The following is a 57,671-nucleotide window of genomic DNA, read 5'->3' as shown; positions in this document are numbered from 1 at the left end:
GCGCATCCTCCGCCACCAACGCCTGACAGAATGCCGCCCGAGGATCCGGAATCGAATAAGTGTCGCCATTCTCATCCACGCCCTTCAAGTAAAGCGCCCAGGCCGCCACCACCAATGCTGCCCGTTTGGTCTCCTGCCCATCGGCAATCAACCGATTGATCGTCGGAATGGTGAACTTGGGAAACTTCGACGACCCATCCGAGCAAACCCGCTCCAGCTGATCGGCAATCGCCTGATTGGAAAACCGCGCCACCAGCGTGTCCTTGTACTCGGTCAGGTCGATCCCCGGCACTGGCGCCAGTTGCGGGGTCACGTCCAGGTCCATGTAGGCGCGCATGTAGCGCACGAACAGCGGGTCGTTCATGGTCTCGTGAACGAAGCGGTAACCCTTCAAAAAGCCCAGATAAGTCAGGGCCAGATGACTGCCGTTGAGCAGTTTGATCTTCATCTCTTCGTAGGGCGAAACATCGTCGGTGAACTGCACGCCGACCTTTTCCCAGGCCGGGCGGCCGTTGACGAACTTGTCCTCCAGCACCCATTGCACGAACGGCTCGCAGACCACCGGCCAGGCGTCGTCGACGGCGTGTTTGTCCGCCAGTTGCAGGCGATGCGCGGTGCTGGTCATCGGCGTGATGCGGTCGACCATGGCGTTGGGGAAACTGACGTTGGCGTCGATCCAGTCGCGCAAGTCCGGATCCAGCAGCGCGGTAAAGGCCAGCAGTGCCTTGCGGGTGACGGCGCCGTTGTGCGGCAGGTTATCGCAGGACATCACGGTGAACGCCGGAATGCCCGCCGCACGCCGTCGGGCCAGTGCCGCACAGAGGAAACCGAACACGGTTTTCGGCTGTTGCGGGTACGTCAGGTCGTGCTGAATCTGCGGCAGGTGCGCCATGAACTCGCCGTTGCTGTCATCGATGCAATAACCGCCCTCGGTGATGGTCAGCGAGACGATGCGGATCTGCGGGTCGGTAAGTTTGTCGATCAGCACCTGGGCGCTGTCCTCGGCCAGCAGCATGTCGCGGATCGCACCGATGACGCGGACTTCGGTGTCGTCGCTATCGCCGAGTTCGAACAGGGTGAACAGGTAGTCCTGCTCCTTGAGGTCGTCCCGGGCGCGGCGGTCTTCGCCGCGCAGGCCGACGCCGCAGATGGCCCAGTCCAGCGCTTCGCCGGTGTTCATCAGCGCATCGGTGTAATACGCCTGATGCGCGCGATGGAAGCCGCCGACGCCAATGTGGGCAATGCCCTGGCGGGTGTCGCTGAGGCTGTAGGCCGGCAGCTTCACTTCGGCGGCCAGGCGGTTGAGGTTTTGCTTGTTCAGTTTCATCGGGTCAGTCTCGAAATCAGGCGGCCGCGCGCATCGGGCGGGTCAGTGCCACGCCGTCGGCATCGAACAGATGGCAGTGGGCAGCGTCCAGGTGCAGGTTCAGTTGTTCGCCGTAACGGCTCGCCAGATCACCGCGCACGCGCATGGTCAGGGCTTCGCCGGCGTTGGTCTTGACGTGGCAGAAGGTGTCGCTGCCCAGCCGTTCGCTGACGTCAGCGGTGACTTGCAGGGTGCAATCGCCCGCTTGTGCCAGCTCCAGATGTTCCGGGCGAATGCCCAGGGTCACGGCGCTGCCGACGCTCAGGTTCGACGCGTTGAACGGCAGGGTGATGCGGGTGCCGGCGTCCAGCGAAACTTCACAGCTCGCGCCATCGACTCGCGTGATCTGGCCCTTGAGGAAACCCATTTTCGGCGTGCCGAGGAAACCGGCGACGAACAGGTTGGCGGGGTTGTGATACAGCTCCAGTGGCGAGCCGACCTGTTCGATCTTGCCGCCATTGAGCACCACAACCTTGTCGGCCATGGTCATGGCTTCGACCTGATCGTGGGTCACGTAAATCATCGTCGCCTTGAGGTCCTTGTGCAGGCGCAGCAGCTCCAGGCGCATCTGCACCCGCAGGGCGGCGTCGAGGTTGGACAACGGCTCGTCGAACAGGAAGATTTTCGGGTTGCGCACGATCGCCCGGCCGATGGCCACGCGCTGACGCTGGCCGCCGGACAGTTGCTTCGGCTTGCGTTCGAGCATCGGGCCCAGTTCGAGGATGCGCGCCGCTTCGCCGACTTTCTTCTCGACTTCAGCTTTCGGAACGCCGGCGAGGTCGAGGGCGAAGGACATGTTTTTCTTCACGGTCATGTGCGGGTACAGCGCGTAGGTCTGGAACACCATCGCCAGATCGCGCTTCGCCGGGCTGACTTCGGTGATGTCGCGCCCGTCCAGTTCGATGGTGCCGCCGCTGACTTCTTCAAGGCCGGCGATCAGTCGCAGCAGGGTGGATTTGCCGCAGCCCGACGGGCCGACGAACACAACGAATTCCTTGTCGTTCACCTCAAGGTCGATACCCTTGATGATGGAAAAACCTTCGAAGCCTTTTTGCAGATTCTTGATTTTCAGGTTGGCCATGGTGGCGCTCCTCATGCGAATTCTTATTTGACGGCGCCGAACGACAGGCCGCGCACCAGTTGTTTCTGGCTGATCCAGCCAAAGATCAGGATCGGTGCGCAGGCCAGGGTCGAGACGGCCGACAACTTGGCCCAGAACAATCCTTCGGGGCTTGAGTAGGAGGCGATCAACGCGGTCAGTGGCGCGGCTTTGGACGAGGTCAGGTTCAGCGACCAGAACGCCTCGTTCCAGCACAGGATCAGCGACAGCAGCACGGTCGACGCCAGGCCGCCCTTGGCGATTGGCAGCAGCACGCGGAGCATTTCCTGGGCGAGGGTGGCGCCGTCGAGGCGGGCGGCTTCGAGGATGTCTTTGGGGATGTCCTTGAAGTAGGTGTAAACCATCCAGACCACGATCGGCAGGTTGATCAGCGTGTAAATCACGATCAGCGCAATGCGCGTGTCGAGCAGGCCGAAACTCTTGGCCAGCAGGTAGATCGGCATCAGCACACCCACCGGCGGCAGCATTTTGGTGGAGAGCATCCACAGCAGCGTGCCTTTGGTGCGCTGGGTTTCGTAGAACGCCATTGAGTAAGCCGCCGGCACCGCGATCAGCAGGCACAGAGCCGTGGCGCTGAAGGAAATCACCACTGAGTTCCAGGCGAAACTGAAGTAGTCGCTGCGCTCGTTGATGTGCAGATAGTTCTCCAGCGTCGGCGTGAAGATGAACTGCGGCGGTGTGGCGAAGGCGTCGATTTCGGTCTTGAAGCTGGTCAGCACCATCCAGAAGATCGGGAAGAAAATGATGATCGCGATGGCCCAGGCTAGCGTGCCGAGCAGCAGGCTTTGCAGCCGGCGGGATTGTTGAAGAGTCATGGCGGGCCTCAGGCTTTGTCAGTCAGGTTTTTGCCGATCATCCGCACCAGAATGATCGCGGCGATGTTGGCGATGACCACGGCGATCAGGCCGCCGGCCGAGGCCATGCCGACGTCGAACTGCACCAGCGCCTGGTTGTAGATCAGGTAAGCGAGGTTGGTCGACGCGTAGCCGGGGCCGCCGTTGGTGGTGGTGAAGATTTCGGCGAACACCGACAGCAGGAAGATGGTTTCAATCATCACGACTACGGCAATCGGACGCGCCAGGTGCGGCAAAGTCAGGTGCCAGAAGATCGCGATCGGGCCGGCGCCGTCGAGGCGGGCGGCTTCTTTCTGTTCCTGGTCGAGGGACTGCATGGCGGTCATCAGGATCAGGATCGCGAAGGGCAGCCATTGCCACGAAACAATGATGATGATCGACAGCAGCGGGTAGTGGGCCAGCCAGTCCACTGGCTGCGCGCCGAACAGTTTCCAGATGTAGGCCAGGATCCCGGACACCGGATGGAAAATCAGGTTCTTCCAGATCAGCGCACCGACCGTGGGCATGATGAAGAACGGCGAAATCAGCATCACCCGCACGATGCCGCGACCGAAGAACTCACTGGCCTCCAGCAACGCACTGATCAATACGCCGAACACCACGCTGATCAGCAGCACGCTGCCCACCAGCAGCAAGGTGTTGGTGGCGCCGGGCATGAAGCCGGAGTCGGTCAGGAAGTAGGTGAAGTTTTCCAGCCCGACGAATTCGTTGGTGCCCGGGTCGAGCAGGTTGTAGCGGATCATCGAGAAATAGACGGTCATGCCCAGCGGCACGATCATCCACAGCAGCAACAGGGCCACCGAAGGGCTGACCAGAAACCAGCCGGGATTGGCCACACGGCTTTTGCGCCGGGGCTGCGACAGGTCGATGTGGGCTTTGGCAGTTGAAGTATTCATGGTGATCACAACCGAGTCATACAGACCTATGGAGATCCCGTGCGGGAGCGAGCAATCTCGCTCCCGCAGGAGGCAGGAGAGGCTTTCGCAGGATTACTTCGGATAACCCGCGCGCTTCATCTCGCGTTCGGTGGTTTGCTGGGCAGCGGTCAACGCCTGGTCGACCGTGGTCTGGCCGATCAGCGCTGCCGAGAACAGCTTGCCGATCTGGGTGCCCACGCCCTGGAATTCAGGAATGGTCACCAGTTGGATGCCGATATACGGCACAGGTTTGAGGGTCGGTTTGCTCGGATCAGCCGCTTTCAGCGATTCCAGCGTGACCTTGGCAAACGGTGCGGCGCTCATGTACGCGTCGCTGTAGGTCGAGGCGCGGGTGCCCGGCGGAACGTTGGCGATGCCGTCGGTTTTGGCGACCAGCTCGCCGTACTCTTTGGAAGTAGCCCACGCGCTGAACTCCTTGGCGGCGTCCTTGGCCTTGGAACTGGTCGGAATCGCCAGCGCCCACGAATACAGCCACGCCGAGCCTTTATCCGTGACCTGATGCGGCGCGTAGGTGAAGCCGACGTGATCGGCGACCTTGCTTTGAGTCTTGTCGGTGACGAACGAGCCGGCGACGCTGGCATCGACCCACATCGCGCATTTGCCGCTGTTGAACAGGGCGAGGTTTTCGTTGAAGCCGTTGCTGGAGGCACCGGGCGGGCCGGACTTCTTCATGGTGTCGACGTAGAAGTTCAGCGCGTTTTTCCATTCCGGACCGTTGAATTCCGGTTTCCACTGCTCATCGAACCAGCGCGCACCGTAGGCGTTGGCCACGGTGGTGATCAGCGCGATGTTTTCACCCCAGCCGGCCTTGCCGCGCAGGCAGATGCCGTACTGCTCCTTGTCCTTGTTGGTGAGTTTTTCGGCGAAGCCGGCGATCTGTTCCCAGGTCGGACGCTCCGGCATGGTCAGGCCGGCATCCTTGAACAGATCGGTGCGGTAATAGGTGATCGAGCTTTCGGCGTAGAACGGCAGGGCGTACAGCGAACCCTTGACCGACAGGCCTTCGCGCACCGACGGGAACACGTCGTCGAGGGCGTAGCTGGCCGGCAGATCCTTCATCGGTTCGAGCCAGCCTTTTGCACCCCAGAGTGCGGCTTCGTACATGCCGATGGTCAACACATCGAACTGACCGCCCTGAGTGGCGATGTCGGTGGTCAGGCGCTGACGCAGGACGTTTTCTTCCAGCACCACCCAATTGAGCTTGATATCCGGATGCTCGGTCTCGAAGGTTTTCGAGAGCTTTTGCATGCGGATCATGTCGCTGTTGTTGACGGTGGCGATGGTCAGGGTCTGGGCGCCAAGGCTGACGCTGCTGAGGGTCATGCAGGTGAGAGCCAGCAGAGCTTTTGCAGTGGGTTGCATCGTGCACTCCTTTTCTGCACCCGGTGAGGGGCAGAAGGACAGTTATTGTTTTTGTGTTCTTCCGGCGGGGGAAGAATGTGCACTGATTACAGCCTTCTAACGCAGGGCTGACAAATCATCCCTAGCACTTGAATCGATACTTTTTTGCACTCGGGATTGGCGCGATAAACGCAGGGAAGGGCGTTTCAGCAGGGTGGCAGGCATGAATCCGTACAGGTTTTGCCCGGTCAGCCGTGGTTTTGCTCGGTCAGGCGCTGCACCACGAGCCGCCGATAATGCGACGGCGTCATGCCTTTGAGCTGCTGAAAGCGCCGATTGAAATTGGAAATATTGTTGAAGCCCGACTCGAAACACACCTCGGTCACCGGCTTGTCGCCGTCCGCCAGCAGTTCGCAGGATTTGCTGATGCGCAGGCGATTGACGAATTCGATGAAATTGCGCCCGGTGGCTTGTTTGAACACGCGGCTGAAATAGGTCGGCTTCATGCCCAGGTGCTCGGCGACTTCCTCCAGCGGCAGTTCGCGGGCGTAGTGGGCGAAGATGTAATCCACCGCGCGGTTGGTGCGGTCGATGTTGTGTTCGTCGGCCAGTTGCGGGGTGGTTGCGCCGGACAGGAGTTGGTAGTCGTCGGTGGCGGCCAGCAATTCCATCAGGATGAAAAAATGGCCGAGGCGGGTGATGCCCTTGGTGTCGGCGATCTTCTGCATCAGGTTCATGGCCTGGCGGATTGTGCGCGGGCAACGGAATTCGATGCCGTACTGCGCACGCTCCAGCAGCGGTGCCAGAGTCTTTAACTCGGCGAACACCTGATGACCGCTTTCGAACAGCTCATCGGTGAAGTTGACCAGCATGTCGCGCTTCTCGACCACTTCGTCTTCGGCCACCTGACTGATCCAGTTGTGCGGCAGATTGGGCCCTGTGAGGAACAGCGTCTGCGGGTAGAAATTGCCGATGTAGTCGCCGATGAACACCTTGCCCGAACTGGCGACGATCAGGTGCAGTTCGTATTCCTTGTGAAAGTGCCAGCGCACCAGCGGGCAGGGGAAACCGTGCTGGCGGTAGATGATGGACAACCCGTTGTGGTCATCCATCAATTCATAAGAGGGGTCGGTGACACGGGCTGTTCGGGTCATGGTCGGCGCTTTTTTTGTTATCGCCCGGCGATCATGCCTCTTGTCGCGTCGGTTGCGCCAGTTTCCATTGCGGCTCAGGACGTACGTTGCCGGGCCTTGATCACGTTGGCCACCCGGCAAAACTCCATCAGATCGGACTCTTCCATGAAGTCGACGTTGATGATGTTGCACTTCAATGCCCAATCACTTTTATCCAGGTCGAACCAGTCGTTAAGCGAGCCATGGATATCGACGGGACCGCCCAGAGCGGTGTAACTGGTGGCGGACAGGGACCAGGGTTTCCAGCTGCCCGGCGGGTTTTGCAGCACACCTTCAATGAACTGTTTTAATTCACCGGGGCTGGTGATGCCGTTTCCGGACCACTGATGACCGATATAGTTGTGGAATAACCTGGCGTCGAGTTGCCAGTGCGATGTAGCTGCAGCAAAAACCCGTTGCGTCTTGTTGACGCGCTTGAGGTCTCCAAGGCTGAGGGACTGATTATTGCGCGGGATCATTCGATCCCCCAGAAACTGCACCATCAGTTTGCTGAAGTGTTCGTAATCGAAGTTGTCACCCTCCAGGCTGTGAAAGTCCAGAACAATGAATTCGTCAGGGTTGTTTTCAAGAAAGTTATTGATATCGACAACCAGATTCCCCAACGTCCGGGAGTTCCGATGGCCATTGTGATGCATGACGAACTTCTCCAGGCCTTCGGCCTTGGGGTTATGGGCCAGGCGGATGTCGAGCGCCCGGGCACCATGGTTCAACTGCGCATGAAAACTGTCATGCTGGCACGCCAGCCAGTGGCGCGGAGGGCCGAAAACCGGGTAGGTGGCGCGCCAGTCACTGCCTGCGTTGTGTGTGCCGGGCAATGTCAGCTCGCATATGTTCAGCGGGTCAATGGCGGGGGTCGCGCCCATCCAGTTGGAAGTGCTCATGATTATATCCTGCATAAGTTATTGGAAATAAGAATGGCGCCTGGATGAATGTACGAGGCGCCACTTGCAGGATGTTTATAAGGTTTAAACCGTTGACTGGCTATTTGAGGATTGATGCAAGTTATTGGGTAATATTTTTGTATTTTTCCAGAGTTGTTATTTGTTCCGGTTTTTGGCTTCGATCCACTGAGCCATATATTGGGTACTCTTGTGTGAGTGGTGTCGTAACATACTGCCGATAAAGTTGTTGCGCCTTAGTTGATCGATGTTTTTTCGGCATTCCACCAGTTTGTTGATCAGTGCCTGACCATGCACGGTTTGCTGATAAACGTCCTTGAGTAGCGCTTGCCCTTGAGACTGCGCGGCTTGCCAGCGCGCTTCGTCGCGATAAAGTTCGACTGCGGCATTGGCCAGATTCTGCGCCGTACGGCAAACCGCCCCCGGCCAGGGTTGGTCGGTGTGCATGCCCTCTGCACCGATGGGCGTGGTGACACTCGGCGTTCCGCAAAGCATCGCATCAATCAGTTTGCCCTTGATGCCGGCGCCGAAACGCAGAGGCGCCAGGCAGATGCGCGCATCGGACATGACCTGCAACGCATCCTCGGCCCAGTTCATGATGTGAAAACCCTGCGCGGCATTGTGCAGGGCCGCTGCCTTGGGCGGTGTATAGGCTCCGTAGATGTGCAACTGCGCTTTTGGCAGTTGTTCACGGATCAGCGGCCAGACGGTCGACTTCATCCACAAGACGGCGTCCCAGTTCGGCGCGTGACGGAAGTTGCCGATACTGAGGAAGTGCGCGCGCTCTTCGAAGGGTTTCGCTGGCGTGCTTGGTGGTTCGACCATCAAGGGGCACCAGTGCAGAAGCTCCGGTGGCAATTTGAACTGCTGCACCAGCAACTCGATTTCCACTTGAGAGATCATCAGGTTCAGATCGCAGCGGTAGAGTGCGGCAATCTCGCGTTTGGCCAGATCGGTATCAGCCATCAGCTCGAACTCTTCGGCCAGGGCCGGGGTGAACAACTGACCGAAATCGTTGAGGTCATCGCTGAACTTGAGTCGATCCTTCAACCGTTGATGTCGGGCATGTCGCAGGCTTTGCAGATCCGAAGTCTCCAGAACACGCAAGGCATCGGGGCAATGCTTCTCGACGCGCCAGCCGAACTGCTCTTCAATCATGAACTGGTCGAACAGCACGATATCCGGCGCCAGTTCGCTGATGAATGCATCAAAGCTGCTGTTGTTCAGCTCGATCGGGACGCTACGGATGCCCAGTTCGCCAAGATCGGCAGGGTGTTCGCCAGCGCCGGCAGGGCTGGCAAAGGTGATTTGCCAGCCCTGTTGCAGGAAAGTCTCCAGAATCTGCATCACATGCCCGCTCGCGGCGGAGGAACGGGGTTCCGGCCAGACATAACCAATGACGAGGACTTTGGTTGCGGGCTGACTCATGAGAAACGGTTCCGGCGGCGAGAAGGGGATAAAAAAAGCGCGCGAATTAGAGCATAACCCGCGCGCCCGATGATGGTTTTTTGTCAGATCGATGCGCGGCTCAGATTGATGCGCAGAGACCCCTTGATGAAGCCCCGATCCGAGGTGTTTTTTACCCCGCGCCGAATCTTGTCGAGATTGAGCAAAAATGCCTCCGGATGATTGCGCGCCTGATCGAGCAGGGAAACTGCCAGCGCGTAGGAGTCCGCGTTGTACAGAGCCGGATGCCGCTGCACCAGATCAGGCAGGGTTTGGGAGATGGCATCATAAAGCTTGAGCCCTTCGCCATACGCACTCGCATGCTGCAGATTCGCAAGGTTATTGGGGCTGACCGATCGGGTTTCCCTGGCACTGCCCAGCTGGAGCAGGCCGGCTACATCGAATTCAGCAGGGGCTGTGTGGCCTCCTTTTACCGTGCCGTAATAAAGGTCCAGCGTATCTGGCGCGCCGTGCGCCATTTCATGAACCAGTACATCACCGATCCGGCCATCATCGTACTTCGCCATGCGGTAATAATCGTCCATCGCTTCGGGATAGATTGCCAGAAACCGCTCGGGCGGATTCTTCAAATGCGAACCGTCGAGCACACTGGCCTTCCAGCGCTTGTACTCTGGCGGGCGCAATGCCGCGTAAGCGTCCGTGCCTTTTCTGAAAGACATGTTTGACAGCGTGACGGAATCCAGATCAGCGCGCATTTGTTTCAGGTTTCTCTCCACATGCCTGAGAACCTCATCCGAATCATTGCCGAAAACATGTTTGAGGACGGCTCGCATGTGAGCGTTGTCGGCATCAAGAAGCATCGACGTCGCATTATCGAGTTTCGCCTTGGCGACTGGCAGCGCCTTCTTCACATAGCCCTGGGTATAACTGAAGGGCTTGGCACGACCGAAGAGCCGCCGAAGCGGTGCCAGTGGTGAGACCTTCAGATTACTCAACTTCGGCCCCCACGCACCGCCGACCCTCAGGTTCAACGCGTACCAGTCACTGTTTCGCTGCAGTGCCAGCAGATTCACCGGATCTCCCAGGTCGTCCGCCGCTTTCCAGGTGCCTTGAAACAGGTCGGACTTTTGCGCGGCCTTGAGCAGGTCATAAGATTGAGCGCTGCCCGTAAGCCTGCGCAGTTGGCCGGTGGCGGTTTCCACGGCATTGAGCCCGTGTTTGCTCAGGAGCAACACGCCTTTTCTGGCCAGGCGCCCGCCTTGCAGCGCCAAGGCCGGCAAACCATCCAGAGGATTCAAAAGCGACACCGAAAAGTGGGCGCCTGCCTTGGCAAGGCTCAACGCTTTGGCGGTCGCCGAAGTTGTTTTGGTGACAATGCCCGCGACTTTGAATGCAAAACCGACCACCAGTCCCAGCAATGCCAGGCCATCGAGAATGCAGCCGCCGATGCCTTCGGAAACGCGCGATGCATCGCCGGAGCGGATGTCTTCAATACATTTCTTGAAGGGCACAATCACATTGATGACGCCCTCATTCACTTGATCATTTTCAGTGCGAATCTGTTGCAGTTCGGTCGGTGCATACAACGATGCATACAGCTCTTCACGGGTGGCTACCGGATGATTCTCCAGTACGCCTTCTGCCAGAGCGTCAAATGCTCGGGAAAAAAACAGCGGCACTGTCTGGACGTGATCCGACGCCAAAGCGAAATTCCAGAGTTTTTCCACCACCACACTGGATGTCATCCCTTGTCTGGGTTCGATACCTTTCAAATAGGCTTCAAAATCCAGAGGCCATTGCTGCTCAGGTTTTTTGTCCAGGAAATCTGTATCTGCCCCCTCATAAGACAAAGAAGGTTCTTCGTATACAACACCGCTGGAGCGCAACACGTCGGCCAGTTCAGGGCGCTCACGACAAAGTCCCCTGAGCGAAAACAGTTCGTAACAACGGAAAGCACCGCCATGCTGGCATCCGAAAATAATGCCGTAACGGCCCTTGGCGGCATTACGCTGACGTGGAGTTTCCTGAAAGGGATTAAGCGGATTTACTGCTTCACGGACGGTATATAACGTGATCAAACCATTGGCGATCATTGTCCTGTCACGTTCCGGCAAGTTGGCAACGGCCATTTTCAGAATGGATGACAGCGTTTTTTTCAATATCGAGTAGTAGTGCTCGAAAGCCTTGTCGAATATTGAATCAATTGGTTTCAGTTCATTGAGTCGTGAAAAGGAACCCGGGGGCGGGTTGAACTTGCCGACAGTTACAAATCTGTCGGTAAGTTTGCCGTTTATAACAAGATCACCCGACATGTAAAGATCAAGAATCGAAACACGTAGACGCTCCATTTTGGAGGTCAGGGCCAGGTTGCCCTCGCTGGAGGGAAGAAAAAGAGCAAGCCACTCCAAAGCATTACGTTCACCTAGAGCAGTGCTGAAATTGGCCTTGAATACCCGCTGTTCCAGGTAATCACCGTCAGGCATGACGCGTTTCAGTTCTTGCAACGCCAGCGCCCGTCGATCAGGCGGAACAACTGCAATACCGGTTTCGACGTCATTCAATGCGTACATATATTCACTGAAACGGCTGGCGGCGATGGCATAGGCGTTCGCGTCGTCATCGTTGCCGGTGACGTCAGGTAAAACGCCGTTGAGCATTGCCCACTGAATGACGGGCGTGATGGTCGTCAACTCGTTGAGCGTGCGCTGAGTGCGACTGACGGGAGCCAACTCGGAAAATGCCATGACCCGGTCATAGGTCATCAGGCGTGATGCACCGGGTGCCGTGAGCTCGATCAGTGCGACCGCCTGGGACACGATGACCCAGCCAGGCTTGCCGATCGTCAGTTCAGCGGGCGTCTGTTGAACAAGCAATTGCGGTGCAGCACTGGCCAGTAGCAGATGCGCGGCCAGCGGGGCGTAGAGCGGGTCCAGTTGCAGTTCGCGAGTCAGGTGCCATTCAAACGCTTCTACCACTTGCGGTGCCGTTCTGGACGCATTGCCCGGCTCATACAACTTGAAACCGGCAATGACCTTCGCATGTCGCTCGACTTCAATGCCGAGGTCAAGAATCAGTGCGGTAGCGACCATGCATTTGATTTGCCGTGAGGCTACTTCATGATTGTCGGCATCCAGGTGCCAGCCGAGGCGATCATGCAGATCGATAGCCAGCGCGCCGGCTTCTGGAGTCTGCAGGAAATGGTCCAGATGAAGGGCCGCATGCTCGCGTCTCATGCTTGCCGGGACCGACTTGAAGTCCGGCGTCACGATATGTTGCAGCAGGCTGAAACGGCCTCGTGTCGTGTTCTTTGCGATCTGCTTGATCGTTTGGCGCTGGGTCGCCGAAAGGTGAAAGGCCGAGTCAGTGGGTGCCATCAACAATTCGTGATAGTCGCCGCTGACCGGACTGGCCGGCAGTTCAAACTCGAGCCACGCAATCAGTTGTTGTGTTTCGGCAATGGTGGTCGGCAATGTGTAGTCGTGGAAACGCAGCCACTGCTCGACACCCATGATGTCGGCGGAAAAGATGCAGCCTCCGGTCTGCTCCGCACAATCAGCCAGTATGCCCATTTCATGACGCAGTTCGGCAGTGATGGCGTTATCGGCAGTCAGTTCACGCCAGGTTCCTGAATCCTGAACAATCAGCCTTGCATGTTCATCCACGCAGACAGCCGCGTTTGCTGAAAGCGAATGCACGTCTGCCAGAAAAAGAAAATCCTCGGTTTCAAGCATCTTCAACAAGGCGATACGCGCAAATTCGGTCGCATTGTCAAACGTGGTGTCCGCCAGTCGCGCAGAAGTTACAAAGTTCAGGTTGACCGGTTCGGAGTCTGAGCCGTTACCAATAAGGTGGGCGAGTGCCGATGCAATAGTCAGCCTCTCGGTTTTATCGAGTTTCTGTTGTTCGCTGAAATACCAGTATTGTTTTCCAGGGTTTTCCATGTCCAGCAAACTACCGCTCTGTGCGAATTGCATGAGCAATCTATCCTTGAGTTGTTTTGTGTTATGTCGCCTCGATAGTTGTGTGGAAGTTGTGAAAATAAACATCAACTATCGTGCAAGTCGAGAATAGTTTAATTCTACAAATCGCAGATAGTTGTGGTTCGTTTCAAAGTTCGTCTGGGCAGTATGAATGCCTGCCCATTTAATGCGGGTCTCAGGATTGCTCTAGAACGGATTTGACCTTGTCACGCAATTGATCAATGGAAAACGGCTTGCCGATCACATGCATGTCCGTCGGCACTTCAATGGTTTCGGCGTAACCGCTGGCAAACAGAATCGGCAGGGCCGGGCGAATGTTGCGGGCCTCGGTGGCCAGTTGACGGCCATCCATGATCGGCAGGCCGACGTCGGTCATCATCAGGTCGATGTGCTGATTCATGTCCTTGAGGATTTCCAGCGCCTGTTCGCTGCCATCCGCTTCCAGAACCTCGAACTCCAACTCCTCCAGCACATCGACGATCAGCATGCGCACGATGGCGTCGTCTTCGACTACAAGGATGGTGGGCGCGGTGCTGGACATAGTGGCGGCTCTCAAGAATGGGTAAAGGGGCGCCGGTCGATCAAAAATGCCGGGCTCTTGCATGAGTAAGTGGCGCATAGCCACAAGTTCCCGAATGGATACAAAAAAAGAATAGGCGCAAACGGGCGGGCAAGGATAACCGTTGGCCTGAGATTCGGCGCAGGCAAATGTGGGAAAACAGTGCTAACACTGTGAGAAAAATGGATCCATGCCGCCGTTTTGGGGCAAACTCCCTGGTTTTCAACAGTTCGACAAGGCTGCCACATGTCCTCTCCGTCTTCGGTTGATGAGCAACGGTTTCGCAAACTCCTGAGCCGCAACGTCAGTTTGCCGTTGGGCGTCGGCGTCGTCAGTGCCGTGTTCTTCGTTTCGCTGATCACTTATCTGTTGTCCGTGATCCAGTGGGTGGAGCACACCGACCGGGTGATCAATAACGCCAACGAAGCGGTGAAACTCACCGTGGACCTGGAAACCGGCATGCGCGGGTTTCTGCTCAGCGGCGACGAGCATTTCCTCGACCCGTACGAAACAGCCAAGCCGCGCATTGCCGTGGCGCTGAGCACCTTGCTCGAACTGACGGCCGACAACCCGGTGCAGACCGATCGCCTGCGCCGTCTTCAAGCGCTGCAAGCCGAGTGGGCGACCTATGCGCAATCGATGATTGATCTGCAACGCGCCAGCGGTGACTACAAGGCCGCGGTCAAGGCGGGGAAGGGCAAGCGCCTGACCGATGAAGTGCGCAAGCAGTTCGACGATGTGATTGAAACCGAGCAGTTGCTGCGCGCCGCACGTAATGAAGACGTGCGCCGCACCACGATCTGGAGCATCAGCCTTTATCTGCTGTTCGTGGCCGGTATCAGCGGTCTGCTGGCGTATGTCGGTCGACGCGATCTGCTCAACCTCTCGCAAAGCTATGGCGCGACCCTGGCCGCGCAAGAGGCCAGCGCCCATCGTCTTGAGCAACAAGCCTGGCTGCGCAACGGCCAGACGCAGCTTGCCGAGCAGGTCCTGGGGCAACTGACGCTCAACCTGCTGGGGCGCAATATTCTGCAGTTCTGCGCCCAGTACCTTGGCACCGCCGTGGCCGCTCTGTATGTGCGTGAAGAACATGGCGGCCTCAAACGCGTGGCGACTTATGGTTTCTCCCGCGAGCAGGAACAACAGGAACAGTCGATCTACAGCGATGAAGGCATTGTCGGCCAGGTTGCCCAACAGGCGCGGCTGATTCGTCTCGACTCGGTGCCGTCCGACTATTTCAAGGTCAGTTCCGGTCTGGGCGAAGGCCTGCCGCACAGCGTGCTGGTGGTGCCGACCAGCGATGACGAACGGGTCAACGGCGTGATCGAGCTGGGTTTCCTGCGTCCGCTTTCCGACCGCGATGTCGCGCTGCTGGAACTGATCGCCGGCAACATCGGCACGTCCATCGAAGCGGCGCGCTATCGTCAGCGTTTGCAGGAAGTGCTGGCCGAAACCCAGCAACTCAACGAAGAGTTGCAGGTGCAGCAGGAAGAGCTGAAAACCGCCAACGAAGAACTGGAAGAACAGTCGCGGATTCTCAAGGAGTCCCAGGCGCATCTGGAAACCCAGCAAGTCGAGCTGGAACAGACCAACGAGCAACTGGCCGAACAGGCCCAGACCCTGGCCGAGCAGCGCGACGCCATGGACCGCAAGAACACCGAGCTCAATCAGGCCCAGGTGCAGCTCGAAGAACGCGCCGAAGAGTTGCAGCGTTCGAGCAAGTACAAGTCCGAATTCCTCGCCAACATGTCCCACGAGCTGCGCACGCCGCTGAACAGTTCGCTGATCCTGGCCAAGCTGCTGGCGGAAAACCCGCAGGACAACCTCAGCGCCGAGCAGGTCAAGTTTGCCGAGTCGATCTATTCCGCCGGCAACGATCTGCTCAACCTGATCAACGACATTCTCGACATTTCCAAGGTGGAAGCCGGCAAACTCGAAGTGATGCCGGAGAACACCAGCGTTGCGCGTCTGGCTGACGGCCTGCGCAGCGTGTTCGAACCGCTGGCGGCGGACAAGAAGCTGACCTTTAACGTCGAATTGCAGCCTGATGCGCCGATCACCCTGTTCACCGACCGCCAGCGTCTGGAGCAAGTGATCAAGAACCTGCTGTCCAACGCCGTGAAATTCACCGAGCACGGCACGGTCAGCCTGACCATCGCCGGCCAGCCGGACGATCGCATCGCCTTCATCGTGCGCGACTCGGGTATCGGGATTGCGCAGGATCAGCAGGAAAGCATTTTCGAAGCCTTCCGCCAGGCCGACGGCACCACCAACCGCAAATACGGCGGCACCGGATTGGGCCTGTCGATCTCCCGGGATCTGGCAACGTTGCTGGGCGGTTCGATCAGCGTCAGCAGCGCGCCGGGGCAGGGCAGTGCCTTCACCCTGGTGTTGCCGCAGCAATACAGCGAGCCGGGCGACACGCCGGTTGTGCCGCTGACCTTCAGCCCACCGGCCTCTACTCCGGTCATCGCGCCTGTCGCAGCTGTTTCGCCTCTGGCGCCTGTCGACATCCCGCGCTTCAACGATGACCGCAACAAGGCACCGTTCGCTACCCGTTGCATCCTGGTGGTAGAAGACGAGCCGAATTTCGCTCACATCCTCTACGATCTGGCCCATGAACTGGGTTATCAGTGCCTGGTCGCCCACGGCGCCGATGAAGGTTATGACCTGGCGAAAGAGTTCGTACCGGACGCGATCCTGCTGGACATGCGTCTTCCGGACCATTCGGGCCTGACCGTTCTGCAACGCTTGAAAGAACACGCCGAAACCCGGCACATCCCGGTGCACGTGATTTCTGTGGAAGACCGCGTCGAAGCGGCGATGCACATGGGCGCCATCGGTTACGCGGTCAAGCCGACCACCCGCGAAGAGCTGAAGGACGTGTTCGCCCGTCTCGAAGCCAAGCTGACTCAGAAGGTCAAACGCGTGCTGCTGGTCGAGGACGACGATCTGCAACGGGAAAGCATCGCCCGCCTGATAGGTGACGACGACATCGAAATCACTGCCGTCGGCCTGGCGCAAGACGCGCTGGAGCTGCTGCGCACGACGATCTTCGATTGCATGGTGATCGACCTGAAGCTGCCGGACATGCTCGGCAACGATCTGCTCAAGCGCATGTCCACCGAGGATATCTGCTCGTTCCCGCCAGTCATCGTCTACACCGGACGCAACCTGACCCGCGACGAAGAGGCCGACCTGCGCAAGTATTCGCGCTCGATCATCATCAAGGGCGCGCGCTCGCCGGAGCGTTTGCTGGACGAGGTCACACTCTTTCTGCACAAAGTCGAATCGCAGTTGTCCCATGAACGGCAGAAGATGCTCAAGACCGCCCGCAGTCGCGACAAGGTCTTCGAAGGTCGCAAAGTGCTGCTGGTGGACGACGATGTGCGCAACATCTTCGCCCTGACCAGCGCGCTGGAAACCAAGGGTGCAGTCGTGGTGATCGGCCGTAACGGTCGCGAAGCGATTGAAAAACTGAATGAAGTCGAGGACATCGACCTGGTGCTGATGGACGTGATGATGCCGGAAATGGATGGTTTTGAAGCCACCATGGAAATCCGCAAGGATCCGCGCTGGCGCAAGCTGCCGATCATCGCGGTGACGGCCAAGGCCATGAAGGACGATCAGGAGCGCTGCCTGCAGGCGGGCGCCAATGATTACCTGGCCAAGCCCATCGACCTGGATCGCCTGTTCTCGCTGATTCGCGTGTGGCTACCGAAGATGGAACGCATTTAGTGGAACGTAGTAATCCCGTTGAACGAAACAGTGAAATCGAACTGCGGCTGCTGATCGAGGCGATCTACCTCAAATACAGCTATGACTTTCGAGATTACTCCGGCGCCTCGATCAAGCGCCGGGTGCAGCATGCGCTGAGCCAGTTCGAGTGCGCGACCATCTCGGCCTTGCAGGAGAAAGTCCTGCACGACCCGACGGCGTTCATGCAGTTGCTGCAATTGCTGACGATCCCGGTCAGCGAGATGTTCCGCGATCCGTCGCACTTCCTGGCGATCCGTCAGGAGGTGGTGCCGCTGCTCAAGACCTATCCGTCGATCAAGATCTGGATCGCGGGATGCAGCACTGGCGAGGAGGTCTACTCGATGGCGATTCTGCTGCGCGAAGAGGGCTTGCTCGACCGCACGATCATCTACGCCACCGACATCAACCCGCGCTCGCTGGACAAGGCCAAGCAGGGGATCTTCTCGATGGAGAACGTGCGCGCCTACACCGCCAACTATCAGCAGGCCGGCGGTCAGCGCTCGTTCGCCGACTACTACACTGCAGCCTATGGCTACGCGATTTTCGACAAGAGCCTGTGCGAGAACGTGACCTTCGCCGATCACAGCCTGGCGACCGATAGTGTATTCTCCGAAACTCAATTAATTTCGTGTCGTAACGTGTTGATTTACTTCAACAAAAAACTTCAGGATCGAGCGTTCGGGTTGTTCCATGAATCGTTGTGCCACCGTGGATTCCTGGTATTGGGCAGCAAGGAAACTTTGGATTTCTCCGGCTACTCCAACCAGTTCGAGCCGCTGGTGAAACAAGAACGGATCTACCGCAAATCATGAACAGTGCAGCGGATTTGCCTCGGGTCGAGGCGATTGTGGTCGGAGCTTCCGCCGGTGGCGTCGAGGCTTTGTTGACGATGCTCGGTTCACTGCGTGCCGGGTTCGGGCTGCCGATCATCATCGTCCTGCATCTGCCGGAAGAGCGCCGCAGCCAGCTCGCCGATGTATTTTCCCGGCGATTGGCGCTGCCGGTCGCTGAGGCCATCGACAAGCAGGACATCACCCCCGGCACGGTGTACTTCGCGACGCCGGGTTATCACCTGTCGGTGGAGCAGGACCTCAGTCTGTCGCTGAGCCTTGAAGACCGTCTGCATCATTCGCGGCCTTCGATCGATTTCCTGTTCGAATCCGCCGCCGATGCCTACGGGCCGGCGCTCGCCGCGGTACTGTTGACCGGTGCCAACCACGATGGCGCTCAGGGTCTGGCGCAAGTCAAACGCCAGGGCGGGCTGACCATCGTGCAGGACCCGGACGAAGCGCAGGTCGCGACCATGCCCCGCGCGGCACTGAAGACACATCAACCGGATTACATTCTTCCCATCCACGGCATCGGCCGTCTGCTTGTCGAGCTGGAACGAATCGCATGCTGAGTAATATCCAGGCAAAACTGCTGATCGTCGACGATCTGCCCGAGAACCTGCTGGCCCTCGAAGCGCTGATCAAACGCGAAGACCGCACCGTCTATAAAGCGCTGTCGGCGGACGAAGCGCTGTCGCTGCTGCTGCAACACGAATTCGCCATGGCCATTCTCGACGTGCAGATGCCCGGCATGAACGGCTTCGAACTGGCCGAGCTGATGCGCGGCACCGAGAAAACCAAGAACATCCCGATCATCTTCGTCAGCGCTGCCGGCCGTGAACTCAATTACGCGTTCAAGGGCTATGAAAGCGGCGCGGTGGACTTCCTGCACAAGCCGCTGGATATCCACGCGGTGAAGAGCAAGGTCAACGTCTTCGTCGACCTGTACCGCCAGAGCAAGGCGATGAAGCAACAGGTCGAAGCGCTGGAGCAGAGCCGTCGCGAACAGGAAGCGCTGTTGCAGCAACTGCAAAGCACCCAGGGCGAACTGGAGCAAGCGGTGCGCATGCGTGACGATTTCATGTCGATCGTCGCCCACGAAGTGCGCACGCCGCTCAACGGCCTTATCCTCGAAACCCAACTGCGCAAGATGCACCTGGCCCGGGACAACGCCGCGGCGTTCACCCTCGACAAGATGCACGCCATGGTCGACCGCGACGAGCGCCAGATCAAAAGCCTGATCCGGCTGATCGAGGACATGCTCGACGTGTCGCGGATCCGCACCGGCAAGCTGTCGATCCGACCGAGTCGCTTCGATCTCGCGCAGTTGGTCGGCACTCTGCTGGAGAATTTCGCCCAGCAGATCGAAGCCGCCGAGACCGAGGTCAGCTTCACCGCGACCGAGCCGGTGGAAGGGCAGTGGGACGAATTCCGTATCGAGCAAGTGGTGTCGAACCTGCTGACCAACGCCTTGCGTTATGGCGGCAAAAGTCCGATCCAGGTACGGGTCTATCGCGAAGGCAATGAGGCCCGGGTCGAAGTTCAGGATCAGGGCATCGGCATCAGCGAGGAGAACCAGAAACGCATTTTTCAACAGTTCGAACGGGTTTCCGCCAAGACGGTGGTGGCCGGCCTCGGGCTGGGTCTGTTCATTTCCGAGCAGATCGTCGCCGCCCATGGCGGCTCCATCGTCGTCGAAAGCAAGATCAACGAGGGCGCCCTGTTTCGCGTTTGTCTGCCGCTCCAGGAAAACGGCAAAACAAACGCAACCTCTGAGTGACCACACGGTCGTATCAGCAGCTATTGACCGAACAAAGGCTTCCCATGAGCGTAGATGCACAAGATGTAGTACTCGTCGTCGAGGACGAACCGGTGATCCTGATGGTCCTGACCGATTATTTGTCAGGCCAGGGCTATCGCGTATTGCAGGCCGAAAACGGCGAGCAGGCGTTCGAGATTCTGGCGAGCAAGCCGCATCTGGACATGTTGATTACTGATTTCCGCCTGCCTGGCGGGATCTCCGGCGTGCAGATCGCCGAACCTGCCGTCAAGTTGCGCCCTGATCTGAAGGTGATCTTCATCAGCGGCTATCCGCAGGAAATCCGCGAGACCGGCAGCCCCATCACCCGCCGGGCGCCGATCCTGGAAAAACCGTTCGATCTGGATGTGTTGCAGGAGAAGATTCAGGAACTGCTGGCCTGAGGCGTTAACCGCCTCAGCTCTTGATCATATCCCGCACCTTCGCTGTCAGCAGATCGAAGGTGAACGGCTTGGTGATCATCTGCATGCCCGGGTCGAGGAATCCGCCGCGCACCGCCGCGTGCTCGGCATAACCGGTGATGAACAGAACCTTCAAGTCAGGCCGGTACTGCCGGCCTATTTCCGCCAGTTGCCGCCCGTTCATACCGGGCAGACCGACGTCACTGATCAGCAGATCGATACGTTGCTCCGAATCCAGAATCGGCATGGCACCGTCAGCATCGCCGGCTTCGACAAACCCGTAACCCAACTCACTCAAGACCGCGCTGACCAGCACGCGCACGGCAGGATCGTCTTCGACGATCAAGACGGTTTCGCCTTCCACGGCATTCGGCGCCTGCTCCGCGTCAGCGGGTGCGTGAGGCAGTGATTCGCCCTGGAAGCGCGGCAGATAGAGTTTGACCGTGGTGCCCTGATCGATTTTGCTGTCGATCGACACATGACCACCGGATTGCTTGCTGAAACCGTAGATCATCGACAGACCCAGCCCGGTGCCCTGGCCGATCGGTTTGGTGGTGAAAAACGGGTCGAACGCGCGATTGATCACGCTCTCCGGCATGCCGCAGCCATTGTCGGTCACGCTCAATACGACGTAATCACCGGGCTCAAGATTGCTGTAGGTCGCGGTGTAGTCGCGATCCAGCACCTGATTGCCCGTCTCGACCACCAGATTGCCGCCGTCGGGCATCGCGTCCCGTGCGTTGATCACCAGGTTGAGCAGGGCGCTTTCCAGCTGATTGGGGTCGGCCTCGGCCACCCACAATTGTTCGTGCAGGCGCATGTCCAGTTGAATGCTTTCGTTGAGGCTGCGTTGCAGCAGCTCGCCCATCGACTGCACCAGATCGTTCATCTGCACGGCTTTGGAGTCCAGCGACTGGCGACGGGAAAACGCCAGCAGACGGTGGGTCAGGCCGGCAGCGCGGTTGGCCGAAGTCACGCCGAGATCGATCAGGCTGTCGAGGTCGTCGGTGCGGCCACGGGCCAGTCGCCGGCGCAGCAATTCGAGGCTGCCGATGATCCCGGTCAGCATATTGTTGAAGTCGTGGGCGATCCCGCCGGTAAGCTGGCCGACCGCTTCCATCTTCTGCGACTGACGCAGGGCTTCTTCGTTGTGCCGCAGCTGCGCGGTGCGCTCTTCGACTTGCTGCTCGAGCGTTTCCAGGGTGGATTGCAGGCGCCGCTCGCTTTCGCTCAGGTCGATCAGACGGTCGCGGGCCTCGTACTGTCGTCGTCGCCCGCGCAGTGCCGTGGAAATCAGGCTGATCAACGTCGCCGGATGGAAAGGGCGCTCAAGAAACGTCACGTTGCCCAACAGTTTGCTGAGCCGCGACGAGGGGCCTTGTTCGGATCCGCCGTGGTGGGTGAGCAAGACGATTGGCAAGTCAGACCACGCCGGTTGTTGCTCCAGATACTGCAGCAGGCCTTCGAGTTCCGGACCATTCAGGGCCTCGGCCGCGATCAACAGCAGTCCGGCGCCGGGCTCGAGTTCGCTGCACAGCGTGGCCAGATCGGGGGTGATCAGACCACCGTAGCCGGCCTCGTTGAGGATCATCAGCGCCACCTGGCTGTCGCGCCCCAGGGGCGCGAGGATCAGCGCCCGTTCCGACAGCGGTACGGTGATGGTCACAAGCTGTCATCCTTGAGCAGCGGGTTGCTCGCGCCGAGGTAGGTGGGCACGCCGCGCAGCACGCCCTGGAAGGCTTCCAGCGGCTCACCGATGGTCATGCCTTGCGAGGAAATGCGGTATTCGCGAATGGTCGATTCGTGGCTGCCGGTGCGTTTCTTGATGATCGAAATCGCTCGACGTACCTTGCCGAGGGCTTCGAAGTAGCGCAGCAGAATCACCGTGTCGGCGAGGTAGGTGATGTCGACCGGAGCCTGCATGTCGCCGACCAGACCATGTTGGGCGACAGTCATGAACGTCGCGGCGCCCTTGCGGTTCAGGTACAGCAACAGTTCGTGCATGTGCAGTACCAGCGCGTTCTCTTCCGGCATCGCGGCCTGATAGCCGTTGATGCTGTCGATCACCACGGTCTTGATGTCTCCTTCATCGACGCAGCGTCGTACACGGTGGGAGAACTCACCGGGAGACAGCTCGGCGGCGTCGACTTGTTCGATCAGCAGATTGCCGGTGGCTTGCAGGGCCTTGAGGTCGATGCCGATGTTCTTCATCCGTTCGAACAGCAGGCCCAACTCTTCGTCGAAAATGAACAGCGCAGCCTTTTCACCACGGGCCACGGCCGCTGCCGCGAAAATCATGGTGATCAGGGATTTGCCGGTGCCCGCCGGGCCCAGAATCAGCGTGCTGGAGCCGGTCTCGATACCGCCACCGAGCAGGGCGTCCATTTCCTGGATGCCGCTGGACAGTTGCAGCCGCGGGTAATCGCCCCGGTGCTCCGCCGCTACCAGACGCGGGAAGACGTGTACGCCATCGCCCATGATGGTGAAGTCATGGAAGCCGCCACGGTATTTCTGGCCTCGGTACTTGATCACCCGCACGCGACGGCGTTCGGCGCCATAGTTGGGGGTCAGTTCTTCGAGGCGGATCACGCCGTGGGCGACACTGTGAACGGTTTTGTCGAGGGATTCGGTGGTCAGGTCATCCAGCAGCAAAACCGTGGCGTCGTAGCGCACGAAGTAATGCTTGATCGCCAGAATCTGTCGACGGTAGCGCAGGGAACTTTGCGCCAGCAGGCGGATTTCCGAGAGGCTGTCGAGCACGACCCGGGTGGGTTTGAAGCGCTCGACCACTTCGAAAATCTGCTTGGTCGCCTCACCCAGCTCAAGATCCGAGGAGTACAACAGGCTCTGCTGATGCTCGGCGTTGAGCAGGCTTTCCGGGGGAGTCAGCTCGAAAATCTCGATGTTTTCGTTCAATTCCCAACCGTGGGACGCCGCGCCCTGGCGCAATTCGCGCTCGGTTTCGGACAGCGTGATGTACAACGAACGTTCGCCGGCACGGGCACCGGCCAGCAAAAAATGCAACGCGACTGTGGTTTTACCGGTTCCAGGCTCGCCCTCCAGCAAGAAAACATGACTGCGGGACAAACCACCGGCCAGGATATCGTCGAGACCCTCGATGCCGGTGGCGGCTTTTGCACTGATCAACGCGTTCGATGTAGACAAAAAATGCCCTCTCATGACTAGGGGAAACGAGGCAGCAGGCGCCGGACGCCGTTTTGGCACTGCCTGATTACTTGACCTTTTGCCGTGACGGCGGTTCCGATTTTCTTGCGGGATGTGTCGAGAAGGCCGCTAGAGACCTTGCTGAAGGGAAGGATCGTCGGGATTCATCTGTTCGAGCTGGGCCAGCAGGATCTGCACGTTCTGCAACTGACCGCTTTCTTTCCAGTAATTGATCAGCAACACCCGAGCCTTGCGATCGGCAGGATGACGCTGAACGATTTCCTGCAGCTGCTTTTGCGCCGCTTCCAGTTCTTCGGCGCTGTGCAGGGTGGTAGCGAGGTCGTAGCGATAGTCCTTGTTGTCGGGCTCGAGCTCCACGGCTTTGGACAGGCCGAGCAGGGCGTACTCGCGTTGATCGTGGTGCAGCAGCCAGAGGCCAAGGGCATGTTGCAGATAGGCCGAATCGGGTTGGGCCTTCAATTGTCGGGCGAGCAATTGCCGTGCGGCGTCGCTCTGGCCCTGACGATCGAGCACTTCGATCTGCATCACCAGCGCCGGCAGGTTTCCGGGGTCGAGGCGCAGGGTTTGTTCCAGCGCTTGCTGTGCCTGTTTCAACTCGGCGTTGTGCAGATACAGGCGCGCCAGTTGCACGTAGTTGGCGGCGCTCTCCGGCTGGGCCTTCAGCGCCTGCTCCCACACGTCGATGCCTTGCTGGAGCGGCGCGAAATACAGGCCCAACTGATCTGGAGACAAGCCGAGCAGGGCGTTGATCGCGGCAAAGCGTACGGTTTGATCCTCATCGTCGAGCAACGGGCCCAGCAGCAGGCTGCGCTGACCACCCGGCACCAGACCGGTCACGCTTTTGATTGCCGCCAGCCGCACGTCCGGCGATTCGTTTTGCAGATCGGCATCCGCCAGTTTCAGGGCCTGCGGGCTCGGGTAATTGGGCAGCTCGGCATGCAGCCAGACGCGCCGCTTGACCGACAGATCCGGACGCCCCAGTTGCTGATACAAAACCCGTGCGGCACCCGGTTGGCCAGCCCGAGCGGCGGCCAGCGCTTCGCTGTACCCATGCTTGATCGCTTCCGGCACCACGGGTGCGGTACTGCGCAATGACAGCCAGCCCACGAGGAGGACCAGCACAAGGCCGAGGCTGATGAGCAAATAGCGGCGAGACTGAGGCATGCGAATTTCCGAAACTTTCGTTTTGTAGCGGAGGTCGCAAGCTTCTGTCAGCTCGCGCCGTGAGTCAAACCCTCTGCCCGATATGACCTACTACAGGCGTTGAATCGACCTACAGCTCATGTCGACCCTGTTCGCCGTCATGCCTTCCATGCAGTGTCTACGCTTGCAGAAGTTGTTTCGAAGAGGCTACCCATGCAATCCCTGCTTATTTATTTCAAGGCGGTGATCCACCCTAGCCAGGCCGTGCTGCTGTTTGGTTTGCGCACCATTGCCGCCGGATTGCTGACGTTGTACCTGGCGTTTCTGTTCGATCTGGATCAGCCGAAGTGGTCGATCATGGCCGTAGTGATCATCAGCCAGCCCTTGGCCGGGATGGCGCTGGCACGCAGCTTCGGGCAAATCATCGGGACGACCCTTGGCGCGGTGGTGGCAGTGCTGCTGATGGCGATCTTTCCCCAGGCGCCGTTGCCGTTCATCACGACCCTGGCGCTATGGCTGGCCCTGTGCACGGCCGGCGGTACGTTATTGCGCTACACCAGTTCCCAGGCGTTCGTGCTCAGCGGGTATACCGCCGTGGTGGTGGCGCTGCTGGCGATTCCGGATCAGGACGGCACCTTTCTGCTGGCGGTGACCCGGGTTACCGAAACCTTGCTGGCGGTGGCGTGCGTATGCGTGGTCAGCCTGCTGACGGCGCGGCCCGAAGCGGTATCGCGCAACTATTTCGCGAAGGTCGATCAGGTGATCAAGCTAGTCGCCACCCATGCCGCCGCCGTGCTGCGCACCGAAGAAAGCGAAGCGGACTTTCAGCGTCGGCAAATGCAGCTGCTGGGCGAAATCAGCGCCCTCGAAGGCCTGCGCCGGCATTTGTATTTCGATGCGCCGCGCCTGCGCAGTGCCAACAATCTGGTGCTGTTGCTGGGCAATCAGCTGATGCTGCTGACCTCGCGCCTGACTGCGCTGCGTCACCAGCGGGAATTGCTCACCGAACGCTGGGAGGGTGATCTGCCGCTGGATATCCAGCAACTACGCGCCGAGGAGCTGGCACTGCTTGATCAGCTCGCACAGCAAGGGCGCTCATTGCCAGCCGAGGTACGGCACCAGTTCGTCGCGCTGCAACAGCAGTTCGAAGCGTTGGCCTACAAGGCCGAACAACTGACGGAAGACATGAGTGCAACCCTGCGCTCGCTGGCCTGGGCATTGCGCTGGGAACAGGCGCGGCTGTTGCAGCAACTGGAGCAGATTCTCGAGCTGAGCGACGCGATACAGGAAGGGCGGGAAGCCAGCTGCATGTTCCGTGGCCAATCCAGCCCCTTGCACCTGGATTTCACCCTAGCGACGATGAACGCCATCCGCGCCTTCAGTGCGTTGCTGGTGGCCGGCCTGATCTGGATTGAAACAGCCTGGGACGGCGCGCGGGGCGGGATGATTCTGGTGGGGATTCTGTGTTCGTTGATGGCGACGTTTCCGCGCCCGTTGATTGCCGCGCAGAGTTACGCCCGAGGGCTGGGACTGGCCTTGGTGGTGTCGGCGTTCTATCAGTTCATGCTGGTTCCGGCGATCAGCGATTTCGAAATGTTGGCCTTGCTGCTTGCACCGCTGCTGTATGTGATCGCGGTCGGACTGTCCAGCCCGGCCACCGCCGGTATCGGCATGGGGCTGGGGCTGTCGAGTTTCCTGATGCTCGGTCCGCAGAACGTCGGCACCGGGCAGAACACCGCCATCCAATGGTTCGAATTTGCCGGGGCCTACGTCAGTGCGGCGATGCTGGCTTTGATTGTCTATGCCTGGATCTTCCCGTTCCGCCCGGCCTTTCGAATCAGGCGTTTCTATAACGAGGCGCGGGAGCAGGTCTATCAACTGACCAAGAGTCCGGCCACCGATGAACAGCAATTCGCCTTCGAAAGTCGCATGGTCGATCGCCTGACCTCGATGCTGGGCGTGTTGCCAGCCGCCAACGATCGGGACATGCAGCGCCTGTATGAAATCAGTCTCGCCTGCGTGGCGCTGGGCGTGGCCATGCACCAGCTCAGGCAACAGGCACAGAACAACACATTGCTGACGGACGCTTTCGGTCGGCAGCTGTCGACGGCGTTGCGTCAGACCGGCCGTTTCGTCGCCAGCCGACCGGACGTGCGCCTGACACCGTTGCTGACTACGCTGCATGCGCTCGGCGATGAGCTGGATGCCTTGCACGTCGCCACCCATGAACACTTGTGGTCGGTGTTTCGCATGCGCGTGGCCCTGTTGATCGTGGTGTCGTTTCTGGAGCGACATGGCGAGCATTTGCAGCCCGACCGTTCTGAAGGAGAGCCCGTCCTTGCCCATTGATTTCGAGATCGGCGGCGTTTACCTGCCTCCCATCGCTCAGGCCCTGTTACTGGCCATACCAGTTTTTCTGGTGCTCGACTGGGGGTTGCGCCGGCTCGGCGTCCTGCGTTTTGTCTGGCATGAGGCACTGTTCGAAGGCGCCTTGTACGCCTGTGTATGCGCCGCACTGATTTTGCTGATGGGAGCCTGAAACCTTGAAGACGTTGCTCACTCGATTGACGACATTGGCGGTGGTGCTGCTGGCAATCGTGCTCGGCTGGTTCGCCTGGGAACATTACACCCGCGCCCCGTGGACGCGGGATGCGCGGGTGAGGGCGGATGTGGTGACGCTGTCGGCGGATGTTTCGGGCCGCATCGTCACGCTGGCGGTGCAGGACAACCAGCATGTCGACAAGGGCCAGTTGCTGCTGGAGATCGACCCGGCTCGCTACAGCCTCGCCGTCGAGCATGCGAAACGCTCGGTGGAGGTCTCGAAGGCCACGCTTGGACAGTCGCAAGCGGCCATTGTCGCCAGCGAGGCATTGCTCAAACAGCGCCAGAGCGAAGAGCGCCGGCGACGCACGCTCAAGCAAGGATTCGCGATTTCCGGGGAGGAGTGGGAGAAGTCCAGTACTGACGTGGCGGTTGCCCAGGCCGATCTGTTACGCAATCAGGCCAATCTCGGTCTGGCCGAAGCCAATGTGCAACTGGCGATTGCAGCGTTGACTCAGGCTGAACTGGATCTGCAACGCACCCGTGTCGAAGCGCCGGTCAGCGGTTATGTCACCAATCTGCTGACCCGTCAGGGGGATTACGCGGTGGCCGGCGGCGCCTTGCTGGCACTGGTGGACAGTGGCTCTTTTTATGTCAGCGGCTATTTCGAGGAAACCAAACTGCCACGGATCGAGGAGGGTGACCGGGTGCGTATCGAATTGATGAGCGGGGAAAAATTCGGCGGCACCGTGCAAAGCATCGCCTTCGCCATTGCTGACCGGGAAAACGCGCCGGGAAGCCGATTGCTGGCCAACATCAACCCCAGCTACACCTGGGTGAAACTGGCGCAGCGGGTACCGGTGCGGATCGGCATCGATCCCGATTACGCGGGCAAGGACCGACTGAGAGCCGGCACTACCGCCACGGTCACCGTGCTGGAAAACCACGAAAGACAGGTACAAAAAAGCCCCGCGACCGAATGATACGCGGGGCAAAAAATTTGGTTGGTTGCGGCCAACCAAAGGAGCTCTTTAAAAAACTGTTACTTGCTGGCGACCGTCTCTGGCTGCCAACCGCCACCGAGGGCCTTGTAGATCGCGACGATGCCGCGATACAGATCCACTTCGGCCTGGGCCTGGCTGTCTTCGGCGTTCAGGCGTTCACGCTGGGCGTCGAGCAACACTAGGAAATCGGTGGTGCCTTCGCGGTAGCGAATCTCGGCGAGGTCAGCGGCCTTGCGGCTCGATTCGCTCTGACGGATCAGCGAGATCAGACGTTGCTGACGCTTGCCGTAATCACTGAAGGCGTTTTCCGATTCTTCCAGCGCGAGCAGCACTTGCTGCTCGTAGGTCGCCAGTGCACCTTCTGCATCGGCATCGGCGCCGCGCAAACGGGCCCGCACACTGCCAAGGTCGAACGCCGCCCAGGTGATGCTCGGGCCCAGTGCCCAGGCGTTGGCCGCCGAGGAACCGATCTGCGAACCACGTCCGGCCGTCCAGCCGAGGAAGCCGCTGAGGCTGACCCGTGGGAACAGGTCGGCCTTGGCCACACCGATACGCGCGGTGGCAGAAGCCAGTTTGCGCTCGGCGCTGAGGATGTCCGGACGACGCTGCAGCAGTTCGCCCGGATCACCGATCGGCAAGGCCTTGGCAATCGCCGGCAGGTCTTTCGGGCTCAGGTCGACGGTCAGCTTGTCCGGACGTTCACCCAGCAGGGTGGCGATGCGGTTTTTCTGCCGGGCCTGTTCCGCCTGCAACTGCGGCACGCTGGCTTCGACCGACGCCAGACGGGCATCGGCCCGTTCAACATCGAGCTGATCGCCAACGCCGGCGTCACGCAGGCTGATGGTGATCTTGCGCGACTCCTGCTGGTTGTTCAGGTTGGCCAGGGCGATCTTCTCCCGCAGCTGAGCGCCGCGCAGTTGACCGTAAGCGTCCACCAGTTCGGCAATCATGGTGACTTGCAGCTGGTACAGATCGGCTTCGGCCGCTTGCTGGTCGGCGTCGCTGGCTTCCAGATTGCGCTGGATGCGTCCGAACAGGTCCAGCTCCCAAGCCATGTCCAGCCCCAGGTCGTAGCGTTCGCTGTTGACCCGTTTGGTGGTCTGGCCGGGGATCTGACCTTTGGCCAGATCGCTGCTGGCGCGGCTGGTGATGGTTGGCATCGCATCATTGCTGGCGTCGTCGCGGATCGCCCGGGCGGCTTTCCAGCGGGCGAACGCCACGCGCAGTTCACGGTTGCCTTGCAGCGATTGTGTCACCAACTGGTTGAGGGTCGGATCGTCGAACTGCTGCCACCAGATGCCTTCGAATTTCGAACGGTCGAAGTTCTTCTGGCCGGCGGCGCCGTCGGTGGCGGACGTGATGTTCGCCGCCTCCGTCGTCGGGGTCTTGTAGTCAGGGCCGACGGCGCAGGCACTCAGGGCCAGCACCAGCAGGCTCGGCAGGAAGACTTTCAGACTCATTGGTGCGCCTCCAGTGGCTTTTGAAGATTTTGCGCCTTGGCCGCTTTGCGAGCTTCGCTGCGCTCCACGAAGTTGCGGATCAGCACGTAGAACACGGGGGTCAGCAGCAGACCGAAGAAGGTCACACCAAGCATCCCGGAGAACACCGCCACACCCATGGCATGACGCATCTCGGCACCGGCACCGCTGGAGAACACCAGTGGCACCACACCCATGATGAACGCGAACGAGGTCATCAGGATCGGCCGCAGACGCAGACGGCAGGCTTCCAGTACGGCGGCCAGTGGATCGAGGCCTTCTTCCTGTTTGTCCTTGGCGAACTCGACGATCAGAATCGCGTTCTTACAGGCAAGTCCCACCAGTACGATCAAGCCGATCTGGGTGAAGATGTTGTTGTCGCCGCCAGAGATGATCACACCGGTGATGGCCGACAGCAGGGTCATCGGTACGATCAGGATCACCGCCAGTGGCAGGCTCCAGCTTTCGTATTGAGCCGCGAGTACCAGGAACGCCAGCAATACGCAGAGCGGGAACACGAACAGCGCGGTGTTGCCGGACAGAATCTGCTGGTAGGTCAGGTCGGTCCACTCGTAGGTCATGCCGTTCGGAAGTTCATCCTTGAGCAGTTTCTCGATGGCTTTTTCGGCCTGGCCAGAGCTGTAGCCCGGAGCTGCCGCGCCGTTGATTTCAGCGGTGATGAAGCCGTTGTAGTGCATCACACGATCCGGGCCCGAGGTGTCGCTGACCTTGATGAAGGTCGCCAGCGGGATCATTTCGCCTTTGTTGTTGCGTACTTTCAGCTGGCCGATCTGGTCGGATTCGAGGCGGAACTGTTGCTCTGCCTGAACGTTGACCTGATAGGTACGACCAAAGCGGTTGAAGTCGTTGGCATACAGCGAACCCAGGTAGATCTGCAGGGTGTCGAAGATGTCGCTGACGGCTACGCCGTGGGTCTTGGCTTTTTCCCGGTCGATGGCGGCATCGACCTGCGGCACGTTCACGGTGTAGCTGGTGAACAGGTTGGCCAGTTCCGGAACGTTATGGCTCTTGGCAATAATGTTCATGGTTTCCTTGTACAGCTCTTCGTAGCCCAGGTTGCCCCGGTCTTCGATTTGCAGGCGGAAGCCACCAATGGTGCCCAGGCCTTGTACCGGCGGCGGCGGGAAGATCGCCATGTAGGCTTCCTGAATCCCGGCGTACTGGCCGTTCAAGGCACCGGCAATCGCACCGGCAGACATGCTCGGGTCTTTACGCTCGTCGAACGGTTTCAGGGTCACGAACACGATGCCGGCGTTCGGGCTGTTGGTGAAACCGTTGATCGACAGACCCGGGAAGGCTACGGCGCTTTCCACGCCCGGCTGTTTCAGTGCCAGGTCGGACATGCGTTTGATCACGTCTTCGGTACGGTCCAGGCTCGCGGCGTCCGGCAGTTGCGCGAAGGCCACCAGGTATTGCTTGTCCTGGCCGGGTACGAAACCGGTCGGCGTGCTGGAGAAACCGAAGAAGGTCAGCACCATCAGGCCTGCGTACAGGAAGAGGGCGATGCCGCTGCCACGGATGACCCGGCGCACGGTGCCGACGTAGCCATGACTGGCGCGGTCGAAGAAACGGTTGAACGGACGGAACAGCCAGCCACCGAAGATCTTGTCCAGCACTCGCGAGAAGCGGTCTTTCGGTGCGTCGTGACCTTTAAGCAACACAGCGGCCAGCGCTGGCGACAGGGTCAGCGAGTTGAAAGCCGAGATCACGGTCGAGATCGCGATGGTCAGTGCGAACTGCTTGTAGAACTGACCGGTGAGGCCCGAGATGAATGCCGCCGGTACGAACACCGCACACAGCACCAGCGCCGTGGCAATGATCGGGCCGGTCACTTCACCCATGGCCTTTTTGGTCGCATCGAAGGGGTTGAGCCCCAGTTCAATGTTCCGCTCGACGTTCTCCACCACCACGATGGCGTCGTCCACCACGATACCGATCGCCAGTACCAAGCCGAACAGCGACAGCGCATTGAGCGAGAAGCCGAACAGGTGCATCACCGCAAACGTACCGATCAACGATACCGGCACCGCCACCAACGGAATGATCGAGGCGCGCCAGGTCTGCAGGAACAGGATTACCACCAGAACCACGAGGATCAGTGCTTCGAAGAGGGTGTGAACCACCGCCTCGATGGAGCCGCGCACGAAGATCGTCGGGTCATAGACGATGCTGTAGTCCATGCCCTGCGGGAAGCTTTTCTTCAGTTCTTCCATCTTGCCGCGAACTTCGTTCGAGATTTCGATGGCGTTGGAGCCAGGACGCTGGAAGATCGGGATCGCTACGGCCGGCTGGTTGTTCAGCAACGAACGCAAGGCGTACTGGCTGGAACCCAGTTCGACGCGGGCGATGTCCTTCAGACGAGTGATCTCACCGTTGTCACCTGCGCGAATGATGATGTTCTCGAACTCTTCCTCGGAGACCAGACGACCCTGAGTGTTGACCGACAGCTGGAAGCTCTGGGCATTCGGGGCAGGGGGCGCGCCCAGTTGGCCGGCGGCCACCTGACGGTTCTGCTCACGAATCGCCGTCACCACATCGGTCGCTGTCAGATTGCGCGAAGCGGTCTTGTTCGGGTCGAGCCATACACGCAGCGAGTAGTCGCCCATACCGAACAGCTGCACGTCACCGACACCACCGAGGCGAGCGAGCTCGTCCTTGATGTTGAGGATCGCGTAGTTGGACAGATACAGCATGTCGTAGCGTTTGTCCGGCGAGGTCAAGTGCACAACCATGGTCAGGTCGGGCGAAGCCTTGTCGACGGTGATACCGATGCGCGTCACTTCTTCTGGAAGTTTCGGCTCGGTCCGGGTCACGCGGTTCTGAACTTGCACCTGCGCGTTGTCCAGGTCGGTACCCAGGGCGAAGGTGATGGTCAGGGTGATCTTGCCGTCAGCGGTGGATTGCGAGGACATGTACAGCATGTTCTCGACGCCGGTGATGGCTTGCTCCAGCGGAGCCGCCACGGTTTCACCGATGACTTTTGGGTTGGCGCCCGGGAAGTTGGCACGCACCACCACGGTCGGTGGCACGACTTCCGGGTATTCGCTGATCGGCAACTGGAACAGCGAAATCGCACCGGCGATCAGGATCAGCAGCGACAGCACCGCTGCGAAGATCGGCCGTGAAATGAAGAATTGGGAAAAATTCATCGGAGTTGTCGTCCCTTAACCGCGTGGGGTCGCAGCAGCCAGTTTCACAACCGATCCCGACGCGCCTTTGGCAGGTGCGACTTTGGGCAGGTTGCTGGCTTCCAGCGCTTGTCGTTGTTGAGCGAGAGCGGCAATGGTTTGCTCGCTGGCCATCGGGATCACTTCAGGCGAAACCGGAGAGCCAGGACGAACCCGTTGCAGACCCTTGACGATGATCGTGTCGTCCTTGTTCAGGCCGCTGCGCACGATACGCAGGCCTTCGATCTTCGGACCGAGTTCAACGGCGCGGTAGGCGGTCTTGTTGTCGCCATCCATCACCAGCACGAACTTCTTGCCGAGGTCGGTACCGACCGCTTCGTCGTTGATCAACATGGCGTTGTAGGTGCCGCTGCCGACCAGTTTCAGGCGTGCATACAGACCCGGGGTGTAGGTGCCGTCACTGTTGTCGAACACCGCGCGACCACGGATCGTGCCGGTTTTCGGGTTGACCTGGTTGTCGACGAAGTTCATCTGGCCCAGGTGCGGGTTGCCGTCTTCATTGGACAGGCCCATGTACACCGGAGTGGTTGCACCGCGCTGACCCTGACGGGCGAGCTGGGTGTATTTGAGGAACACACGCTCGTCGGCGTCGAAGTAGGCGTAGACCTTGTCGGTGGACACAACGCTGGTCAGTGGAGTGGTGTCGGCGGTCACCAGGTTGCCGGCGGTAATCTCGGCACGGCTGACGCGGCCGCTGATCGGTGCGGTAACGCGGGTAAAACTCAGGTTCAGCTTGGCCAGATCCAGTTGCGCTTGCAGCGCGCCGACAGCAGCACGGGCTTCTTGTGCAGCGCTGGTGCGCGAGTCGGCCAGTTCAGCGGAGATGGCGTTGCTGGCACGCAGGCGTTCGCCACGACCGGCTTCGTTTTCACTGCGGGTGGCATTGGCGCGGGATTGAGCTACAAGAGCTTCGAGGCGGCGGACCTCGGCCTGGAACGGACGCGGGTCTATCTGGAACAGCAGGTCGCCTTTCTTGACCAGTGCACCTTCGGTGAAGGCGACTTCGTCGATCTGGCCGGAGACCCGCGGACGGATTTCAACGGTTTCCGGCGCCTCGAGGCGCCCGGTGAATTCGTCCCACTCGTTGACCGGTTGTTCCAGCACCTTGGCCACGCTGACTTTGGCAGCAGGCATGGTGGCGGCGGTCTCCGGAGTCTTGCCGCAGGCGCTCATCACCAGCACGGCCAACATAGCCAACGGGAAGCGCAAATGTTTGAGTGATTGTTCCATGGATGCATCCGCCAATGTATTGAAGATGGGCGGATGATGCTCGGCGGGTAGATGGCAAACGAATCGAATGACACGAAGGTAACTATCATTCGGAATGATATAAGCCCGAGGGAAGCCCTCTAGCATGCGCCTTTCGTTAGGGGGCTATCAATTGGGGTGATGGAAAATCTGTGTTGCGTGGAAAGTAATGATGAAACTGATCGCCTTACGTTAACGGAAGCCTTCCACCACTTTTTGATGAAGGTCTTGGCCCAGGCTGGCGCATCTGCGTCAATGGCCGAGTAATGCATTTTCAATGCAGGTTCTAGCACTGCTTCACCTGCAGATTTGGCATCCTTTTTTACTTTCTCCCAGAACGACTCATCCGAATAGTCTTGCCCACCGTCTCGCGGAACCACCCGGCAAGCATTCGCCGTCGGTGGTCAGGCGCCGGAACAGCAACTTGATGCTGTCCGGCCCGGCTACCCGGCCTACCTGGTGGTCTATACGAATCCGGCCGCCCTGGTTGAGGCTGGGCTTGAGTCTGGACAGCTCAGGGCCTGAACACTTTGTGTGCAGGCCAATGGCTGGCGGTATTTTGCGCGCGTTTAATTGCACTATGCTATTAGCTTGGGAGCCCACGATCACCGGGCTTCGCTCATGCTCTCTTAACGGGGAAACACTTTGCGGACTGCGGCGAACGTCGAGCTCCGCACTGTCGCGATAATGGCCGCAAAGCAGGAGGCTTGGCGTTAGATGCCTGATACAGATGACGTCGTCGAACAGACGATGCCTACCGACGACGAGATAGTGAGCGTGCTTCGCGAACCACAGGGTTTCTCCCATGCGGTCGAGGTGTTCACTCAACTGCGGGTCGGCCGGGAACAGGAACTCCCCAGCGCCATTGGCCTGAATATAGAAGCCCAGACCCAAATGCGGGAGCGCGCCAGTCACTGGCTGGAAAAGCTCAAGGCCTATGGTTGCCTGGAAACGTTCATCTACGGCATGCGTGCACGCAATCTGCTGCTCCAACCCAGCCCTCTGCCCGTAGCCGAAGCAAGCGGTAACCTGGGCAGTTTCGACGATAAGCAGCTGAGAGACTTCATGTCGCGGCAGGAAGCGTTTCGCTGTGTGATTCAGGTCGCGGGGGAAACCAAAGGCTCGGGCATCCTGGTCGGCCCTAACTCGGTATTGACGGCGTGGCATGTCATCGCTACGGGCAGCCCGGAGGTCGAGCCCGAGGAGCTGCCAGACATCGATGTTGTGCTGGCCGACGGTCGCAGGATCGGAGTCGTCAAGCTAGTGGTCTCTTCGCCCTGCGCTGACGTCGAGTGGCCACCTCACGGTGGGCGAGTGCCGAACAACGACCATGAAGCCCTGAACCGCCACGACATAGCGCTGTTGCATCTGTACAAGCCTGCCGGCATCCATCTGGGTTATGCGGCTCTGGCCTCCCAGCCTGACTACTTCGCCGATCAGGCGGGCACCGTGCTGGTCAGCTACCCCGCAGGCGCGTGGCGTGGCGTGGAGTTCGCCAAGATGCTGCGCCTGCAGCAACTCACTGCCCGCTGGTGTTCCACCGTCACCGACAATCGTCCGGGGTCCTCGGGGGGCGGTTATTTCGACAACAGCTTTTGCTTGGTGGGTATTCATCAAGGGCGCTGGCAGGACTTCGGCCGGCTGGTACCTCTGGTCCGCTTTTACGATCAGATACGCCAGGCCATCAACGACGACGAAGTCCCGCCGCTGCTGTGGTCGCTCGATGGCTCCCCAGACAGCAACCTGATCATTGCTCGCGATAAATTCTTCATCGGTTACCAGGCGGCCATGAGTGGCCCTGCACGTGCCCGCGGACTCTGGGTCTGGCGGCTCGACCCGGGCAACGATGTGGCCGGCTTGCCGTTTTCGTACCAGATACTTGCCCGACTGGTAGCGCGCAGCCCTAACACCCGTCTGATGCGGGTCAGCTTCGACACCATCGTCCATGACCTGCCGCAGGAGATCGCCCGCCGCGCGGGCGAGATCGATCTGCCAGTGGCGGTCCTGAAGGACATGGCTGGGGCGGGTCACGACCAGACCGAGCCGGAAGCGAGGGTCGCCGACCGTGCCCGGCGCATGGCCCTCTCGCTCAACGAGCAAGCCTATGCGCAGGGTGTCCGGCTTTGGGTGTTTTTCGATCATCCGGCCGCCGCATTCGGCGATGAACTGCGCTGGGCGCTGAGCGCTTTCGTCGAGCAGGCGCTGAAGCTGGACAATTTGCGTATCGCCCTGGCCGGTTTCGAACTCGTGCAGATGCCTTGCGCGCGCTTCAATGACCCCGGCGATGCCTTCGGCTCAGGCCCACCGGGGCTGATGGTCGAGTACCTGGGCGATCTCGAGGAAGAGGATGTGCGTCGCTTCATCAGAACCGCGACCGACGATTTGAAACGCCCGGTCAGCCCGGAGCGGGTCGATGAGTGGACCGAGGAAGCCCTGGAGGATCTGGACCACGTCAATGGTCGCTACGACAGTCGGGTGCGCAGCACGGTCGCCGAGCGGCTGCAAAAAAAACTGCAGAAGTTGTGCAATAAGAAGGTGGCTGTATGAACGACCAGAAAATCGGAGACGCTACGCTATTTGCCGCGCTGTCCGGTCCGTTCGAGCCTGGTCAGGCGCTGTCCAAATTGAGCGTGGCACCCGACACCATTGATCTGGCAATGGAAGCCACCCGCCTGGCCGACTTGTGCGATGTCCGTCCGGCCGATGCCGAGAACCTGTGGTTGCTTCGTACCTCGGTGCGTCATAGCGTGTTAGCCGACCTCAAGGAGCAGAATCGGCTCGACACTGAGGTGGCCAAGCGGTTGCGTTTCAATCCCGATGCGTCGACCCGTGACCTGCTCGCGGTACTGGTCGACGAGGCGCCGTTCAGCCGCGCACAGATCAGCCGAAACCTGGACGAAGCCTCCGGGCGGGCCGAACTGGAGCGCATCATTCTGGCGCTCGACCGGGCCGGCGAGTCCGCGCCGAGTTACGACCTGTTGCCCCGTGCCCGCGCGGCCCTGGCCGGGTTCGACCGTGCGGAAAAAATGGCGCACCTGGCCGAACGCGGCTTTTTCGGGCGCGAATCAGAATGGGCGCGGATCTCCGAATGGCTGGAAAAGCCGGACACGTCCTCGCCGGTGGGCTGCCTGTTCCTTAGCGGTGTGCCGGGTATAGGCAAGTCGACCCTGCTGGGGGAGGTGGTCCGGCGTATTACCGAGGTGGATCAGCCCTTGATCCTGCGCCTGGATTTCGACCGAGCCGGCCTCGATGTGCAGGATCAGCTAGGGCTGACCATGGAAGCGGCGCGTCAGTTGGCGGAACAATTGGAGGGCAGCCTCACGGAATTGCTGAAGGCTCGGGTCGCGGCGGGACTTGTCGACAAGCGGGTGAAGGACACGCGGGATTCACGGCAAAGGCTGCCAGAGGAGCTGGCAAGCAGCATGGGGCGCGCCGTGGAACGTTCGGGGCGGCTGTTGCTGGTGGTGCTCGATACCCTCGAAGTGCTGCGCGGCCGTGGAGAAAGTCAACCAGACCGATTGCTGCGCTGGCTCGATCGTCTGGTCGAGGCGGGCATGGTCCCCATGCGTGTGCTGGCCGCCGGACGCGGTGATGCGCTCGACAGCCTGAGCGCGCACTCTGGACGACCCCTGGAGCAGCCGACACGGCGTATCGAGCGAATCGACCTGGGTGGCCTGGAAGATCCTGCGGCTATTGATCTGCTGAACAAGCTTGGTACGCCAGCGCGTTATCACCGCGAACTGCTCAAGCTGGCCCAGGGCAATCCGCTCAAGCTGCGTCTGGGAGCGGAACTCGCCAAGGACGGTGCACCCTTGCCGAAGGGGCAACGCAACAAGGAGGTCAGTTCGGCTTTTCTTTACCGCCTGCTGCTGTCGCGGATCGACGATCCGTTGTTGAGGAAGCTGGCTCATCCGGGCTTGATTGTCCGGCGTATCAATACCGAGGTGATTCGCGAGGTGCTGGTGCCGGTCCTCGGCCTGGCGCCCTTGAGCGTCGAGCGGGCCGAGGAACTGTGCACCCAGTTGGCGAGCCATCACTGGCTGGTCGATGCCGATCTCGATGCCCCGGGTTATCTCAAGCACCGCAGCGATATGCGCTCCTTGCTGCTGCCATTGTTGTACAGCGACAACGCGGCAACGGCGGCGCGGGTGGACTTTGCGGCCATGCGCTGGTTCGCCAGCCTGGAGCCATGGTGGGCGCGGCTGGAGTCGCTGTATCACCGCTTGCAGTTGAGTCGCCGAGGTGTCGAGCTGCCGGACCTGACCAGCCAGGACGCCGCGCAGTTCGACAACGAGACGCTAGAGGAACTGCCCGTCAGGGTCGCGGATCACTTGCGCAGCCTTCGTGGCGAACGCAGCAGCGAACTGCGTGGCGACTGGGCACGCAACGATGCGGTGCAGGACGCGTCGATCGTGAATGAGTGCCTGACGGTGCTCGGGCGCCAGGATTGGGTCGAGGCCAGCTATCTGGTGCGTAGCATCATTGACGGGCGCAGGCTGCGCATGGACTCGACAGCGGCGGATGCCGTGCGCATGCTGCTCTGGCGCTCCGGGCAGTGGGCCGAGGCGCGGCGCTGGTTGCGCGAGCGTGATCGCTTCAACGACAGCGACGATGACCTGGCCGGGCTGCCCGAAGAGGTGGCATTGGTTCGCCTGGAAATGCGTGCCGAGTTCAGTCCTGACCGACTGCGCCGCCAATGGTGGGCATGGCGTCCGCAGATCGACCGCCTGGAGCGGACGGCGGGCAACGCCAGCGACGATTGTGCTCGCTACGGCGCGTTGGGGTTGTTGCTCGGCAGTTTGCCGGAGCCGTACCGCTTCCCTCTGGTCCGTGACGGTGATAGGGATTTTGTCGAGGTGGCGCATGACCTCTGGCTCGGCGAAACAGGCAACGAGGCTTGGCATGTTCTCGAGGCCGGTCGTCGTCAACTGGCGCATTACGGGGCAAGCACTCAGGCTCAACAAGATGTCGAACCCGGACGGTTGCTGGCGATGTTCACACCCTACACAAACGTTGTCCGCCACTTGCTGCTGCTACCGGAGAACCGTGCCCTGAACGCGTCGGTCGAGCGCTTCCTCGTTGCCGTTGCGGCGGCGGGCGGGTTGTTCGGGACCGAGCGTTCGCTGCCGATGCGACTGTCTCGAGAGGACCCGCTGACGGTACTGAACGATCTCGGGCTGTTCGCCGATTGGGCGCAGTCCTGTGCCTTCATCGAGGGCAACCAGGACCTGACGCGGATCGGCCGTAGCGCCGAGCGCTGGCGTAGAACCATGGCCGGCAACTGGTCGATTGGTCGACGCCCGGGGCGCTGGGCGCAGAAGCCACCTCTCGACCAGACCAGCGAGAACCGACTGAGCACGTTGTTGATGGCGTCGAATGGCCTGCAGCAGGCGCATTGGCAGTTGCAGGTGTGGAGCGAGGCCGTAGCCGATGGAGAGCTGCGCTCAACCCTGCGCCGACGTCTGAAACATGTCGCTCACACGACGCCGAACGGACTATCGAAACTCGATGTCCCGCGCAGCCTTACGCGCCAACTGTTGATCCGCGGAATTCCTGCCGTATTCGCACCAGCGGTGGCTTTATTGATCCTGAACGCTGAACTGTAAACAGGGGAATCGAGATGGCAAGCCTATCCAGAGAAGAGCGTATCGGCAATCTGAAGCGGCGGTTGACGCCGGAAATGGAAAAGGCGGTGCAGGACGCACTGTTAAAGCGCCGCCTGCCGGAATCCGCACTGACCGCGTTGTCCGTCGCATCTATTGAAGCGCTCAAAAAAGGCTCAGGCCTTGAGTCCATGATCAACGACAGCACCTTGTCTGGGTTTGAGGCGATCATCCAACTGACCGGCCGTCCTCCCTTGTTGATCGATAACGACCAAGTGGTGATGGAGCCGCTACCGGACTTTCCCCCGGAGACCCAGGGGCTGATCCTCAAGACGCAGAAGTGGATTCCTTCCGTCGGTCGCATTGAGTTTCGCAACCACCAAATGGAGTGGGCCGGAACAGGCTGGGTAGTGCAGCACGTCGGCAAGGGGGCGCTGGTAGTCACCAACCGTCATGTGGCGAAGTTAGTGGCAACCCGAAAGGCTGATGGCAGTGCGGTGTTCGGCCGTTCTCATGCTGGGGCGCGCTACGGTGCCGTCATCGACTTTCGCGAAGAGTTGCATAGCAAACCGGGCGACACCGTTCGTACCGCCGAACTGACCAGGGTGAAATACCTGGCCGACGATGCTGGTGCTGACGTGGCCTTGCTACTGATCGAAACCGCAGACTTCAAGCTGCCGACGCCGATGGAACTGATCGGCGACAAGGAATTGCCGGGCAGGGGCGACCTGGTTGCCCTGATCGGCTATCCCGCCTATGACTCGCGCAACGATGCCGACGCCCAGGCGAAGTACTTCCGTGATTTGTACGATGTCAAACGCTTCGCGCCGGGCCGGATCCTGAAGTCTGCCGACAACGGTCAGTACCTGACGTACGATTGCACCAGCCTGGGCGGCAACTCCGGTTCGCCGGTGATCCGCCTGAGTGATGGCAAGGTCGTCGGACTTCATTTCCAGGGCACTCCCCTGAAGGCCAACGTCGCCGTGCCAGCGCGGACCCTCAGCCAGTTGATCAAGGGCGAGCTTCCCGTGTCGTCACGACTGGCTGGCGTTGGCGAGGAGGCCAAGGACGGCAGGCATGGAGCGACGTTGTTCGACGGCCGACAGGGCTTTGACCGCGAATTCCTGAAGGCCACCCACACTGCACAGGTTCTGAAAACACCCTGGCCCGTTCTTCCCCCTGAACTCGCGGGCACCCTGGCCACGCCAAGCGATGCGCCCGTCGAACCCGATGAACCCGATGAACTGCGCTATACCCACTTCGGCGTGAAGTATTCGAAAGAACTGAAGTTGCCGTTGATTACCGCAGTCAATATCGACGGACAGGCTGCCGTGCGGATCAAGCGCGGCACCGACCGGTGGTTCGTCGACGAGCGAATTCCGGCGTCGATCCAGTTGGGTGAGTCCAACTTCAAGGATCCGGAAATTGATCGCGGGCATATGGTGCGCCGCGAAGACCCGAACTGGGGGACCGCGCAAGAGGCCGAACAGGCTAATTTCGACACCTTCCACTACGTCAACGCTTCCGCCCAGCATTCGACCCTGAACCGCGGCAAGGCGCTCTGGCAGGGCCTGGAGAACTACATTCTCGACAGCACCCGCACCCATGGTTTCAAGGCGTGCGTATTCACCGGACCGATCCTGCGCGACGCTGACAGCGAAGAGTCCGAACTGGTCATCGATGGTGCCGTCGCGCCAGTCGAGTTCTGGAAGCTGGTGGTGACCCTGGACGCTTCGGGCGATGCCTTGCATGCCACGGCGTACGTGCTAAGCCAGGGGCAGTTGCTGCGTAAACTGGTGGAGAGTCGCTCGCGTCGTGAAACGCTGGAAGGTTTCCAGTTGGGGGAGTACCGCACCTTCCAGGTAGCCATCGCGGACTTGGCGGAGGCGACCAACTATGACTTCAAGGACTACGCGGCCAGCGATGCACTGACCCGGGTCACGGCAGCGCAGGAGGCTCTTGCCGATGGTGAGCCGGTGTTCCTGCCGATTACCGGGTTGGAGCAGATCGTTCTTTAGTGCGGGATAGTGGAGGAGTGCGGGCCTGAGGTTTCGGCTGCCTGATGGCAGCAAGTGAGTGTCTATCCCAGAGCAGATGAGGTTCCAGAGTATGTTATGGAGCAATTGCTGACAGTCAAGCGACCATGTTCGGAGGGTACAGCAGCACTGGTTGGGCTCATTCGGGCCGGCTGGCCCACCAGCTGGGGGCAGTTGTCGCCAAGCCGGCTTCACACCTCTGATTCAGATGCTTCCACAGTTAGCCGAACCGCATCGCTGAAGGCCTCGAACAGCTGTCGTGATTCATTGAGGCAGCGCTCCAGAGGCGCGATGTCCAGGTTATTGTCAAGCTTGTTGATAGGGCCGAGCATTCGCTCATAGGCGTCCTTGCCACCAATTTCCAGACTGTCGAGCCGAAGTCCATTAATGGCTGTTTTTTGCGCACGCATCCTGGCGATATCGGCCTGGATGGCATGGTCATACATCGAGAAAACCTCCCGCAGACGCCCATCGAGATGCAGCCGCGCATCACCCAACTGGTTGATCTGGGAGAAAAACTCCAGCAGCGGCACGTCGCGGTAAGCCACCTCGTTGCGCAGGGTGGAGCTGTACGCGCTGATCCCTGCCACCACAATGTCCACGTCTTCCAGAACCTCGCGGACCTCCTCCATGACCTCCTCGATGTGGTCCAGGGCCTTCAGGTCGGCCTTGGTCAGCACCACGTAAACAGGGCGCTGCTCGACACCGATCTCCTGAATGAAATTCAGGTCCGAATCCGGCACCGTGCCGTTGACGTCCAGGCCGATCAACCAGACGATCACGTCGGCCTGCCGGGCGAACTGGATGGCGGTGCGTTTGTCGCCATGACTGTGCTCGGCGGCTGTCAGCGGCGGGTTGTAGCCAGGGGTGTCGATGAGACAAATGTGGCTGAAATGCGCGGGATGCATCCGCACGCCCACGCACATGAAGGGCATCAGGCTCTTCAGGTCGAAGCTGAAGGAGTTGATGAAGGCGTGGGAGATGCTTTTGTAGAAGTCCACCTCCAGCGGGATATGCCCGCCGTTTGCCGAATAGCCGCGGATCATTGGCGCTGTCGTGGCCAGCACGTAGCTGGGAATGGCGGTCACTGGCTGGATGCCGACCGGCAGGCGCACCTCAGGATCCTGGATGAAGCTGTTGATGAACTCTGACTTGCCGCTGCTGAATCCGCCGACGATCCCGACGATGGTGCGCTGGTGAACTTCCGGGAAGCCAACGAGCAAGGCCAGTTCCTGCTGGATCGACTGCAGCATCGTGACTGCCGTGGCTTCTGTCGCCAGGGATGATTCGCCGTCCGCGAACGCCATGTATTCGTTGCTCAGCAGCTCCTTGAAGCGCATCAGCCCGGCGTTGTCCCGAGGCCGGGCGGCAAGCAGCCCGGAGATGAGCTGAAAGCGTGTCCAGGTGTCGCCATGGCGTTGATGCAGTGCGATGAATTCGTCGGTCAGCTGCGCGCGCTGCTGTTGTTCTTCCTCGAGCAACCGTTGCAGGGCGTCATGTGCTTCTAGGCGGTTTTGCAGGTCCTGGTGGGTGTTCTCCAGCGACTGCCGTGTGTCCTCAAGTGCTAGTCGGGTGTTATCGAGCTCGGCGGCGGTGGCAGCCTGTCTTGCGCTCAAGCGCCCGTGCTCGGTGCTCAGCGCGTCGAGCTGCTCCAAGGCGTCGTGGTGCTCCTGGCTCAGCAGCTCGTGCCGTCTGGTCGCCGCGTCGAGCGCCTCGGCGCCGGTCTGCAGTTCACTCCGGGTCCGTTCGAGGCTCAGTTCCACGGCCAGGCGCGCCTGTTCGAGGCCGTTGCGCTCCTGAACCAGTTGCGCATGCCGCGCCGACAACGTGTCGAAGCGCAGCATGGCCGCCTTTTGCGCCTGGAGATGCTGGGTATTGGCGTCCTTCAGGTAGCCTTGTGTCTCGTGCAGAGTGTGTCTGGTGTCGTCCAGTTCGCCGCGGGTCCTGGCCTGGCGTTCGGTGAGTTGCGCGTGGTCGGCCTTCAGCGACGCCAGGTGTCCGACGGTGTCCTGATGCGTGCGGCTCAGGGTATCGTGCCGATCATCCGCTACCAGCAGGGACTCGACCACGGTGTTATGCAATCGCTTGCGATGGCGGATGAACCACTGGCCGAGCTTGTCCAGCTGGTCCAGCAGCGCCGGCGAAAAGAGTTCGGTCTTCATGCCGCTTCCAGCTCCCGGGCCATGCGTTGCAGGCGGTCTAAGGTCATGAGAGCGTTGTCGACTTGCTGTTCCAGCTGATCCATGCGTTCGCGCATGTCCTGGAAGAATGCGCTGCTGAAGGAGGTCGGGAGCCGGTCGGGCACATCATCCGCGAACTCGCGTATTTGCGTCCGAGCCTGTCCCTTGAGATTTTCCAGGAGAGCTTTTGCTTCATCCAGGAACGCTCGCGCCTCGCTGCCCATCAGGAAGCTTCCGGTGCCCCTGAGCTTGTTCAATTGCCGGGTGTCGAGCTCGAAAGCGGGCAATTTCAGCGCCGCAGCCAGGGATTTGGTGGTACGGATGACCAGCGCCGGGTTGAGATCGTCGCCCAGATGGCGCCTTGCGACCGCGGTAGAGGACTTGATCAGGTCCTCCCGGAACTTTTTAGCGAGTGTTTTGCTCGTGCCCTTCAGGCTCCCACCCAAGCCGTTGGCAAACTCTTCCAGATCCTCGCGTACCTGGAGCCAGAACAGCTTGAACTCGGTGTGCTGGTGGGTTTCGGTTCCGCCGCCCCAGGCCCAGTTGGCGAATTTTGCCGTAATGCTGTCGCGCACTATGATGACGTCTTTCGTCTCTTCTTTCGCCGAGTTTCCGACATCCTTGAGCGTCGAACGATAGGCGGCGTCGAGCTCCTTGGTGAGATCCCGCTTCAGGTTCTGGCAAAACTCCGTTGCGCAGTCGTCCAGAACGTTATCCAGCTCATGGACGCCCACCGCCATCAAGCTGTCCAGCTTTCGCCGCTGGGCTTTGAGGCTATCGATGTCGGCGCTGCGCACTTCCTGGTACTTGGCCTGGGTGAAGTCCAGCAGGTCGGCCCGGAACGCTTCCAGGGCGGTGGCTTTGGCGCGGACGAGCTCTTCGCGACGGTCCTGGATGATCCGCGCTTTCTGCTGGCGGACTTCCTCCAGCACCGCGCGTAACGCCTCGGTATTGGCCAGCAGATCGAGATTGCCCCGGCAGCGCTCGGCATGCTCGGGGGTGAAAAAGTCGGGATAGTGGGTCCGCAGGTTGTCCCAGGCCTTGCACTCGCCGCTGTCCCAGCCGTCCTGCTGCTCGAAGCGTACCGACAGGCTGCGGCAGATGCCCGAGGTATACAGGACCCGGCCGGCGCCTCGTTCGATCAGGTTATCGAAGGTCGCACCGATCTCCGGGTGCTGGACCTTCAAGCGTTGCAAGGTATCGACCATATGCGTGCCGAGGGTCCGGGTGATCTTGTCCAGAGCGCCCTGCAGGGTTGGCTGACGAGTGTCGCTGCCATACAGCTGGTTGTCGACCTGGCTGGCGATCAGGACCAGCTCCTGCACGCCTTCCTTCTGAGTGATCCGGCTCATCATTTCGATGTCCTGTTCGCTGAGGAACTGGCCGGCAGGACTGACGATAAACACCACGTCGCAGTGCTTGAGCAGGGCGGTGGTGCGCTCCTCGCGGGACTGGACCGGGTCGTTCAGGCCCGGCGTGTCGATGATGCGCAGGTTACGCAGCGAATCCAGGGGCAGGAAGATGTCCACGCTCTTGGTCAGTGGCATGTAGTCGCCACCGGCCCCGACATAATCGAGCAACTGTCTGGCCAGCGCCTGGGCGTCGACGGCCTGCAGGCGGGCTTCGCTGTCGAGGGCCGCGAGGTCGATGTTCAGCCCGCGAATGCGCTGCCACTGATCATGGGCCGCGACCAGGGCATGTTCGCCCTGGAGGGCACGTTGCGCGGTTTTTTCGACGTCGGCGTGGAACTGCTCGTCATCGACGCTGCGTCCGCTGCGCAGGCGACGTTGCCTCAGGGTTTCGAAGGCCCGGGCCTTTTCCTCGCGCAGGCGCTGCTCATAACGCAAGGCGCTTTGCTCGATGTTTTCCCGGTCGGCGGCGCTGTAGAACTGGACCTGCGCGCCGAAGGCATCACCGTAGGTCAGGGTGGTCAGCGCTGCGGTCATCGGTGTCGCCGCCTTGGGCAGGATCGAGTGCCCATCGAAGATCAGCGCATTGAGCAGCGAGGACTTGCCGGCCTTGACCCGACCCACGACACCGATCTGGAGCAGGCGATCTTCCTCGGCCAGCTGGTCGAAGGCCTTTTCCAGGGCTTCTGGACGGTCGATGGCGTGCTTTTGCAGCCACTGGGCAATGTCCTTTTCCAGTTCCGGGCTGTATTTCTCCATCCACTCATGGAGGCGCTGGCTCAGTTCCAGGATGTGCTGTGCGTTCATTGGCGCGGCTCGTAGAGGGCTTGCTTGGCGAGTTGCTGGAGTTGTTCCCGGGCGCAGCTCAACAGGGCGATCTGATGCCCGGCAGCCTCTGCATCCTGGTTGCGAGTGGTGACCAGCTCGTCGATGAGCTTCTGCTTTTCACCGATCTCGTGGCCGAATTCCGCGCCGACCTGGGTCACCAGGACGTCCATCTGTTCGGTGAGCAGTGCCGGCAGTCGGTCCCGCAGCTCGCGCTTGACCGACGGGATGACCTCGTTGGTCACTTTCTGGCGCAGTTGGTCGCGCTGGCGTCCTTCGTTGAGGAACGCCAGGATCTGCGGAAGGAAGATGATGGCCAGCTCGATCAACGGATTGACCACCGAGGTGGTGACTGCCAGCACTGTGGCCAGACCCTGGTAGCTCACCCTGGGCAGCGGGTTGCCTTCCTTCCAGGCGGTTTCCTGCTTCAGCCTTTCCAGTTCGTTGCCATTGCGTGCCGCCAGGGACTGGCTCCAGTGTCCCAGCGTCTCCCCGGTCTTTTGCAGGGACCGGTTGATCCTGCCGGTGAGCTGCTCCAGCCAGTTGGGGTCGTTGCTGAACTGGCCCATGCTCTTGCCCAGGTCGCCCACGGTTTGCGCAAAGTCGCTGACCACTGTGCGGCTGAGCAGGTCCATTTGTTCCTTGATGGTGCGGGTCATCGAGCCCCGCACGACTTCGGAGACGATCCGCGAAAACGCCTCCTGATTCCCGGCCAGGCCGGCGTTGACCAGTTCCGACTGGGCGTTGTCGAGCTCACGGCCGACCACATCGAGGCAATTGTCGACGGCCCGGTCCAACTGGCGGTCGCGCAGGTCTTCCAGAATGCCGTCGCGCTTGCGTTCGATCTGGCGAACTGCGTGGGTCAGTTCGCTCAGGGCATGTTCGTTTTCGGCCTGGTTCTTCTTCAGTGCGGTCAATGCCAGGTTGATCTGGTTCAGCAGCCCGTGGGTCAGATCCTTGAGGCGATCTTCGAAGACCTGGCGGACGATTTCCTCGGGTTGCAGGCCGGCCAGCACTTCGCCCAGGCGCTTGTCTGCGTCGAGGCCGATGCGTACCAGTGGGCGGGTGTCGGCGAAGTTGAAACTGATCTGCTCGTCGATCAGCTCGGCGACGTCCTGCACGTCATCGTCGGCGCGCAGGTTGACCTTGTTCAGCAGGAAGGTGAAATCCCGGCCATAGGTCTGCAGGTCGTCCAGTTGCCGCAACATCGACTGGGTGATGTTTCCGTCCTCGACGCTGGTAACTACGATGAAATGCACGCCGCGCGGCAGGTAATAGGCGATCGCCTTGTTGTGGTTGCCCAGCGAGGAGCCGAAGCCCGGCATGTCTACCAAGACCAGCGAGGGCAGGGCTTTGAGACGCGGGTTGTCGAGGTACAACTGAAGATGGGTGAATTCGCCGGCCCGGGCCTTGATCGTGGCAACGTCTTCGACGGCCAGGCGCTCGCTGCTGCCATCGGCGCGGACCGCCAGTAGATGAGGGTCGCTGGCGTAGCGCAACTCGGTGGCCAGTTCGGTCTCCGGCGCCAGGCCCACGCCCAGCACATTCTCCCCGAGAAACGCATTGAGCAGGCTGCTTTTGCCTGCGCTGTAGGCGCCGATGACGGGCACCAGCAGTTCGATGTGCTGGATATCGTCCTGCAGCGTCGTCACCTCGTCGATACGGATCGAGGTTTCGGCCAGCAGTGGCGGGATGGATTTCAGGTAGGCGAGGTAGCTGCGCTGGGTGTTCAACATGTTCGACACGAATCCTTGCGTATATCAAATACGTTCATGAGCGTAAGGGAACGCAGCGGCTGCAGCCGGTCATGACGTGGGCCTCCCTGCGATCTGGTTGCGATTGCGGCATTTTGCTATCGTCAGCGGCCTTGTGCCAGCACTAATACCGTTCTTTCCACGGATGAAGAGGATAGCGTCATGACCATGACCTGGGGATTGTGTGGCCCGGATCACGTGGGTAGCGAGCGACGCACCCGCACACTCGATATCGGCGCGGCGGTGCGCGACTACAACGAGCGGGCCGTGCCCGGCATGGGCGCTGTCTGGTACGCCAAGCAATTGCTGCTGGCGACCCTGGGTGTCGCCTTGGCCCGGGCCCTGCGCCGGCACGGGATGACGCATTCGAATATCGCCGTGGCCAATGCCGTCGAAGCCTTGGGGTGCTATTTCGCGCTCACCCACGACAACGGCCAGGGTGATAGCCGGGTGCGCGGTTCGGAGAAGTTGCGCGGCAAGGCCGGTTTTGACTTCAAGACCCTGTGCAAGCCAGGTTTTTATGTCAGTCAGCCGATGCGCATGGGCTCCGGCCAGGCCTTGCTGGCCCTTGGGCTGGTGCGTGCCCAGGGCGAACGCTTCAATGCCTTTGTCTGTACGGACTTTGGCCGGGAGTTCATCAATACCTGCTGCGAGGATGACGGCGCGCTGCTGGAGACCCTGGTGCAATGGGCACTGAAAGGCCGCGCCGTGGGCGACCTGAAACCCGGCGTCCGGCAGTTGCTTTCACCGCTGCACGGGTTGCCCGAAGCCGCTCGTGCGTTGCTGTCACGGCGTATCGACAGCGGCGCAGGCGGAGGGGAGCGCCGCGTCGCCATCCGTCGATGGCTGGCCGCCCGTCACGCCGAGCCGGCGGGGGCGTTCGACTGGCGCTTGCGACCTGATGCCATCGAACCCGATCACTGGAACGACCTGCACTACGGCGCGTTGTTCTTCCAGGTTCAGGATGCGGCCTACGATGCGCTCAATGCGCTGGAGCAGCATCTGGCAGTACTGAGCACGCTGCGCTTCAGGTTGGGCAGTGTCCTGCCCGAGCGTATCGCCACGCGCCTCAATCACCTGCGGCAACTGGCCCGCCTGTTCCTTGATAATCCGCTGGCGCAGCAGACAAACACCGTGGCCGAGGCCTTCTGCCGCGAATGCGCGGACCCCGACGATGCGAGCCTGCTGACCCACCTGGTCCGCCGCGACGACCGGGTGTTGCGTCTGCGCGGCCGGGATATCGTGCCCGGCGCTGCGTTCCTGCACCAAGGCTCGCCAATCGACGGCGACCAGGTGATCGACGAGATTGCCGAGGCGCCAGCCCCTGCAGCGCTGCCCGCCTGGATCTCCCACCGTGTTGAACGCCTGCGGCGTCTGGACCTGGATCTCCAGGGCTTGGCGCAGGCCAGCATTTCAGCAAATCCGAGCAAAGCCATCGAAGAGGTGAATCCATGAGCCAGGTGCCTGCTTCTCTCGTTCGGCACTTCGATGCGCCGGAGGGTTTCACCGGTCAGTTCGGCTGGCTGTGCGGCTTTTCCGCGGACGAGGGCTTCCTCAACGAGGCCCTTGAACGTTTCACCTACCAGCAGGCCAATCAGCGTGCCTACGCCGGGCAGACGCTTCTGGCGCTGATGCTGGATCCGCGTGCGGTCCAGATCGACCCTGTCGGGGTTCCGGGCCTGCTGCACCTGCCGTGGGCCAACGGCAAGCTGCCGTTCAACCTGATGCATGCCAAGGTGGCGTTGCTGGCGTTTCGCAGCACGGACACCCGCGGTGCCTGGTGCCTGCGCCTGCTGGTGTCCACCGGCAACTGGACGCGGCAGACCGTGGAGCAGAGCCTCGACTTGGCATGGTGCCTGGACTTGCACAGCGACGATCTGATGTCGCCATCTGACGCCACCCGGCAGGTTTGCGCGGACATCAGCAGCGCCTGGGTGCTGCTGGACTGGCTTCGCACCCATTACGACCGGCGTGCGCTGCAGGCAAATTCGCTGACGACCGCCGCCGTGGCGCAACTGGACAAGTGCCTGCTTAAGCAGGTCAAGCCATGGGCAGCTAACTTGACTCCGCGCTTCTTGGATAACCGCAAGAAGTCCCTGCTCGACCAGTTACCGGCCAAGGTGCTGCATGCCTCGGGCCGTGGCAGCGCGCGCAACTACCTGGCCATGGGCTCGGGTTTTTATGAATCGTCCCTGGCCGACGAGCAGTCATCGGTCCCGCTGAGCATCGTCCGGCGCCTGCGCGGTGAAGGGGGCGAGCCTCGTCTGTTGACGGCGAGCAGCTGCGTGGACCTGTTCGTCAACGAGGCTAGCTGTCAGGGCATCGCTGATGCCGTCCCAGGCTTGACGGCGGCAGGCATCAGCGTAAAACCTGCGGTCCAGCCGACCTGGTTTGCTGAGCAGCCCCGGCGCACCTTGCACGCCAAGTTCATCTTCAGCGCCAGCGAGGTCGGCCACTCGGGAAAAACCGCCAGCCCCTGGCTTTACCTGGGCTCGGGCAACCTGACCCGACAGGGTTTCACCCTGCCAATGGGACCCGGGCGCTTGAAAGGCAACCTGGAGGCCGGGGTGGTTTTCGCCCCTGAACCGATGAACTGGTATCCGACAAAGCCGGGGGGCGCCGACCCGCAAACGATCGGCTATCGACTGCCGATCCAGTGGGATCAGGAGTGTGTTCCCGAAAACCTGCGCCAGGGCCAGGACCTTGAGGTGGGCGACGAGGTATTCGCCGCGGCACCTGTGGCCTATCTGGTCTGGCGGGATGCAGAGACGCCAGAGCATGGCTGGTTGAGCGCCGACGCGCTTGTGCAGCCGGCTTGCTCGCTGCTGGACACGTCAGAGCAGGCGTGTGCCTGGGTCGAGGGGCAGGGCTTCGCCTGGTCCGGGCCGCGACCACGGCAGGTGCGGGTCGCATGGCAGGATGCCGGGGCGACTCGTACTGCCGTGGTGCCGGTGCTCGACGGATTCGGCCGTTTGGCCGCCACCGCTTTGCTGGACATCAGCCTGGAGGATGCTTGGCTGCAGCTCGACGGATTCCCGCATCCCCCCGGCGAAGACGAATTGCCCAGTGCGTTCGATCCCTCCCAGGACCCGCCTGAGCGGCAGGGCAACCGAGCATCTGCGGCGGAGGCAGCGCGCTACCCGATCCGGCAGATGATGGAACTGATCGAAAGCATCGCCGCAAAACAGACCGCCCTAGAGCCTCGGGACTGGCCGCTGTGGTGTGCCCGCCTGGAGCAGTCCCTAAGCCAGGCTGCCGGCTGCGAGCTGTTGCAGCAGTTCATGGCACTTGAGCTCAATCCTCTTCACGCGCTGCGTCAACCGACATTCAGGCCAGTTTTCGCGGAAACGGCGGATGGCCCGGACGGCCAGCGCTACGAGTCGGCACTAAGCACCATCGAAGCTCATTGGAAGCTCGGCAGTGCATTTCCCCTGGGGGCTGCGGTATGACACGGACGGATTTCAGCTGGGCGAAGGTTTCGGCGGCCCTGCGCAGGCGGGTGGCGGAGCAGGAGCAGCTGGCGGGCGAAAAGGGTGAGGCGGCTGCGCACCTGAACAAGGGCCAGCGCGCCAGCGTGCTGGCGCTGGCCGAGCGCATCGGCGAACACGGCGTCGTGCTGGCTGACGAAGTGGGCATGGGCAAAACCCGTATCGCCGTCGAGCTGATTGGCGCGGTCAACGAGGCCGGAGGCCGCGCTGCGATCATCGCGCCGCCGGGGCTGGGCTATCAGTGGCAGGACGAGTTGAAACGCGGCGGTGTCGCCGTGCCCGATATGCTTCGCGGGCTGCTGGGTTATTTCGAAGCCTGGGGGGCCGCCGAGGTCAGCGAGCAGACCCCGTGGTTCGAGATGCCGACGGTGCTGCTGTCCCATGCCTTCGCCAATTGGCGCCTGGGGGAGGGTACCCGGCGCTGGCGCAGGGAACTGGTCCCCGAGGTTTTTGCGCAGTGGCGCATGGCAACCGTAGCCTGCTATCCGAATGGTTATCTGCACTCGGGCGAATACGATGAGTGGATCACCAGTGCCGCAGTCAGTATCGTCATTGCACTCCAGGAAAATCCCCGGCAACCCGCCAGTACCTGGTTGAGCGACGTCACTGCACAGCACCCTTGGCCTCACCCGGACGTGTATACCGATTACGGCAAGGGCAGCCTCTATCGACGCTGGCTAGAGCAAACCGTCGGGATTGGCCTGGGTGCGTTCGACCTGGTAGTGATCGACGAAGCCCATAAAGGTCGCGGCAGCGACGGCGGCCTCAGTCGCTTGCTCGGCATGCTCTCCAGCGCGGCGCAATGCCGACGCCTGTGCCTGACTGCGACCCCCGTGGAATTGAATGTCCAGCAGTGGCGGCAGACCTTCCAGCGGCTGGGGCTGGACGAAGCCGTGTGCGACCAGCTTCAGCCGGTGATCGACGACTTTGACCAGGCCATTCGTCACCTGCGCATCCAATGGCGCTCAAGCGTCACCGCACGGCATCGTTATGAGGCGGCGGCCAGCGCCTTCCAGACCATGCTCCGCCCCTATCTACTGCGCCGGGACAAGCGCGAAGACGCCGACGTCCTGCGCTTCACCGAGCGCACCCGTGGGGAGAGCCATCGCAATACCAGCAAACCGGTCAGCGTGGATGTTCAGCGACTGGCGCTACCCTGGCGTCAGGCCGTGTGCGCGACCGAGGCACTCTCGGTGGCGTCGCGGCTGGAGGAAAACGCCACGGCCAAGCGCCTGCGCCTGACCCTGGCCAACGGTCACGGGATCGCCGACCTGATCGGGCAGATCAACGAACCCGTGGAACCGTCCGTATCGACGCCGGACGAGCCACTCAATCCGCTCGATGAAAAGCGTCAGCAACGCGTGCAATGGTGGTTGAAGAGCGCTGCACAGGCGCTCCAGCGACCTCATCACCTGTTCGAGCATCCGGCGATCCTGGCCACGATCAGCACCATCGAAGCGGTGCATGAGCGCAAGGAGAAGGTCCTGGTGTTCGGTCGCTTCACCGCGCCCATGCGCGCCTTGGTACGCTTGCTCAACGCCCGGGAAATGCTGCGCAGGCTGGACGCCGGTGTGTACTGGCCGCAGAGCGTTATCCGCGCCGATGACACGGATGATCATTCCGAGTGGGCCGCGGTACAGGTTGCCCATCGTCAGTTGCAGTCCCCTCAGGACCTTGCCGCGATACCCGACCTGCTGGCCCGCCAGTACAACAGCCAGGGCGCGCGCCGCGAGCAACTGCGCCGGCGTCTGCTGGAGTGGCTGGATGCGGGGCTGGGCCAACACGAGCAACTGCCCCGGGCCATGTTTGGATGCCTCAGGGACGCCGAACTCAACAAGGACCTGGCTGATGCAGCCGAGAAGCATCCCGTGGCGCTGTTCACCCGGGCGATCCTCGGCCTGACTGGCGATCAGACCGGATCACCGACCCCCGAGCATGTCTGCGCGGCCTTCCGCTATTTACTGGAGGCCGCCAGCGACCGGTATGCGGACGACAGCGACATCGCCCAGGACGAAGTGACCTTGCAATGGGAGCGGCTTCTGGCCTGCCTGCAGGATGAATATGCCCACCTGGAGGGTAGCTTCGCCCGCTTGATGTATGGCGGAACCGAGCAGTCCACCCGCCGCCTGCTGCAGATGGCCTTCAATCGCCCCGACAGCTTCCCCCGGGTGCTGGTGGCCCAGTCGGCCGTCGGTCGCGAAGGTCTCAACCTGCACCTGGCCTGCCGCACCGTGATTCTCATGCACCCGGAATGGAATCCCGGCGTGGTCGAGCAGCAGATCGGCCGGGTCGATCGGGTGGGCAGTCACTGGAGTCGCCAACTGAACGAAGCGTTGGAGCGGGATATTCCAGCGGCGGAGCTACCACGCATTGATGTGCATCCGGTGATCTTCCGAGGGACCTACGATGAACATAACTGGCAGGTTTTATTGGACCGTTGGGATGACCTGCGTGCTCAGTTACATGGCGAGGTGATCCCTGCACGAGAGGCTGAGGGAGATTTGGAGTATGAGAAAGTGTTGGCGAATTTGCAGGCTAGCGCGCCTTGCTTTTCTCCGTTACGGCGATAAATGCAGACTGTCATTGCGACGATGTGATGGTCAGGATATTGCCCAGATGCTTGTCAGTTTGCGGGCCCCCTCTACAGGACAACAATGATGGTTGGGGGCATCCTTTTCAAACCATCCAAAGCATGCCCTCAAATTTGCCCCCAACGTAGCAATCCACTGGAAATGAATGGAGCTCCATGGTGTGTGGAAAGGCAAAAATGATCAGATAAACAGCCTGCCCGACGACCCCTAGAGACTCTCAGGGTCGCCAAAAAACATCTGAATCCGCGACCGCAACCAACGCTCGCCCGGATCATTATCCTGCGACCCACGCCACGCCATATGCAGTTCAAACGTGCGCGTCGGCAACGGTGGATCTTCTGCCCGAACGCCGCCGGCCGAGGTCAGCGCATCCGCTGCGTAGTCCGGCACGGTGGCAACAATGTCAGTACCGGCGAGCAATGTACTCAAGCCGTTGAATTGCGGCACCGCCAATACCACGTGGCGTTTGCGTCCAAGTTTTTCCAGCTCCTCATCAATAAAGCCACTGAGATCACCGGCAAACGACACCAACGCATGCGGGCGAGCGCAATAGTCGTCCAGGCTCAACGGTCCCGGCACAGTATCGGCGCGCAGTAATTTGGGTGCGCTGCGGCGCAGGACCTTGCGTTTGGCGTTGGCCGGCAGGTCGGTGGTGTAGCTGACGCCGATGGAGATTTCGCCGGAGGCGAGCAGGCCGGGCATCAGGATGTAGTTGACGCGACGCACCACCAGCACGATGCCGGGTGCTTCGGCGCGCAGGCGTTTGAGCAGCATTGGCAGCAGCGCGAATTCGACGTCGTCCGACAGGCCGATACGAAATACCGAAGTGCTGGTCGCCGGGTCGAATTCCGCTGCGCGGCTGACGGCTGTCGAAATCGAGTCCAGGGCCGGGGAGAGCAGGGCGAAGATTTCCACCGCACGGGCGGAAGGCTCCATGCTGCGCCCGGTGCGCACAAACAAAGGGTCGTCGAACAGGCCGCGCAGGCGTGAAAGCGCCGCGCTGATCGCCGGCTGGCCGAGAAACAGCTTTTCCGCCGCACGGGTCACGCTGCGCTCGTGCATCAGCGTTTCGAACACGATCAACAGGTTGAGGTCGACACGACGCAGGTCATTACGATTCATCTGGAGTCCTGGCAGAGTCATCAAGCTTGACGAGAGCGACCATATGAGAACAATGGCCGGCATGAATCTTACGGGGAAAGGCTGGTAGTCTGCACCGGGTAATTCAGCTTTACTGAGAAGGCGGCAGCAGTTTTTTCATGGATTTTCTCAATGCTGACCATGCTGCGGAATCAATGACAGGCATGTCGACTATTAATAGCCACTGATAGTCTTGGCTGGAAAGCCCAGATAGAGTTCATGGCATTAGGGGTTACTTTGACGAGGTTTGCGATGTCCCGCACGATCCGTTTTCACAAGTTTGGTCCAGCCGAGGTGCTCAAATGCGAAGAGCATGCGGCTGCTCAGCCAGGTCCTGGCGAAGTGCAGGTGCGTGTCGAGGCGATCGGCATCAGCTGGTACGACACGCTCTGGCGCCAGAATCTGGCGTCGTCCCAGGCGCGTCTGCCTTCAGGCCTCGGTCATGAAATGGCCGGCGTGGTCACGGCGATCGGCGACGGCGTCGAAGATCTGGCAGTGGGCGACAAGGTGGCCAGCTTCCCGGCCGAGAGCCCCAATGATTACCCGGTCTACGGCGAACTGATCGTTCTGCCGCGCACCGCGCTGACCCGTTATCCGGACGTGCTCAGCCCGATTGAAGCCAGCGTGCATTACACGCCGCTGTTGATCGCCTATTTCGGTTACGTTGATCTGGCACGGGTCAAACCCGGGCAGTTCGCCCTGGTGACCGACGCCAGCCACTGCGCCGGGCCGTCCTTCGTCCAGTTGGGCAAGGCGCTGGGTGTGCGGGTGATTGCTGCCACCAAAACGGCGGAAGAGCGTGAGTACCTGCTGTCTCTCGGTGCCGAGAAAGTGATCGTCACCGAAGAAGAAGACCTGTTGATGCGCATCAACAAGATCACCGACAACCGCGGTGTCGACGTGGTGTTCGACGGTCTTGGCGGGCCACAGATGTCGCTGCTCGGCGATGTACTGGCGCCCCGTGGCAGCCTGGTGCTGTACGGCCTGCAGGGCGGCAACCAGACGCCGTTCCCGGCCTGCGCAGCGTTCCAGAAGAACATTCAGTTCTTCGTGCATTGCATCGGCAACTTCACCGGCAAGCCGGAGCTCGGCATCGTTCAGGATCACGTCGCCGTGCAGCGTGCCTTGCGTGATATCAACCAGCTCACCGCCGACCGTGTGCTGCTGCCGCTCAAGACGCGGGTGTTCCCGTTCAACGAGTTTGTCGAAGCGCACCGCTACATGGACGAATGCCCATGCCGCGAGCGGGTTGCCCTGCAAATCGAACCTGCCTGACCTTTCCTGTCAGAGTCCGTGGCCCCACGGACTCTTGTGCGTTTAATCCTTCAGATCTCGAGAAACCCCTGGGCCAGACACCTGGGGATGTTCAGCAACTGAACTGGTTTTTGCCCTCGATCTGTATCTTCTAATTGTCATTCAGACCTTGATAATTGAGTGATTACTTTCATCTCAAGGAATGAGCTATGTCTGTGCATTCTATTTGCTTCGTGCAATATCAATCGGCTGTTTATCATCGCGCCTCAAACTTTTGTTTAATGTTTGTAGGGCTGCTATGTAATCCCTTCTTTTTTTCTTGTGCTCATCATGTGCAGGGGCTTGTAAGAACTTTCCTAGGAAGACTCATTCTTGCGAAAGGCCCTTCAACGACGGGGCTTTCAGCCGCGTCGTCCTTGATTCTCAAATGCCACTCGCTCAACTGTTTCAAATAACTACAAAAACTTAAGTGTTAGCATTTCAGCGTCTATTAATTAATGAAGAGTGATTGTGCGTCCGCCATTCGTGGTCGCGCGATATAAAATCTTTGATACCGGGTGAAGTACTGATGAGCACGATCCATGATCAGGCAATGAATTATGTCTACCAGCAAGTATTGCAACGACTGCTGAGTTTCTTTTCCCGTGCCGAGCGCACGGCATTGCAGCTGTTGATCCAGCGCCTGGCGGTCGCTGCCGGAGGCATGGATCGCATCGGCGAATTCAAGGTATTGGCGATCCAGTCCGGCACACGGGACTGCTGCTATAGCCTGGCCCTGTTGCGGGCGGCACAACTGAGCATCGCCGGGCGCGCACCGGCCACGTTTCAATTGCGGGTTGCCAACCTGCGCAGCAATGGCGTACCGGCTTCGGCGTTGCACAACCTGCATCGCAGTTTCAGTGCGCTGTTCCTGCATGACGACCCGAGAGTCGAACTTTTGATGGTCGATCATCGGGAAATCCTGCCTTTCAACCATCTGGCGCCCATCTGCGATGAAGGGCGCGAGGCCGGCAGACTCGACCTGCTGATGGTGGGGCATCGCCGTGAATGGGATGAAGATCTGACATTGTGGGATGACCAGTATCTGACCACCGCTGAGTTCTATGGCCAGGTCGC

Annotated in this window: 36 protein-coding genes (2 of these 36 running past the window's edge); 16 read left to right on the top strand and 20 right to left on the bottom strand. The window is 60.5% G+C overall.

Annotation, left to right across the window (positions count from 1 at the left end):
- The 10 genes from M5G18_RS15555 to M5G18_RS15510 all read right to left on the bottom strand — a co-directional run.
- A protein-coding gene (locus M5G18_RS15555; protein WP_273899423.1) for a mannitol dehydrogenase family protein crosses the window boundary here: on the bottom strand, positions 1-1,327 show its 5' portion. Its footprint begins 146 nt before the window's first position; the window shows 1,327 of its 1,473 coding nt (coding positions 1-1,327); it begins with the start codon at positions 1,325-1,327; its stop codon lies beyond the left edge, outside the window.
- Between the two features lie 16 nt (positions 1,328-1,343).
- Positions 1,344-2,447 (bottom strand): ABC transporter ATP-binding protein, encoded by a 1,104-nt coding sequence (locus tag M5G18_RS15550; protein ID WP_273899424.1) that lies wholly within the window; start codon positions 2,445-2,447, stop codon positions 1,344-1,346.
- Between the two features lie 23 nt (positions 2,448-2,470).
- A complete protein-coding gene (locus M5G18_RS15545; protein ID WP_007957423.1) occupies positions 2,471-3,301 on the bottom strand; it encodes a carbohydrate ABC transporter permease in 831 nt (276 codons plus the stop codon).
- Between the two features lie 8 nt (positions 3,302-3,309).
- Positions 3,310-4,236, bottom strand: a complete 927-nt coding sequence (locus tag M5G18_RS15540) for a carbohydrate ABC transporter permease (RefSeq protein ID WP_039768250.1) — start codon at positions 4,234-4,236, stop codon at positions 3,310-3,312.
- A 93-nt stretch (positions 4,237-4,329) separates the two neighbouring features.
- Positions 4,330-5,640, bottom strand: a complete 1,311-nt coding sequence (locus M5G18_RS15535) for an ABC transporter substrate-binding protein (RefSeq protein WP_273899426.1) — start codon at positions 5,638-5,640, stop codon at positions 4,330-4,332.
- Between the two features lie 227 nt (positions 5,641-5,867).
- Complete coding sequence (locus M5G18_RS15530; RefSeq protein WP_273899427.1) at positions 5,868-6,773, bottom strand: AraC family transcriptional regulator; 906 nt, start codon at positions 6,771-6,773, stop codon at positions 5,868-5,870.
- 74 nt (positions 6,774-6,847) lie between these two features.
- Positions 6,848-7,693: a phosphatidylinositol-specific phospholipase C domain-containing protein gene (locus tag M5G18_RS15525; RefSeq protein ID WP_273899428.1), complete on the bottom strand. Its 846-nt coding sequence runs from the start codon at positions 7,691-7,693 to the stop codon at positions 6,848-6,850.
- Positions 7,694-7,849: 156 nt separating this feature from the next.
- A complete protein-coding gene (locus tag M5G18_RS15520) occupies positions 7,850-9,139 on the bottom strand; it encodes a glycosyltransferase (RefSeq protein WP_273899429.1) in 1,290 nt (429 codons plus the stop codon).
- An 83-nt stretch (positions 9,140-9,222) separates the two neighbouring features.
- Positions 9,223-13,092, bottom strand: coding sequence for a hypothetical protein (locus M5G18_RS15515; RefSeq protein ID WP_273899430.1), 3,870 nt, complete (start codon positions 13,090-13,092; stop codon positions 9,223-9,225).
- Positions 13,093-13,273: 181 nt separating this feature from the next.
- Entirely contained in the window at positions 13,274-13,639 is a 366-nt protein-coding gene (locus M5G18_RS15510; RefSeq protein ID WP_273899431.1) for a response regulator, read from the bottom strand.
- Between the two features lie 264 nt (positions 13,640-13,903).
- Here M5G18_RS15510 and M5G18_RS15505 point away from each other — a divergent pair, with 264 nt between their 5' ends.
- The 5 genes from M5G18_RS15505 to M5G18_RS15485 are packed head-to-tail and all read left to right on the top strand — an operon-like array spanning position 13,904 to position 20,448.
- Positions 13,904-17,395 carry a response regulator gene (locus tag M5G18_RS15505; protein ID WP_273899432.1) on the top strand — a complete coding sequence of 1,164 codons (3,492 nt, stop codon included), beginning with the start codon at positions 13,904-13,906 and terminating at the stop codon, positions 17,393-17,395.
- Complete coding sequence (locus tag M5G18_RS15500) at positions 17,395-18,228, top strand: CheR family methyltransferase (protein ID WP_085603817.1); 834 nt, start codon at positions 17,395-17,397, stop codon at positions 18,226-18,228. Before M5G18_RS15505 ends, M5G18_RS15500 begins: the two co-directional genes overlap by 1 nt.
- On the top strand, positions 18,225-18,818 hold the full coding sequence (locus M5G18_RS15495; RefSeq protein WP_273899433.1) for a chemotaxis protein CheB: 594 nt from the start codon (positions 18,225-18,227) through the stop codon (positions 18,816-18,818). The genes M5G18_RS15500 and M5G18_RS15495 overlap by 4 nt, the downstream gene beginning before the upstream one ends.
- Positions 18,812-20,026 carry a hybrid sensor histidine kinase/response regulator gene (locus M5G18_RS15490; RefSeq protein ID WP_085603811.1) on the top strand — a complete coding sequence of 405 codons (1,215 nt, stop codon included), beginning with the start codon at positions 18,812-18,814 and terminating at the stop codon, positions 20,024-20,026. The genes M5G18_RS15495 and M5G18_RS15490 overlap by 7 nt, the downstream gene beginning before the upstream one ends.
- A gap of 44 nt (positions 20,027-20,070) precedes the next feature.
- A complete protein-coding gene (locus tag M5G18_RS15485; RefSeq protein WP_007954537.1) occupies positions 20,071-20,448 on the top strand; it encodes a response regulator in 378 nt (125 codons plus the stop codon).
- Between the two features lie 13 nt (positions 20,449-20,461).
- Here the strand turns inward: M5G18_RS15485 and M5G18_RS15480 are convergent, their stop codons facing one another.
- The 3 genes from M5G18_RS15480 to M5G18_RS15470 form a co-directional block, all read right to left on the bottom strand.
- Positions 20,462-22,132 (bottom strand): ATP-binding protein, encoded by a 1,671-nt coding sequence (locus M5G18_RS15480; RefSeq protein ID WP_273899434.1) that lies wholly within the window; start codon positions 22,130-22,132, stop codon positions 20,462-20,464.
- Complete coding sequence (locus tag M5G18_RS15475) at positions 22,129-23,631, bottom strand: ATPase domain-containing protein (RefSeq protein WP_273899435.1); 1,503 nt, start codon at positions 23,629-23,631, stop codon at positions 22,129-22,131. The genes M5G18_RS15480 and M5G18_RS15475 overlap by 4 nt, the downstream gene beginning before the upstream one ends.
- A 129-nt stretch (positions 23,632-23,760) precedes the next feature.
- Positions 23,761-24,816: a tetratricopeptide repeat protein gene (locus M5G18_RS15470; protein ID WP_273899436.1), complete on the bottom strand. Its 1,056-nt coding sequence runs from the start codon at positions 24,814-24,816 to the stop codon at positions 23,761-23,763.
- Between the two features lie 192 nt (positions 24,817-25,008).
- Between M5G18_RS15470 and M5G18_RS15465 the strand changes: the two genes are divergently transcribed.
- The 3 genes from M5G18_RS15465 to M5G18_RS15455 are packed head-to-tail and all read left to right on the top strand — an operon-like array spanning position 25,009 to position 28,319.
- Complete coding sequence (locus tag M5G18_RS15465) at positions 25,009-27,144, top strand: FUSC family protein (protein WP_273899437.1); 2,136 nt, start codon at positions 25,009-25,011, stop codon at positions 27,142-27,144.
- Entirely contained in the window at positions 27,134-27,334 is a 201-nt protein-coding gene (locus M5G18_RS15460) for a DUF1656 domain-containing protein (protein WP_207982663.1), read from the top strand. The genes M5G18_RS15465 and M5G18_RS15460 overlap by 11 nt, the downstream gene beginning before the upstream one ends.
- A gap of 4 nt (positions 27,335-27,338) precedes the next feature.
- Positions 27,339-28,319 (top strand): HlyD family secretion protein, encoded by a 981-nt coding sequence (locus tag M5G18_RS15455; RefSeq protein ID WP_179695058.1) that lies wholly within the window; start codon positions 27,339-27,341, stop codon positions 28,317-28,319.
- Positions 28,320-28,378: 59 nt separating this feature from the next.
- On the opposite strand, the gene M5G18_RS15450 is transcribed toward M5G18_RS15455, so the two are convergent.
- The 3 genes from M5G18_RS15450 to mexE are packed head-to-tail and all read right to left on the bottom strand — an operon-like array spanning position 28,379 to position 34,257.
- A complete protein-coding gene (locus M5G18_RS15450) occupies positions 28,379-29,800 on the bottom strand; it encodes an efflux transporter outer membrane subunit (protein ID WP_007954547.1) in 1,422 nt (473 codons plus the stop codon).
- Positions 29,797-32,988 carry an efflux RND transporter permease subunit gene (locus M5G18_RS15445; RefSeq protein ID WP_179695057.1) on the bottom strand — a complete coding sequence of 1,064 codons (3,192 nt, stop codon included), beginning with the start codon at positions 32,986-32,988 and terminating at the stop codon, positions 29,797-29,799. The genes M5G18_RS15450 and M5G18_RS15445 overlap by 4 nt, the downstream gene beginning before the upstream one ends.
- A 15-nt stretch (positions 32,989-33,003) precedes the next feature.
- Entirely contained in the window at positions 33,004-34,257 is a 1,254-nt protein-coding gene (gene mexE / locus M5G18_RS15440; RefSeq protein ID WP_179695056.1) for a multidrug efflux RND transporter periplasmic adaptor subunit MexE, read from the bottom strand.
- A 735-nt stretch (positions 34,258-34,992) separates the two neighbouring features.
- Here mexE and M5G18_RS15435 point away from each other — a divergent pair.
- Genes M5G18_RS15435 through M5G18_RS15425 form a run of 3 tightly spaced genes read left to right on the top strand, consistent with a single transcriptional unit; the run spans position 34,993 to position 41,896 of the window.
- A complete protein-coding gene (locus tag M5G18_RS15435) occupies positions 34,993-36,822 on the top strand; it encodes a trypsin-like serine peptidase (protein WP_273899438.1) in 1,830 nt (609 codons plus the stop codon).
- On the top strand, positions 36,819-39,881 hold the full coding sequence (locus M5G18_RS15430; protein ID WP_273899439.1) for an ATP-binding protein: 3,063 nt from the start codon (positions 36,819-36,821) through the stop codon (positions 39,879-39,881). Before M5G18_RS15435 ends, M5G18_RS15430 begins: the two co-directional genes overlap by 4 nt.
- 14 nt (positions 39,882-39,895) lie before the next feature.
- A complete protein-coding gene (locus M5G18_RS15425; RefSeq protein WP_273899441.1) occupies positions 39,896-41,896 on the top strand; it encodes a DNA/RNA non-specific endonuclease in 2,001 nt (666 codons plus the stop codon).
- Positions 41,897-42,105: 209 nt separating this feature from the next.
- Here M5G18_RS15425 and M5G18_RS15420 read toward each other — a convergent pair whose 3' ends face one another.
- Genes M5G18_RS15420 through M5G18_RS15410 form a run of 3 tightly spaced genes read right to left on the bottom strand, consistent with a single transcriptional unit; the run spans position 42,106 to position 48,064 of the window.
- Complete coding sequence (locus tag M5G18_RS15420) at positions 42,106-44,076, bottom strand: dynamin family protein (RefSeq protein ID WP_273899442.1); 1,971 nt, start codon at positions 44,074-44,076, stop codon at positions 42,106-42,108.
- The gene (locus M5G18_RS15415) at positions 44,073-46,310 is read right to left on the bottom strand and encodes a dynamin family protein (protein ID WP_273899443.1); all 2,238 of its coding nucleotides are present in this window, start codon (positions 46,308-46,310) and stop codon (positions 44,073-44,075) included. Before M5G18_RS15415 ends, M5G18_RS15420 begins: the two co-directional genes overlap by 4 nt.
- Positions 46,307-48,064: a dynamin family protein gene (locus M5G18_RS15410; RefSeq protein WP_273899444.1), complete on the bottom strand. Its 1,758-nt coding sequence runs from the start codon at positions 48,062-48,064 to the stop codon at positions 46,307-46,309. Before M5G18_RS15410 ends, M5G18_RS15415 begins: the two co-directional genes overlap by 4 nt.
- A gap of 180 nt (positions 48,065-48,244) precedes the next feature.
- Between M5G18_RS15410 and M5G18_RS15405 the strand changes: the two genes are divergently transcribed.
- From M5G18_RS15405 to M5G18_RS15395, 3 genes are read left to right on the top strand one after another with little or no spacing between them, the layout of a single operon-like run.
- Positions 48,245-49,537, top strand: coding sequence for a hypothetical protein (locus M5G18_RS15405; RefSeq protein WP_273899446.1), 1,293 nt, complete (start codon positions 48,245-48,247; stop codon positions 49,535-49,537).
- Positions 49,534-51,531, top strand: coding sequence for a phospholipase D-like domain-containing protein (locus M5G18_RS15400; protein WP_273899448.1), 1,998 nt, complete (start codon positions 49,534-49,536; stop codon positions 51,529-51,531). Before M5G18_RS15405 ends, M5G18_RS15400 begins: the two co-directional genes overlap by 4 nt.
- A complete protein-coding gene (locus M5G18_RS15395; protein ID WP_273899449.1) occupies positions 51,528-54,140 on the top strand; it encodes a helicase-related protein in 2,613 nt (870 codons plus the stop codon). The genes M5G18_RS15400 and M5G18_RS15395 overlap by 4 nt, the downstream gene beginning before the upstream one ends.
- A gap of 228 nt (positions 54,141-54,368) precedes the next feature.
- On the opposite strand, the gene M5G18_RS15390 is transcribed toward M5G18_RS15395, so the two are convergent.
- The gene (locus tag M5G18_RS15390) at positions 54,369-55,283 is read right to left on the bottom strand and encodes a LysR family transcriptional regulator (RefSeq protein WP_273899450.1); all 915 of its coding nucleotides are present in this window, start codon (positions 55,281-55,283) and stop codon (positions 54,369-54,371) included.
- Between the two features lie 270 nt (positions 55,284-55,553).
- Here M5G18_RS15390 and M5G18_RS15385 point away from each other — a divergent pair, with 270 nt between their 5' ends.
- Both M5G18_RS15385 and M5G18_RS15380 read left to right on the top strand, forming a co-directional pair.
- Positions 55,554-56,576 (top strand): zinc-dependent alcohol dehydrogenase family protein, encoded by a 1,023-nt coding sequence (locus M5G18_RS15385; protein WP_273899451.1) that lies wholly within the window; start codon positions 55,554-55,556, stop codon positions 56,574-56,576.
- Between the two features lie 547 nt (positions 56,577-57,123).
- Positions 57,124-57,671, top strand: the 5' portion of a protein-coding gene (locus tag M5G18_RS15380) for a hypothetical protein (RefSeq protein ID WP_273899452.1). Its footprint extends 907 nt past the window's final position; only the first 548 of its 1,455 coding nucleotides appear in the window; it begins with the start codon at positions 57,124-57,126; the stop codon falls past the right edge of the window.

The organism is Pseudomonas aphyarum (assembly GCF_028657055.1).
Lineage (GTDB): Bacteria > Pseudomonadota > Gammaproteobacteria > Pseudomonadales > Pseudomonadaceae > Aquipseudomonas > Aquipseudomonas aphyarum.
The sequence above is the reverse complement of the archived record's forward strand: the minus strand, read 5'-3'. Positions and strand labels throughout refer to the sequence as shown.

Coding starts and splice junctions, on each gene's coding strand:
- M5G18_RS15550 (WP_273899424.1), bottom strand. CDS start 2,447: ATGGCCAACCTGAAAATCAAGAATCTGCAAAAAGGCTTCGAAGGTTTT.
- M5G18_RS15545 (WP_007957423.1), bottom strand. CDS start 3,301: ATGACTCTTCAACAATCCCGCCGGCTGCAAAGCCTGCTGCTCGGCACG.
- M5G18_RS15540 (WP_039768250.1), bottom strand. CDS start 4,236: ATGAATACTTCAACTGCCAAAGCCCACATCGACCTGTCGCAGCCCCGG.
- M5G18_RS15535 (WP_273899426.1), bottom strand. CDS start 5,640: ATGCAACCCACTGCAAAAGCTCTGCTGGCTCTCACCTGCATGACCCTC.
- M5G18_RS15530 (WP_273899427.1), bottom strand. CDS start 6,773: ATGACCCGAACAGCCCGTGTCACCGACCCCTCTTATGAATTGATGGAT.
- M5G18_RS15525 (WP_273899428.1), bottom strand. CDS start 7,693: ATGAGCACTTCCAACTGGATGGGCGCGACCCCCGCCATTGACCCGCTG.
- M5G18_RS15520 (WP_273899429.1), bottom strand. CDS start 9,139: ATGAGTCAGCCCGCAACCAAAGTCCTCGTCATTGGTTATGTCTGGCCG.
- M5G18_RS15515 (WP_273899430.1), bottom strand. CDS start 13,092: ATGCAATTCGCACAGAGCGGTAGTTTGCTGGACATGGAAAACCCTGGA.
- M5G18_RS15510 (WP_273899431.1), bottom strand. CDS start 13,639: ATGTCCAGCACCGCGCCCACCATCCTTGTAGTCGAAGACGACGCCATC.
- M5G18_RS15505 (WP_273899432.1), top strand. CDS start 13,904: ATGTCCTCTCCGTCTTCGGTTGATGAGCAACGGTTTCGCAAACTCCTG.
- M5G18_RS15495 (WP_273899433.1), top strand. CDS start 18,225: ATGAACAGTGCAGCGGATTTGCCTCGGGTCGAGGCGATTGTGGTCGGA.
- M5G18_RS15490 (WP_085603811.1), top strand. CDS start 18,812: ATGCTGAGTAATATCCAGGCAAAACTGCTGATCGTCGACGATCTGCCC.
- M5G18_RS15485 (WP_007954537.1), top strand. CDS start 20,071: ATGAGCGTAGATGCACAAGATGTAGTACTCGTCGTCGAGGACGAACCG.
- M5G18_RS15470 (WP_273899436.1), bottom strand. CDS start 24,816: ATGCCTCAGTCTCGCCGCTATTTGCTCATCAGCCTCGGCCTTGTGCTG.
- M5G18_RS15465 (WP_273899437.1), top strand. CDS start 25,009: ATGCAATCCCTGCTTATTTATTTCAAGGCGGTGATCCACCCTAGCCAG.
- M5G18_RS15450 (WP_007954547.1), bottom strand. CDS start 29,800: ATGAGTCTGAAAGTCTTCCTGCCGAGCCTGCTGGTGCTGGCCCTGAGT.
- M5G18_RS15445 (WP_179695057.1), bottom strand. CDS start 32,988: ATGAATTTTTCCCAATTCTTCATTTCACGGCCGATCTTCGCAGCGGTG.
- mexE (WP_179695056.1), bottom strand. CDS start 34,257: ATGGAACAATCACTCAAACATTTGCGCTTCCCGTTGGCTATGTTGGCC.
- M5G18_RS15435 (WP_273899438.1), top strand. CDS start 34,993: ATGCCTGATACAGATGACGTCGTCGAACAGACGATGCCTACCGACGAC.
- M5G18_RS15430 (WP_273899439.1), top strand. CDS start 36,819: ATGAACGACCAGAAAATCGGAGACGCTACGCTATTTGCCGCGCTGTCC.
- M5G18_RS15425 (WP_273899441.1), top strand. CDS start 39,896: ATGGCAAGCCTATCCAGAGAAGAGCGTATCGGCAATCTGAAGCGGCGG.
- M5G18_RS15420 (WP_273899442.1), bottom strand. CDS start 44,076: ATGAAGACCGAACTCTTTTCGCCGGCGCTGCTGGACCAGCTGGACAAG.
- M5G18_RS15415 (WP_273899443.1), bottom strand. CDS start 46,310: ATGAACGCACAGCACATCCTGGAACTGAGCCAGCGCCTCCATGAGTGG.
- M5G18_RS15410 (WP_273899444.1), bottom strand. CDS start 48,064: ATGTTGAACACCCAGCGCAGCTACCTCGCCTACCTGAAATCCATCCCG.
- M5G18_RS15405 (WP_273899446.1), top strand. CDS start 48,245: ATGACCATGACCTGGGGATTGTGTGGCCCGGATCACGTGGGTAGCGAG.
- M5G18_RS15400 (WP_273899448.1), top strand. CDS start 49,534: ATGAGCCAGGTGCCTGCTTCTCTCGTTCGGCACTTCGATGCGCCGGAG.
- M5G18_RS15395 (WP_273899449.1), top strand. CDS start 51,528: ATGACACGGACGGATTTCAGCTGGGCGAAGGTTTCGGCGGCCCTGCGC.
- M5G18_RS15390 (WP_273899450.1), bottom strand. CDS start 55,283: ATGAATCGTAATGACCTGCGTCGTGTCGACCTCAACCTGTTGATCGTG.
- M5G18_RS15385 (WP_273899451.1), top strand. CDS start 55,554: ATGTCCCGCACGATCCGTTTTCACAAGTTTGGTCCAGCCGAGGTGCTC.